The organism is Streptomyces sp. NPDC101181, assembly GCF_044767975.1.
In the GTDB taxonomy this organism is placed as follows: Bacteria; Actinomycetota; Actinomycetes; order Streptomycetales; family Streptomycetaceae; genus Streptomyces.
On sequence record NZ_JBIWOX010000003.1, the window covers coordinates 57,672 to 115,342 of the forward strand.

Genomic DNA, 57,671 nt, shown 5'->3' on the forward strand with positions numbered 1-57,671 from the left:
AGACGTTCTCGAACCAGTCGGTCAGCGTCCAGCCGTCCGCGCCACCGACCGAGACCGGGGTGACCCCGGAGGCCGAGATGGTCTCGGCGGTGGTCAGGAAGTCCTTCCAGGTCTTCGGCTCACTGGCCCCCGCGTTGTCGAACGCGGCGGCGTTGTACCAGATCAGCGACTTGTTGGCGGCCTTGAAGTACACGCCGTACTGGGTGCCGTCCACGGCCCCGAGGTCCTGCCAGACCTGCGCGTAGTTCTTGCCGAGCTGGGCCTTGGCCTCCTCGCCCACCGGCTTGGCCCACTTCCGCGCCACCGCCTGCTGTACGGCCCCGACCTGCGGGATCATCGCCACGTCCGGCGGCTGCTTGCCCTTGATCTTGGTACCGAGGAAGTTGATGATCGGGTCCTGCGCCGGGACGAAGGTGACGTCCGCGCCCGTCCGCTTCTCGAACTCGTCCAGCACCTTGGTGAAGTTCTCCTGCTCCGGTCCCGTCCAGACCGCCGCGACGGAGACGCTCTCGCCGTCCAGCTTCGGCAGCGTCACCGTGGACGCGCTGTCCGTGCCCTCGCCGGAGCCGTCGCCCGACTTCTTCTCCCCGTCGCCGTCGCCTCCGCAGCCGGTGAGCGCCAGCGCGCCGACCGTCGCGAACACCAGCGCGGCCCTGCGTATCCGAAGGGTTGTCCGCATGCCTGCCCCGTCTCTCCCGTACGCGCCCGGCCACGTCCGCGGGCCCGGACGCCGTCGTCCGTGCGCACAGTCCTACGCCGGGCGCACGGGGCCCGCAATACCGCCACCGGCCCCAACGCGGTGATCGTGACCGCCTCGTGACGTCACGTCAGCGCATGGGAATACGCCTCCGGGGCACGGGTGAGCCGGAGAGGTGGGACCTCGGCGCGAACAGCGCCCGCGAGCCGGTGGCGGCGAGATCCCCGGCGGACGGGCGGACGGCCGTGAACGCGGGGAACGGGGCCGGGACGCCCACCGACGACATGACGGCCGGCGAACGGCCGCGAACACGGTGAGCGGGCCCCGGGCCGCGGTGGCTCAGGTCGGGAAGGGGACGAGCCCCGGCAGCGGCTCGGCGTTCACCGAACGGGCCGCGCGCTCCAGGGCGCTGGCGAGCAGCGCCAGGTCGGTCGGCCCGTTGCCCAGCTCCCGCACCGGGCGGCGGGCGGGCGGATCGCCCATCCGCTCCCACTCCAGCGGGACGACGGTGGGCCGCAGCGTCGCCGTCCGCGGAATGCGGCCGGTGACCCGGCCCCCCTGGAACGGAGTGACCCGCCCGTCCGGGTGCCCCAACCTGCCGCGTCCGGGGGCCGGTTCGTCCGGGGAGGGCGGCAGGACGGGGGCGTCCAGCACGATGCGCAGCCGGGCGCCCCGGGCCAGCTCGGTGTCCTCGGTGCGGTCGGGACGCGCGGAGGCGGCGACCAGGTGCACCCCGAGCCGCCCGCCGTCCCGGGCCACGGCCTCCAGAGCCCGCACCACCGAACCGGCGGCGGGGCGTCCCGGGCTGCCGAGCGCCGGGGCGACCAGCGCGTCGAAGTCGTCGGCGAGGACGACCAGCCGGGGCAGCGGCGAGGGCCCGGGATCCGCGCCCCGCGCCGAGATGTGGCGCAGCCGCAGGGTGCCACCGGCCGAGGAGTCCAGGTCGCCCCGCCGCTCGGCGCTGCTCGGCGGCCGCTGGCCCACGACGCGGGGAGCGGGCTCCTGCGCGCGTCGCGCGTACCGCGCGTGCCACTCGGCGAAGTCCAGATCGCCCAGCAGCTCGGCACGCCGTTTCAGCTCACCGCCCAGCGCCTGCGCGAACTCCCGCATCCGGACCGGGTCGGACGCCACCAGGTACGTGAAGGCGTGCGGCAGCTCCGTGCAGGGGAGCAGGCCCTCGCCGCGCTCGCCCTGCTCACCGCCGGAGCCGTCGACGAGCAGGATGCCGAGCCGGTCGGGCCGGGCCGCGGCGGCGAGGGACGCGGCGACCGCCCGCAGCAGCTCCGTACGGCCGCTGCCCGGGGGGCCCTCGATCAGCAGATGCGGCCCCTCGTCGGCGAGATCGACGCTGAGGGGTCCCCGGGGGCCCGCCCCGAGCACGAGCACCGGCCGCCCGGCGTGCACGGCCCCGCCGCCGGGGGTGCCTCCGGTGCCTCCGCCGCCCGTGCCTCCGTCGGCGCCGTCGGCGGATTCCGGGGCGCTCAGGGGCGGGTAGGGGGTGCGGTCGTCGGCGTGCGGGTCACCGGCCGCCGGGTAGGGGGTGCCGCGCTCCGCGTCGGGGTGGCCCGGGCTCGGGTACGGGGTGCGGTCGGCGTCCCGGTTGTCCGGGCGCGGGTAGGGGGTGCGGTCCGCGTCGCTCCGGCTCCCGCCCAGGTACGGGGTGTGCTCCGCCTCGGTCCGGCTCGCCCCTGGGTACGGGGTGCGGTCCTGCCGGTCCCTGCCCAGGTACGGGGTGCGCTCGGAGTCGGGGTGGTGGGGGGAGTCCGTGGTGCGCTGGGGGCCCACCCGGGGGCCCGTGCTGAGCGTGCGTCCGGAGCCGGGGCTGTCCACCTCGGCCCGGGGGGCCGGGGGAGCGGCCGCGGGCCGGGGGGCGGAGGCGCCCGGCTGGGCCTCCGCCGTGGACGCCCAGCGGGCCATCAGCGAGGCCGGAGTGGCGCGGGCCAGGCCCAGCTCGTCCAGCAGCCGGGCGGACCGCGGCAGCGCGGCCGACAGGGGGCGGCCCGCCAGCGCGGCCGACCCCTCCTCCCGCAGTGGCGCCAGGGCGCGCCCGAACCGCTCGGCCCAGGCCGCCGACACCGCGTCCACCGTGGCTGTCGTGCCGTGCCCGGCGGCCTGCCCGCCCGCCGTGCGCAGCAGGCGCAACGCGGTGGCGACGTCCCCGCTGAGCATCGCGACCGCCCCGCACTCCCGGAAGGCGATGGAGGCCCGGCAGGCGGCGTCGTACGTCGCGGCGACCGGCGAGGTGGGGGAGGCCGCCGGGGTCTCGGCCAGGCAGATCAGGTGGATCCCGGCCGCCGCCCCCGCTCCGGCCAGCCGGGCCGTGGTCTCGCGCAGCGCGGCCGTACCGGGGTCGCCGTCCAGCACGACGACCGTGTGCTGACCCTTGTGGGCGCGGGCCGCCTCCGCCACGGCGGCCCGGTCCAGATGCGGCCAGCCCGGACCGAGCGGGCCCTCGTCGAGACGGCGGACCAGCTCGGCCGCGCGGGCGGCCGCCTGGTCCCGGTCGTACGCGAGCAGGAGCCGGCAGTCCTGGCCGTGGGTCGGCCGCAGCTGCGGCAGCCATCCCAGCCAGGCCCACTCGCGCCGCCGCTCCTCCAGCGTGCGGGCGCGGTCCGCGGCGATGAGCACGATCTCCAGGTCGAACGGGGAGTGCAGGGCGGCGAGCTGCGCCACGGCGGAGCGGGCCAGCCCCGCCAGCCGGGCGCGCGGACCGGCCAGCCCCAGCGAACCGGCCTCCCGCAGCCCCACGGTCACCGGCACGGCGGGCACCTCGGCCCGGTCCGTCGTGCCGAGGCGCACCACCAGGGCCTCCGGGTGCCCCGCGTGGCGCTCCCAGAGCCGGGGCCCGGGACCGAGCGCGGTGAGCAGCACCGCCGCCGGGTCGGGCCAGGTGCCCGCGGGCGCGGACGGCCGGGCGGAGAAGGGCGAGAGCGGGGAGGCGGGGGAGGCGAGGTGACCGCCCCCGGACCGGCCGCCGCCTCTCCCTCCCCGGCCGCCGTCCGCCAGGTCCCGGGAGGCGTCACCGGACGCGTCCCCCGCGTCCCAGGACGCGCCGCCCAAGGAGGCGCCCGCCCGGCCGTCCGGGGTGTCGTACCGCGCGTCGTGCCAGTCCGCCCGGGACCCCTGGGCCGGTGTCGAGCCGCGCACTCCGCCGTACCCCTCGCCTTCGGAGGCATCCGAGGCATCCGAGCCGTCCCATGCGGCCGAGGCGGATGAGGATGAGATGGAGGGGGCGCGCGAGGACGCGGACGCGCCGCCGGTCCCGTCCGGACCGGCACCCGGGGCCTGGTCGGTCCTCCCGCCGCCGGTGAGCCGTCGTGCCCAGGCTCCTATACCGCCGCGCCGGGGCGCCTGGGCGGAGCCGGACCGATCGCCCCGGGCGGAGGCGGCCGGGGGGCGGGCGGCCTGGGCCGGGAGCGCGCCCGGTCCGGCCCCGGCGTGGTCCACGCGGTCGTCGTCCGGCCGGGCGGTCTCCTCGGAGGTGCGGGAGGAGGGGACGGCGGCACCGGCCGCCGGGCCGTACGGGGCGGCCGGGCCGGTGTCGTGAGGCTCCGCGGGCTCCTCGTGGCCGGAGGGGTACGCGCCGTGAGGCGCTTGTGCGGCGGGGCCGTACGCGCCGCACTCCGCCGCCTCCGCGCGGGCCACCCGCAGATGACCCTCGCCGTCCGGGGCGGTCGGCAGCGTCGCCGCGCGGGGGCCCGCCGTGAGCTGGAGCACCGATTCGCCCAGCCGCAGCAGCGCTCCGGGGGTGAGGCGGACCGGCCGGTCGCGCACCTCGACGCCGTCCAGCGAGGTGCCGTTCGTCGAGCCGAGGTCGGCGACGGAGACCCGGCCGTCCTCCGCGACCGTCACCGCGCAGTGCAGCCGGGACACGTCCGGGTCATCGAGCGGGACGTCCGCCTCGGCGGACCGGCCGATCCGGATCTGCCCGCCGTGCAGCAGGTGGACCCCGCCCGCGTCCGGCCCGGCGACCACGTGCAGCTGGGCCGGAACGGCGTCGTCCGCCGCCTCGTCCTCGCCGGGGACCTGGAGCGAGAGCACCGCGCCGTCCACCAGGGGCGGTTCGCCGAGGGCGACGCGGTGCGCGTCCAGCCGCTCCCGTCCGGCGTGGAGCACGACCGCCCCGCCGCCCTGGGAACTCTCCGGACCCGCCACCGCGGAGGCCAGTCCCGAGGCGACCGCCGCCAGCGCCGTGCCGGCGGGGGCGGTGACGAGCACGTCGCAGGTGCGTGCCGGGGTCTGGCCGCTGCGCGGCGCGAGGACGGTCAGCCGGATCTGCATCGCCCGGTCCCTTCTGCGCGGGGTGCCCGGCAGAGGAAACGCCCTGTGATTCCCCCCACCCGGCACGGACACGTCGTCCGTACAGGTCGTCACGCACCCAGGGAGTCCGACCCCGCAGATCCGTGCTGAAGGCATCCTTGCACCTGCCGCTGACAACACGCCCGGCGGTCGCCATTAAATGATCTTGAATGGTCGGCTGTGGACGTAAAAGTGCCTGCTTGCGTCCGGATCCCGCCCCTCGGCGGGCCGCGGAGGAGGGCGGGGGCCGCGGCCGCCACCGTGCGAACGCCCGGCCGGTCGGCGAGCGGCTGTACGGCAACCATCTGTCCGCTCCCGGCGTCTTTCCCCGGTACGTGGGCCCCCCGCCGCCCCTTGGGGCGGCACTAGAGTGGGCCGGAACATTCGGGCGGCCCCGGGGGGACCGCAAGCACCACGATCAGCAGGGAGCGCATGACGTGCGGCCGGTAGGCAGCAAGTACCTGCTCGAGGAGCCGCTCGGGCGCGGCGCAACGGGCACCGTATGGCGAGCCCGCCAGCGGGAGACCGCGGGCGCCGAGGCGGCCGTCGCGGGACAGCCCGGCGAGACCGTGGCCATCAAGGTCCTCAAGGAGGAGCTGGCCAACGACGCCGATGTGGTGATGCGGTTCCTGCGGGAGCGCTCGGTCCTGCTGCGGCTCACGCACCCGAACATCGTGCGCACCCGCGACCTGGTCGTCGAGGGCGACCTCCTCGCCCTGGTGATGGACCTGATCGACGGGCCCGACCTGCACCGCTACCTCCGCGCGAACGGCCCGCTCACCCCGGTCGCCGCCGCGCTGCTCACCGCGCAGATCGCGGACGCGCTCGCCGCCAGCCACGCCGACGGCGTCGTCCACCGCGACCTCAAGCCCGCCAACGTGCTGCTCGACGAGCGCGACGGCGGCATGACCCCGATGCTCACCGACTTCGGCATCGCTCGCCTGGCCGACTCCCCGGGCCTGACCCGGACCCACGAGTTCGTCGGCACCCCCGCCTACGTCGCCCCGGAGTCCGCCGAGGGCCGCCCGCAGACCTCCGCCGTCGACATCTACGGCGCGGGCATCCTGCTGTACGAGCTGGTCACCGGCCGCCCGCCGTTCGCCGGGGGCACCGCCCTGGAAGTCCTGCACCGCCACCTCAGCGAGGAGCCCCGTCGGCCCTCCACCGTCCCCGAGCCGCTGTGGACGGTCATAGAGCGCTGCCTGAGCAAGGACCCGGACCGGCGGCCCAGCGCCGAGAACCTGGCCCGCGCCCTGCGTACGGTCGCCTCGGGCATCGGCGTCCACGCCAACTCCGCCCAGATCGCCGCCGCCGAAGGGGTCGGCGCCCTGCTCGCCCCCGACCCGGCGCCCACCGCCGTCCCGGACACCCCCGGCGCGGCCGACCCCACGCAGGTGCTGCCGAACAACGCGGGCTCCTACGACCCGGCCGCCGCCACCAGCGTGTTCCCGCAGACCGGCCACGGCGGCAACCAGGGCCACGGAGGCAACCAAGGGCACGGCGGCAACCAGGGCCACGGCGACCCGACATCCGTCATGCCGCCCGTGCCCCAGCGCCCCGACGGGCCGCCGCAGCCGGACGGCCCGCACCCCTGGCAGTCGCAGCTCCAGGCGGCCCGCGACCGCAACGAGCAGACCCAGGTGCAGTACCTGGACCCGAGCCAGGACCCGCTGCGCCGCCGCCCCCAGCGCCAGCAGCAGCCGCAGCCGCAGCGGCCCCCTCAGCGCCAGCAGCAGCAGCCCGCGCAGCGCAGGCAGCAGCCCCTCCAGCAGCAGTACCCGCATCAGCAGCAGCAACAGCAGCCGCAGCGCTACCAGCCGCAGCAGCCCCAGCGGCAGCAGTACGCGCCCCCGCAGCAGCCGCCCCAGCGTCCCGCCCCGCGAGAACCGCGCCCGCCGAGGCAGCGCGGCGCCAACCCGATGCGCATCCCCGGTCTCGGCTGCCTCAAGGGCTGCCTGTTCACCGTGGTGCTCCTGATCGTCGCGGGCTGGCTCATCTGGGAGCTGACCCCCCTCCAGGACTGGGTCGCCCAGGGCAAGGGCTACTGGCAGGCGATCGGTGACGCCATCGGCACGGTCACCGACTGGATCTCCCAGATCGGTGAGAGCACCGGTTCGGGAAACATCGGCGGCCCGTAACACACCCCGTATCTCCCGTAACTCTGTCCCTTTGTCGACTTCTCCGGGGTGAAATGCCCCGGAGAAGCCGAGGTCGGCGCCCTGCACGGCACGCTCCACCCCGAACGGCGCGTAACTTTGTCGACCGGGGATCCGCGACGTCGTCGCCCGTGGGTCCCGCCAGCCGCTGAGGGAGCAGTCTTGGCACGGAATATCGGCAGCCGGTACACCGCCCACCAGATCCTGGGGCGCGGCAGCGCCGGCACGGTGTGGCTCGGCGAGGGGCCGGACGGCCCGGTCGCCATCAAGCTGCTCCGCGAGGACCTCGCGTCCGACCAGGAGCTGGTGGGCCGCTTCGTGCAGGAGCGCACCGCCCTGCTCGGGCTCGACCACCCGCACGTGGTCGCCGTCCGGGACCTCGTGGTCGACGGCAACGACCTCGCCCTGGTCATGACCCTCGTCCGCGGCACCGACCTGCGCACCCGGCTGGACCGCGAGCGCCGCCTCGCCCCCGAGGCCGCCGTCGCGATCGTCGCGGACGTCGCCGACGGGCTGGCCGCCGCGCACCGGGCCGGAGTGGTCCACCGGGACGTCAAGCCGGAGAACATCCTGCTCGACATGGAGGGCCCGCTCGGCCCCGGCGGCGCCCACCCCGCCCTGCTCACCGACTTCGGCGTCGCCAAGCTCATCGACACCCCGCGCCGCACCAAGGCCACGAAGATCATCGGTACGCCGGACTACCTGGCCCCCGAGATCGTCGAGGGCCTGCCGCCGCGGGCCGCCGTCGACATCTACGCGCTGGCGACCGTGCTCTACGAGCTGCTGGCCGGGTTCACCCCCTTCGGCGGCGGCCACCCCGGCGCGGTCCTGCGCCGCCACGTCACCGAGACCGTCGTCCCGCTCCCGGGCATCCCCGATGAGCTCTGGCAGCTCCTGGTGCAGTGCCTGGCCAAGGCCCCCGCCTCCCGGCTGCGCGCCTCGGAGCTGGCCGCACGGCTGCGGGACCTGCTCCCGCTGCTCGCGGGCATCCCGCCGCTGGAGGTGGACGAGCCCGGAGCGGACGAGCCCGGCCCGCGGGCCCCGGGCTACGAGGAGCCGTACCGCCCGTCCACCGAGGAGCCGCGCCGCCGCGGGGCCGTACCCCTGGTGCCCGGCTCCGCCCCCGACTCCAACCGGGACACCCACACGAGCATGCGCGTCCCGGCCCCCGACGAGCTCGCGGGCGGCCCCCTCGGCACGGCCCGCGCCCCCCGCGCCCCGGGGAAGCCCCGCCCCGGCTCCGCCCGCAACAAGGCCGCAGCCGTCCGCAAGCGCCGGATCACCTTGGGGGCCGCCGCCCTGCTGCTCTGCGGGGCCGTCGCGGTCGGCGGCTGGCTGGCGACCGGTGGCGGTGACGGGGACCAGGCGCCCCAGGACAGTGAGAACTCCGCCCCGGCCACACCGTGACGTGCCCCGCGCCGCGGCCCTGGTCCCGGCCGGGTTCCCGGGGGAGGGCGAGCTTCATCCGCCGTGCCGTTACGCTGGACCCGTGGCAGTCGTCGATATTTCCGAAGAGCTGAAGTCCCTCTCCTCGACCATGGGGTCGATCGAGGCCGTCCTGGACCTGGATGCGCTGAGGGCGGAGATCGCCGCGCTCGAGGAGCAGGCAGCGGCGCCGTCCCTCTGGGACGACCCGGAGGCGGCCCAGAAGATCACCAGCAAGCTTTCGCACCTCCAGGCCGAGGTCCGCAAGGCCGAGGCGCTGCGCGGCCGCATCGACGACCTCGGAGTCCTCTTCGAGCTCGCCGAGGACGAGGGCGACGCCGAGACGCTCGCCGAGGCCGAGGCCGAGCTGGAGTCGGTGAAGAAGGCGCTGGACGAGATGGAGGTCCGCACGCTCCTCTCCGGTGAGTACGACGCGCGCGAGGCCCTGGTGACCATCCGCGCCGAGGCCGGGGGCGTCGACGCCGCCGACTTCGCGGAGAAGCTCCAGCGCATGTACCTCCGCTGGGCCGAGCAGCACAACTACAAGACCGAGGTCTACGAGACCGCCTACGCCGAAGAGGCCGGCATCAAGTCGACCACCTTCGTCGTCCAGGTCCCGTACGCCTACGGCACCCTCTCCGTCGAGCAGGGCACCCACCGCCTCGTCCGTATCTCCCCGTTCGACAACCAGGGCCGCCGCCAGACGTCCTTCGCGGGGGTCGAGGTGCTCCCGGTCGTCGAGCAGACCGACCACGTCGAGATCGACGAGTCCGAGCTGCGCGTCGACGTGTACCGCTCCTCGGGTCCCGGCGGACAGGGCGTCAACACCACGGACTCCGCGGTCCGTCTGACCCACCTGCCGACCGGCATCGTCGTCTCCTGCCAGAACGAGCGCTCGCAGATCCAGAACAAGGCGTCCGCGATGAACGTCCTCCAGGCCAAGCTCCTCGAGCGCCGCCGCCAGGAGGAGCAGGCGAAGATGAACGCGCTCAAGGGCGACGGCGGCAACTCCTGGGGCAACCAGATGCGTTCGTACGTCCTCCACCCTTACCAGATGGTCAAGGACCTGCGGACGGAGTTCGAGATGGGCAACCCCGAAGCGGTCTTCAACGGCGAGATCGACGGCTTCGTCGAGGCGGGCATCCGCTGGCGCAAGCAGAGCGAGAAGTAGCCTCGGCGGCCGGCGTTCCGGGCCCGGACGGGAGACCGTCCGGGCCTCACGCTTTGCGGAGGACCTGTGCCCGATGCGTCACAGTCGGGCTTCCGAATACCCGTCAAAAACCCCTATGTCGGCGGGTACCGCGCGGAACGGCCTTGACGTCGTCCTCAACTCTGGTCAGGGTGCTGGAGCAGCGTGCGTATGTCTGGGACGGGTGCGAACCGGGGGCCGGGCGAGTCGACCACACCACGACGTGGTCCCGTCCGAGAGCGATCCTTCCCCGGGGCCCCTGGACCGCACAGGGCTGCTCCACTGACGAGATCGGCTACTGGGGGTAGCGACAGATGACGAAGAAGACGCGTGTCCGCGTCGCGCGGATAACCGCGGGTGCGGTGATCGCCGCGGGCGCCTCGCTGACCGCGGCCGGTGCGGCGCAGGCGCTGGAGATCGGCGTGGACACGGGCGTCGCCGACGTCCAGGTCCAGACGGAGCCGGAGGACGGCGACGACCCGATCGGCGGCGTCGACTCGGGCGGCGCGGCGGGTGAGACCACGGGCGAGACGACCACCTCGGGCGAGACGACCGGGGAGACGTCCACCACGGGCGAGACCTCGACCACGGGTGAGACCACCACGGGTGAGACGACCGGCGAGACGTCGACCACCGGCGAGACCACGGGTGAGACGTCCACGACGGGCGAGACCTCCACGACGGGTGAGACCACCACAGGCGAGACGACCGGCGAGACGTCCACCACCGGCGAGACCTCCTCGACCGGCGAGACGTCGACCACAGGCGAGACCAGCACCTCTGGCACCAACGGCACGAACGGGTCGAACGGCTCGACCGGCAGCAACGGCTCGACCGGCAGCAACGGGTCCACCGGCTCCAACGGCAGCAACGGGACCAACGGCTCCACCGGGACCAACGGCTCCACCGGCGGCGACCAGGGCGGCACCGGTACCTCCGGTTCGGCCACGTCCGGCACCACCGGCTCCGCCACCGGTGGCGACGACGGCGCCGGCACCTGCACCGTCGACCTCGACGGCGCCGAGTGCACCGACGACAACACCGACACCGACAGCCTCGGCAACAAGCCGGTCGAGCAGAGCAAGGGCAAGGAAGAGCTCGCCGAGACCGGTGCGGCCGAGACCGGCTTCCTGGTCATCGGCGCCGCGACGATGATCGCGGGCGGCATCGGCTTCCGGATCCTGCCGCGTCTGGTCGGCGGCCGCACGACCGCCTAGGCCCGCCGTCGGACCGACCCGTACCGGCGCGCGGCGCACTGACGCGTGGCGGGAACCGGTGAGGTCCGCGGACGGCACGGCAGAGCACGATGAAGGGCCCGGGAGGCGCACGACGCTCTCCCGGGCCCTTCATGGCATACGGACCGCTCAGACGGCCGCACGCAGGACCAGCCGCACGGAGGGCCGAGAGGGGCCGCACACAAGACCGAGAGGGGGCAGGGCGGGGAGGTCAGGCGGCCTGGTGCGCCAGCAGCGCGAGGGCGCCGAGCAGCACCACCATCAGGGCGATCAGCGCGGCGGGACTCATCCCGGCCAGCGGGCCCTGGCCCTGCTCCTCCAGCATCTGCTGCCGCACGGCACGGCAGACGCGGCAGCGGCCCTCGCTCACGGGCGCCGCGCAGTTCGCGCACACCAGTCGGTCATAGGTCATGCGCCTTCCTCCTCCCGCGCGGCGGAGCCGCTTCTGCGTTCTCTCCGCACAACGCTCGCGGGGACGCAACCGTTCCCCCCACCACTGTGCCAGCTCGCGGCGGTTTCGGCGCGCCCCGTCGGACAAGGGCCGGTCCGCCCCGATGCGTTCCGGGTGGCTATTCGCCATAAAGCGCCCATTGCCGGACGCCGCCTGCACGCGTGAGCCCGGTTCGCGTATGGTCACGCTCACCTACTCCCGGCCGACCGTGGTGCATCCGTGATCCGATTCGACAACGTCTCCAAGACCTACCCGAAGCAGACCCGACCGGCTCTGCGCGATGTCTCGCTGGACATCGACAAGGGTGAGTTCGTCTTCCTGGTGGGCTCCTCCGGCTCCGGCAAGTCGACCTTCATGCGGCTGATCCTGCGCGAGGAGCGCGCCAGCACCGGCATGGTCCACGTGCTCGGCAAGGATCTCGCGCGGCTGTCCAACTGGAAGGTGCCGCAGATGCGCCGCCAGCTCGGGACGGTCTTCCAGGACTTCCGCCTGCTGCCCAACAAGACGGTCGCGGAGAACGTGGCCTTCGCGCAGGAGGTCATCGGCAAGCCGCGCGGCGAGATCCGCAAGGCCGTGCCCCAGGTGCTCGACCTCGTGGGCCTCGGTGGCAAGGAGGAGCGGATGCCCGGTGAGCTGTCCGGCGGTGAGCAGCAGCGCGTGGCCATCGCCCGCGCCTTCGTCAACCGCCCCATGCTGCTGATCGCGGACGAGCCGACCGGCAACCTCGACCCGCAGACCTCCGTGGGCATCATGAAGCTGCTGGACCGGATCAACCGGACCGGCACCACCGTGATCATGGCGACCCACGACCAGAACATCGTCGACCAGATGCGCAAGCGCGTCATCGAGCTCGAACAGGGCCGTCTCGTACGCGACCAGGCGCGCGGCGTCTACGGCTACCAGCACTGACCGGGCGGCCCCCGGGCCGTTCGCGTACTTCGAGCATCGAGCACTGCACTGAAAGGACGCCATGCGCGCCCAGTTCGTCCTGTCGGAGATCGGCGTCGGTCTCCGCCGCAACCTCACGATGACCTTCGCGGTCGTGGTCTCCGTCGCCCTCTCGCTCGCCCTGTTCGGCGGCGCGCTGCTCATGCGCGAGCAGGTCAGCACGATGAAGGACTACTGGTACGACAAGGTCAACGTCTCCATCTTCCTCTGCAACAAGAACGACGCCAAGGACATGCCCAAGTGCGCCAAGGGGGCTGTCACCACAGAGCAGAAGGACCAGATCAAGGCTGATCTGGAGAAGATGGACGCCGTCGAGAAGCCGGTCCACTTCGAGACGGTCGACGAGGCGTACAAGCACTACCAGGAGCAGTTCGGCGATTCCCCGATGGCGGGCAACATCACGCCCGACCAGATGCAGGAGTCGTTCCGGGTCAAGCTCAAGGACCCTGAGAAGTACAAGGTCGTCGCGACGGCCTTCGAGGGGCGGGACGGGGTGCAGTCCGTCCAGGACCAGCGGTCCATCCTGGACCAGCTCTTCGAGCTGATGAACGGCATGAACGCCGTAGCGGTCTATGTGATGATCCTCATGCTCGTCATCGCGCTGATCCTGATCGTCAACACCGTGCGCGTCTCCGCGTTCAGCCGGAGACGGGAGACGGGCATCATGCGCCTGGTGGGAGCCTCCGGCTTCTACATCCAGGCCCCCTTCATCATGGAGGCGGCCGTCGCCGGTCTGATCGGCGGCGTACTGGCCTGCGCGATGCTGCTGGGCGGCCGGTACTTCCTGATCGACGGCGGGCTCGCGCTCCAGGAGAAGCTGAACCTGATCAACTTCATCGGCTGGGACGCGGTCCTCACCAAGCTCCCGCTGGTCCTCGCGATCGGTCTGCTGATGCCCGCCATTGCCGCCCTCTTCGCGCTTCGCAAGTACCTGAAGGTGTGACATGTGCCCCCTGGGGTGCACGGGGAAGTACCCGTGCGGCCCGGGGGGCTTGTCCTAGACTCGGCGGCATGTCGGATGGTGGGTACCGCTTCGGGCCCCGCGGTCTTCGCCGCGGGGCGGCTCTGACGTTGGTCTTCGGGTGCGCTCTGGCCACGGCCGCGGCGACCGGAACACTCCCGCAGGACGACCCCGCCGCCGGTTCCGGCGCGAGAACCCGCTCCGTCGCCTCCACCGCCGCCCCGGTCGACCGCGAGGAGATCGAGGACGCCGCCGCCGACGCGCAGGCCGACGGGAAGTCCGTCAAGGACGCCGCCGAGGAGGTCGTCAGCCGCAGCGGGGACCGCTGGGGCGCGGTCTACGACGAGCGGGAGTACGAGGAGTTCGAGCAGGCCCTGGACGGCGCCTACACCGGCGTCGGGCTCTCCGCCCGGCGGACCGACGGCGGCGCGGTCAGCGTCTCGCGCGTCCAGCCCGGCGGCCCCGCCGACCGGGCCGGAATCCGCGCCGGCGACCTGCTGGACACCCTGGACGGCCGCCGGGTCGGCAAACGGCCCGTCGCCGAGGTCGTCGCCTCCCTGCGCGGTGACGGTACGCAGGCGGCCGAGGGCAGCCGCGTAGAGCTGGGGCTCGTACGGGACGGGCGGAGCTGGACCAGGACCCTGGAACGGGTCCGGCTGACGACCGACGCGGTCACCGTGCGGCGGATCGGCGCCGGGCCCTCGTCGGCCGTGCTCATCAAGGTGGCCGCCTTCACCAAGGGCGCCGGGGCCGAGGTCCGGGACGCGGTCCGGGACGCTCCCGAGGGCGCCGGGATCCTGCTGGACCTGCGCGCCAACTCCGGCGGACTCGTCGCCGAGGCCGTCGTCGCCGCCTCCGCCTTCCTGGACGGCGGCCTGGTCGCCACGTACGACGTCCGGGGCGAGGAGCAGGCGCTGTACGCGGACGCGGGCGGTGACACGGACCGGCCGGTCGTCGTCCTGGTCGACGGCGGCACGATGAGCGCCGCCGAGCTGCTGACCGGGGCCCTCCAGGACCGGGGCCGCGCGGTCACCGTCGGCTCGCCCACCTTCGGCAAGGGCTCCGTGCAGATGCCCAGCGAGCTCCCCGGCGGCTCGGTGGCCGAGCTGACCGTCGGCCACTACCGCACCCCGGGCGGCCGCAGCGTCGACGGCCGGGGGATCACACCCGACCTGGTGGTGCGCGAGCGGGCCCAGCAGCGGGCCGAGACGGTATTGAGTGGCCTCGGGGGCGGGTCGTAGTGCGAAAATGACCGCACTATGGCGAAGGACAAAGACACCGGGCGCAAGATGATCGCGCAGAACAAGAAGGCGCGGCACGACTACAGCATCCTCGACACCTACGAGTGCGGCCTCGTCCTCATGGGGACGGAGGTGAAGTCCCTGCGCATGGGGCGGGCCTCCCTGGTCGACGGGTTCGTCCAGATCGACGGCCACGAGGCATGGCTGCACAACATCCATGTGCCCGAGTACGTCCAGGGCACCTGGACCAACCACGCGGCCAAGCGGAAGCGCAAGCTGCTGCTGCACCGGGCCGAGATCGACAAGCTGGAGTCGAAGTCGCAGGAGACGGGGCACACGATCGTGCCGCTCGCGCTGTACTTCAAGGACGGCCGGGTCAAGGTCGAGATCGCGCTCGCGAAGGGCAAGAAGGAGTACGACAAGCGGCAGACGCTCCGCGAGAAGCAGGACACGCGGGAGACGAACCGTGCCATCGCGGCCGTCCGCAGGCGGCAGCGCAGCGCCTGACCGGCCCCGGCCGGGCCCCGGCCCGCGCGGGCAGCAGGTGGCCGCGGGAATACGGTGGCACCGTCCGGCGTTGGTCACGTACGATGGACCTCGCACCTCAGCGAAGGTGCGCGGATTGAAAAATCAACATGGGGATGATCGGTTTCGACAGCGGATGTCGAAGCAGGGGAAGCGAGTCGAGGAAGCGGCAATGATCTCGTAAACCATATGTCGCAAACAATAATCGCCAATTCCAAGCGCGATTCCTCCGCCTTCGCTCTCGCTGCCTAATTAGCAGCTAGCGAAGACTCTGCGGAGTGTCAGCCCGGGGGTGATCCCGACCCGGATCCTGGCATCAGCTAGGGATCTAAACTTCTCGGCCCGGCCACGGGACCGAGGAGGAAATCAAACAGTGGCTGGGCCTGTCGGAGGCTTGTTCGCGTGACCTCCGGGGCCGAGAAAAGCGCAGCGAACTGCACTCGGAGAAGCCCTGGTTCCGCACCGTTGGACGCGGGTTCGATTCCCGCCATCTCCACCGTTCCCATGAAGCCTCTGCCCCGCGAGTCCGCTCGCGGGGCAGAGGCTTTTCCGTGCCTCCATGTCTCCGTACCCTCTGCCCTCTGCTTGCAGGCTGGCGTGCCCCCATGCCCCCATGCCCCCGTGCTCCTCGCCTCGTGCCTCCGTGGCTCGTGCTTCCGCGCCGTCCGGGAGGCCTCGGTGAGCGGGTGGACGGGCCCGGCCCAGGCGAGGAATGAGTGTGGCCGGATTCAGTGCTTGCCGGATTCTGGTCGCCCGCGAGCGATCCGGCACCGATGCGCGGCCATTCCTGACCGACTCCGTTCACGGGCACGTAAGCGTCAATACCGCGCGCTACATTCATCGTCCGGGTGCACGGCCATCAGGGTTCGAGGACGGGTGGGGACCAGTCCGACAGTGAAGAACCGGCCACATTCTGAGCGCCTGATTCATGGAGTGGGGGATGGCTACCGCTATGGACCAATGGCGCGAAGGTATGAGAACGGGCCACACGCACGAGCCCAATCAGGCGACGGTCGACCTGGACGGTATGGGGCGCCAACGCACCGAGCTGCCCGGTGAGCCCGCCCCGGGGGGCGGCCCCGCCGGACCTGTCTTCGTGGACGCGAGCGGCCGCCGCGGCAAGACCCTCCGCCGGATCGGCTGGGCCCTGGCCGGGGTCTGCGCCGCCTTCGCCGTGACGCTGCTGCTCGCCGTCCTCGGCGGCAACTCCAGCGTCCCCTGGCTGCCCCTGACCGAGCCCGGCAAGGAGGCGAAGGCCGAGAAGGCCGAGACGGAGCCCGCGCCCCGCGGCGACCCGGCCCCCTCCGGCGTACCGGCCGCCGCCCCCGTCGCCACCACCGGCGCAGCGGTCCCGGTGTCCGACGCCTCCGGGGCCGCCGTCCCGTCCGCGAGCACCGCGCTCGTCCCGGCCGGAGCGACCGGCCGCCCCTCCGCGACCCCGTCCGCCCCCGCGCCCGGCGCATCCGGGGACGGGGCCGCCGGTGGTGGTGGAGCCACCAGGCCCGCTCCCGCCCCCTCCACCGCCGCGCCGTCGGCCACCTCTCCGCCGCCGACGCCCGACCCGGTGCCCACCACCGCGGCCCCGAGCCAGAGCGCCGAGCCCACTGGGCCCCCGGCCGTGGACGAGGGCACCAGTTAGATGACGCCCCCCGCCCGGCGGGGCAGGCGGGGTGCGACGGTGAAAGGCGCAAGGAACCGGGGCCGCTACCGGCTCCCCCTGCGCTACCTCCTGCCGTCGACCCTGCTCGTCGCCCTGCTCGCGATGCTGATGCTCCGCGGTTACGTCCACAACGAGATCGAGGCAGACCACCGCGTGCGGCCCCCCGCCCCCAACACCCGGGTGCCTGCGGCGATCCTGAGCGGCGGGCCCGTCATCGACGCCCGTTCCGCCGCCCCCACGACACGGCGCGTACCGGCCAACCGGGTCGTCCTGACCTTCGACGACGGGCCCGACCCGGTCTGGACGCCGAAGGTCCTGGACAAGCTCAAGGAGCACGGTGCGCACGGCGTCTTCTTCGTCACCGGGGCCATGGCCGCGCGCCACCCGGACCTGGTCCGCCGGATGGTCGAGGAGGGCCACGAGATCGGCCTGCACACCTTCGGCCACCCCGACCTCTCCTACCAGTCCACCGACCGCGTCGACCGGGAACTCTCCCGCAACCAACTGGCGCTGGCGGGCGCCGCGGGGATCCGTACCTCGCTGTTCCGGCCGCCCTACTCCTCGTCCGCGCACGCCCTGGACAACAGGTCGTGGCCGGTCGTCCGGCACATCGGCGGCCGGGGCTATCTGACCGTCGTCACCGACACCGACAGCGAGGACTGGAAACGCCCCGGGGTCCGCGCCATCGTCGAACGGGCCACACCCGAGGGCGGCGAGGGCGCCGTCGTCCTGATGCACGACTCCGGCGGCGACCGCTCCCAGACCGTGGCCGCGCTCGGCACCCTCCTGCCGGACCTGCGGGCGAAGGGCTACACCTTCACCCGGCTCACCACCGCCCTCGACGCCCCCAGTGCGCACACCCCGGTCACCGGCTTCGCCCTGTGGCGGGGCAAGGCGTTCGTCGCCGCCGTCGCCGTCTCCGAGCGGATCACCGGCGTCCTGGTCGTCGGCCTCGCCGTCGTCGGCGTCCTGGTGCTGGCCCGCTTCGGCCTGATGCTGCTGCTGTCGTCCGTGCACGCCCGCCGGGTCCGGCGCGCCGGTTTCCGCTGGGGCGAACCCCTCACCCGTCCGGTCTCCGTCCTGGTCCCCGCGTACAACGAACGCGAGTGCGTCGAGGCGACCGTCCGCTCCCTGGCCGCCAGCGACCACCCCGTCGAGATCATCGTCATCGACGACGGCTCCACCGACCGCACCGCCGACCTCGTCGAGGCGATGCGGCTGCCCGGCGTCCGGGTGGTGCGCCAGCGCAACGCGGGCAAACCGGCGGCCCTCAACAACGGTATCCGGCACGCCCGTCACGACATCGTCGTGATGATGGACGGCGACACCGTCTTCGAACCCTCCACCGTCCGCGAGCTGGTCCAGCCCTTCGGCGACCCCCGGGTCGGAGCCGTCGCGGGCAACGCCAAGGTCGGCAACCGGGACTCGCTGATCGGCGCCTGGCAGCACATCGAGTACGTGATGGGGTTCAACCTGGACCGCCGGATGTACGACGTGCTGGGCTGCATGCCCACCATCCCGGGCGCCGTCGGGGCGTTCCGGCGCGTGGCCCTGGAGCGGGTCGGCGGGATGAGCGAGGACACCCTCGCCGAGGACACCGACGTCACGATGGCCCTGCACCGCGACGGCTGGCGCGTGGTCTACGCGGAGAACGCCCGCGCCTGGACCGAGGCCCCGGAGTCCGTGAGCCAGTTGTGGTCGCAGCGCTACCGGTGGAGCTACGGCACCATGCAGGCCATCTGGAAGCACCGGCGCGCGGTGATCGAGGGCGGGCCCTCGGGCCGCTTCGGGCGGGTCGGGCTGCCGTTCGTCTCGCTGTTCATGGTCCTCGCCCCGCTGCTGGCTCCCCTGATCGACGTGTTCCTGCTGTACGGGCTCGTCTTCGGCCCGACCGCGAAGACGGTCGCCGCCTGGTTCGGGGTGCTCCTGGTGCAGGGCGTCTGCGCCGCGTACGCGTTCCGGCTGGACAAGGAGCGGATGGTCCACCTGATCTCGCTGCCGCTCCAGCAGATCCTCTACCGGCAGCTCATGTACGTGGTGCTGCTCCAGTCCTGGATCACCGCACTCACCGGCGGCCGGCTGCGCTGGCAGAAGCTGCGCCGCACGGGGGCGGTGGAGGCACCGCCCGGGAGGGCGCCCGCGCCCCGTCCGCGGGCCGCGGACGACGGGTCCGGGGCCGTGGGCCGGAGGCCGTACGTATGACCGCGCTGCCCCCGCCCCCGGTCGCCGCCGAGCCGGACCTCCGCCGACCGCGCCCCGGCGAGCGCTCCGTCGGCCCACCGCCGTCCGACGACCGGCCACTCGCCCAACCGGCCGCCCGGGACCAGTCGCTTGGCCAACCACCCGCCCGTGACCGGTACTTCGACCTTCTCCGGGCCCTCGCCCTCAGCCGGGTGGTCCTCTACCACCTCACCGGCTGGGCCTGGCTGCCGGTGCTTTTCCCGTCCATGGGTGTGATGTTCGCGCTCGCCGGGACCCTGATGGCCCGTTCGCTGAAGCGGCCCGCCGTACCGGTGATCCGCGGCCGGATCCGCCGCCTGCTGCCACCGCTGTGGCTGCTCGGCGCGATCGGCGTCACCGGCATGGCCGCCCAGGGCTGGGGCCCGGACACCGAGGGGCACCCCGGCTGGTGGTGGCAGCATCTGACGTACTGGGCCCTGCCGTTGAGCGATCCGCCGTACGCGAAGGAGGTGGCGGGCGTCCCCGGCCTCCTGGGGGAGAGCTGGCCCGAGGAACTGGCCGGACCGCTCTGGTACCTCCGGGCCTACCTCTGGTTCGTGCTGCTCTCCCCGCTGATGCTGCGCGGGCTGCGCCGACTGCCGTGGGCGACCCTGCTCGCCCCCCTCGTGCTCGCCGTCGTCCTCCGGCTCGACCTGGTCACCACCACCGACCGGCTCGACTCCGCGATCACCGACTTCTCCACCTTCGGCGCCTGCTGGGCCCTCGGCATGGCCCACCAGGAGGGGCTGCTGAAGCGGCTCCCGGCCTACGCCGTCCCCTCTCTCGCCCCGCTGGTGGCGGGCGCGGGGCTGGGATGGGCGGTCCACGAGGGCTTCCGCGACGGCTTCGACCTGGACACCATCCCGCTCGCCCAGGCCCTGTGGTCCTTCGGCTGTGTGCTGCTCCTGCTGCACCACAGTCCCTCCTGGACCGCGTGGCCGAGACGGCTGCGCCCCTTCGACCGGCCGGTCACCCTGCTCAACTCCCGGGCGGTGACCGTCTATCTCTGGCACAACGTCTGCATCCTGGCCGCCGCCACGCTCTACGACCGGCTCTGGTCCGTCGACGCTCTCGGCGAGCACGTGCCGTGGCTCCTGGAGAGCTGGATCCCCGTGCTGGCGCTGACCTGGGTCCTCATCGCGCTCTGCGTCCTCGCCTTCGGCTGGGCCGAGGATCTGGCCGCCCGCCGCCGCCCGCGGCTCTGGCCCGACGGACGGCGGCGGTGACCGGCGCCCCCGGACGCCGCTCACCGGGCACCACACGGCACCGCCCGGCGGCCGACGTCTTCCGCCTCTTCGCCGCCTCCCGCGGCGGGTGCTCCGGTCACCCGGGCGGTATACCCGCCGCCGGTCACCGCCCGCGCCCCGTACCCGCGAAGCCGCAGACCGGTGACGCGAAGGTGACGGTAAGGGCCCGGCCGGGCGACGCGGGACGTAACGGCCGGGAAATACGGCGGATGCGGGGCTGTCACGCGGGGTTGGCAGTCTCGGTTCTCCGCACCGACGGGCGAGCGGGATGAGCACTCAGGGCGGGCACCGGGCGACACGCGAGCGGGAGACCTGACACGGGACGACGCGTACCGGCGGACCAGGGGAACAGACCAGCGCCAGCGGGACCACACGAGCCGGGGAACACGCCATGCGGGACGACGACGGGACGCACGAACCCCTCGCGGGCTTCACGGTCGGTGTGACCGCCGCCCGCCGTGCCGAGGAACTCGGCGCCCTGCTGAGCCGACGTGGGGCCGCCGTCCTGCACGCCCCCGCCCTGCGGATCGTCCACCTCCCCGACGACGGTGAACTACTCGCCGCCACAAAAGAGTTGATCGACCACGCGCCGGACGTGGCGGTCGCGACCACCGCGGTCGGCTTCCGCGGCTGGATCGAGGCCGCCGACGGCTGGGGCATCGGCGACGCCCTGCTGGAGACCCTGCGCGGGGCCGAACTCCTCGCCCGGGGACCCAAGGTCAGGGGCGCCGTCCGGGCCGCCGGGCTGACCGAGACCTGGTCGCCCGGGTCCGAATCGATGGCCGAGGTCCTCGACCGGCTCCTCACCGAGGGCGTCGCGGGCCGCCGGGTCGCCCTCCAACTGCACGGCGAACCGCTGCCCGGGTTCGTGGAGTCCCTGACCGCCGCGGGCGCGGACGTCGTCGTCCTGCCGGTCTACCGCTGGATGCCCCCACGGGACCTCGCCCCGCTCGACCGGATGCTCGACGTCACCGCCGCCCGGGGCCTCGACGCGATCACCTTCACCAGCGCCCCCGCCGCCGCCTCGTTCCTGAGCCGCGCCGAGACCCGCGGGCTGCTCCCGGAGATCCTCGGGGCCCTGCGCGAGGACGTCCTGGTCGCCTGCGTCGGACCGGTCACCGCCCAGCCGCTCCAGGCCCGGGGCGTCGCCACCGTCCAGCCGGAACGCTTCCGGCTCGGCCCCCTCGTCCAGTTGGTCTGCGCCCAGCTGCCCGCCTCCGCCCGCATCCTGCCGGTCGCCGGACACCGGGTCGAGATCCGGGGCCACGCCGTCCTGGTCGACGACGAACCGCGCGCGGTGCCGCCCGCCGCCCTGGCCCTCCTGCACACCCTGGCCCGCCGCCCCGGCTGGGTGGTGGCCCGCGCGGACCTGCTGCGCGCCCTGCCCGGCGGCGGCACCGACGAACACGCGGTGGAGACGGCGATGGCCCGGCTGCGCTCGGCCCTCGGCGCGCCCCGGCTCATCCAGACCGTCGTCAAACGCGGCTACCGGCTGGCCCTGGACCCGTCGGGGGACGCCGACTCCGGGCGCTGAGCCGGGCCGCCGCCGGGCGGAGGCCGCTGGGGTGCGCGTGCGCCGTGCTGTGCTGTGCCGGGTGCGAGCCGCTGGGGCGCGTCGGCGGGCCGCCCGGCGGACGACGCCCGGCACGCGCGCCCGGTGCCCGGCTAGCGTGGCCGGATGACCGATCACCCCCGCTTTCCCGCCTTTCCCGTCCCGGACGTGACCCTCCGGCCCGCCACGCTCACCGACGCGTCCTCCTTCGCCACGGCCCTCACCCGCAGCCGGGCGTACATGCGCCCCTGGGAGCCCGTACGGCCCGAGAGCTTCTACACGCCCGAGGGCCAACGGGTGCGGCTCGCCGGGTTGTTCGCGGAGCGGGACGGCGGCCGTGCCATGCCCTGGGTGCTCGCGGACGGCGACGACCGGGTGATCGGCGCCTTCACCCTCTCCGCTGTCGAGCGCGGCTCCTTCCGCAACGCCCGCCTCGGCTACTGGGTCGACGTGGACCACGCCGGACGCGGACTGGCCACCGCGGCGGTCGGCGCCGTCTGCGCGGCGGCCCGCGACCGCCTCGGCCTGCACCGGGTCGAGGCGGCGACCGTCACCGGCAACACCGCGTCCCAGCGGGTACTGGCCAAGGCCGGGTTCGAACGGATCGGCACCGCCCCGGGCTATCTGCACATCGACGGCGCCTGGCGCGACCACCACCTGTTCCAGCGGCTGCTGCACGACGAACCGCCGGCGCCGTGACCGGCGGGGTTCCGGCCGGGCCCCGGTGCGGGCACTCTGGGGGTGGCAGTCCACCGGTGACACCGAGGCGGTGACCCGCGCATGGGAACGGGCAGGGGCGCGCACGTGTGGCGGTTCGACGCGGGGCGGATCTGCCTCGACCTGGTGGCCACCGAGAGCGCGGGCGGCGCGCCCGGCGCGGGCGAACAGCTCCCCGGACCACAGCAGTTGGCGCGGTGGCTGACCGCCGCCCGGCTCGTCCCGCCCGGCACGGCGCTCACCGCCGTGGACGGCGGGTGGGTGGACCGCTTCCACGAACTGCGCTCGGACATCAGCCGCCTGATGGCAGCTCAGCTCGGCGGCCCCCGCTCGGACGCCGCGTTGGCCCGGGTCAACGTCCTGGCGGCCGGGGCGCCGCCGGGGCCCCGGGCGGTGCGCACGGCCGACGGCCGCCTGGTGCGGGCCCTGAGCGCCGCCCCCGACTGCGCGGGGCTCCTCGCGGTCGTGGCTCGGGACGCGGTGGACCTGCTCACCGACCCGGTCGCCCGCACCGCCCTGCGCCGGTGCCAGGGCGAGGCCTGCCACCGGCTCTATCTGGACACCTCGCGCGGCGGACGGCGGCGCTGGTGCTCCGGGGAGGTCTGCGGCAACCGCGAACGGGTCGCCCGCCACCGCCGCCGGGCGCTCGGGAAGGAAATCCCGCCCGGCGTCGAGTGAACCGTGCCCCGCCGGCGGCCGTCCGGCGCGACGCGCGGCCGGGATGCGGGGGCGGCAGGTGCGCGCGGGCCCCCCTTCGCATAAGGTTGTCGGCTGCCCAGTGCCGTTACGAAGGGGGCCTCGGTGGCCGCGCAGGATGCCGCTGTCGAATCGCTGCGGGACCGGGAGATCGGTGTCGAGCAGGAGCATCTCGACCGGGTTTACCACCGCCTTGAGGAGAAGATCCACGAGGCGGAGTTCCTCATGGACGACGCCGTCAAGCGCGGCCAGGTCGGCACGCCCGGGGCGCTCGCGGAGCGCGACGCCCAGGTCTTCCGGGCCGGTATCCATCTCAACCGGCTGAACAGCGAGTTCGAGGACTTCCTCTTCGGGAGGATCGACCTGCTGCTCGGCAAGGACGGGGAGCGCGGCCCGGACGGCGCGTACACCTCCGTCGAACCGGCGGAGAACTCCGTACGGGAGGACGCCACCGCCGACATCGCGGAGACGCTCCACATCGGCCGGATCGGGGTCCTGGACACCGACTACGCGCCGCTGGTGATCGACTGGCGGGCCCCGGCCGCCGCCCCGTTCTACCGCTCCACCCCGAAGGAACCGGGCCGGGTGGTACGCCGCCGGGTCATCCGCTCCAAGGGCCGCAAGGTGCTCGGGGTGGAGGACGACCTGATGCGCCCGGAGCTGACGGCGTCCCTGGACGGCGAGCGGCTGCCGGTGATCGGGGACGGCGCGCTGATGGCGGCGCTCGGCCAGGCCCGCAGCCACACCATGCGGGACATCGTCTCCTCCATCCAGGCCGAACAGGACCTGGTCATCCGGGCCCCCGCCGCCTCCGTCACCGAGGTGACCGGCGGTCCCGGCACCGGCAAGACCGCGGTCGCCCTGCACCGGGCGGCGTACCTGCTCTACCAGGACCGGCGGCGGTACGCGGGCGGCATCCTGATCGTCTCGCCGACTCCGCTGCTCGTCGCGTACACCGAAGGGGTGCTGCCCTCCCTCGGCGAGGAGGGGCAGGTCGCGATCCGGGCGATCGGCTCGCTGTCCGACGAGGCGGCCGGACCCGAGGGCGCGTACGGCAAGGGCGGCCCGGAGGGGCCCGGCGAGGGGCGGCGGCCCGGTGACGGCGGGGCCTACGACGAACCGGCGGTGTCCCGGGTCAAGGGGTCCTCCCGGATGCTCCCCGTGCTGCGCAAGGCGGCCCGGGGCGCGCTCGACGAGCCGCGGGCCGACGGCGGGCCGGGCGCGGACGACGGACAGCGGGCGGACGGGCAGCTGGCCTTCGGCGACGAGCCCGAGCGAGCGCGCCCCGCGGCCGTCCCCGACCGGCTGCGCGTGGTCGCCTTCGGGGCCCGGATCGAGCTGGAGTCCGAGGAGCTGAGGCGCATCCGGCACAACGCGCTCGGCGGCACCGCCCCGGTCAACCTGCTGCGCCCGCGCGCCCGCAAGCTGCTGCTGGACGCCCTGTGGAACAAGTCCTCCGGACGCGGCCGTTACACCGACCCCGAACTGGTCGCGGAGCTGCGCTCCTCGTTCGACGAGGACGTCTCCACCGAGACCCCGTTCCTGGAGTTCCTCGACGCCTGGTGGCCCGAGCTGACCCCGCGCCGGGTGCTGGCCGCGATGGCCGACGAGAAGCGGCTGTCCCGCTGGTCGCGGCGGATCCTCAACCAGGGCGAGGTACGCCGTCTGGCGCGCTCCCTGCGGCGGCTGGACGCGGACGGGAACGGGGCGCTCTCCGTCCACGACGTGGCCCTCCTGGACGAGCTCCAGGCGCTGCTGGGGACCCCGCACCGGCCCAGGCGCAAGCGCGAGCTGGACCCGCTGGACCAGCTCTCCGGCCTGGAGGAGCTGATGCCGCGGCGCGAGGAGACCCAGTGGGAGCGGGCGGAGCGGCTGGCGGCCGAGCGCACCGAGTACGCGCACGTCATCGTCGACGAGGCGCAGGACCTCACCCCGATGCAGTGGCGCATGGTGGGCCGCCGGGGCCGCCACGCCACCTGGACGGTCGTGGGCGACCCGGCCCAGTCCTCCTGGTCCGATCCGGACGAGGCGGCCGCCGCCCGGGACGAGGCGCTCGGCTCCCGGCCCCGCCGCCGCTTCACGCTCACCGTCAACTACCGCAACCCGGCGGAGATCGCGGAGCTGGCCGCGAAGGTGCTGGCGCTGGCCATGCCCGGGACCCCGTCCCCGACGGCGGTCCGCTCGACCGGGGTGGTGCCCCGCTTCGTGCCGGTGGGCGACGGGGGCCCGGCCGCCGCCGTCCGCGAGGAGGCGCGGCGGCTGCTGGCGGAGGTGGACGGCACGGTCGGCGTCGTCGTGGCGATGAACCGGCGCGCCCAGGCCCGGGAGTGGGTGGCGGAGCTGGGGGAGCGGGTCGTGGCGCTGGGCAGCCTGGAGGCGAAGGGCCTGGAGTACGACGCCACGGTGGTGCTCTCGCCCGCGGAGATCGCGGACGAGTCCCCGGCCGGGCTGCGGGTGCTGTACGTGGCGCTGACCCGGGCGACGCAGCAGCTCACGGTGGTCTCGGGGGCGCGGGACCTGCCGGACGAGGACGGGGTCCCCGACCTGCTGCGGGACTGACGACGGGCGGGGGCCCCGGCCTCCGTTCCGTCGCCGCGAGGTGTCCGATCGGGTGGCCGGAAAAGGTTTAGTGCGTCAACTTGTCGCACGGGAATGACTTCTCGTGGGTCTTTGTTACCGTGGTACTGGCACCGGCTCGATCCAAGCCCCCGGGCCCAACCTTCGTCGCTACGAGCGACCACTTGCCGCGAGGCGAGCATGGCGGGCCGGTGCCACCTCAGCACCGAGAAGACAGACTCGCGTCACCTGATGGTGGCGCGGGTCTGTTCTGGTTTACGCGACTCTCGTCTCTCGTCCACGCGACTCCCGCTCTCGCGGCCGACGGGGGTTTCCGCTCGCGTCCATCCGGCCGTCGGGGGTTCCGTCGAACGGGTGGACTCTCGTATGGTGGAAACTACTTTCCGAAAGACGGCAGTCATTACCGGCTACCGGCCGGTAGGTGCGACGATCGGGAAGCGTGTCCGGAACGAGGGTTCCGGTTGCGCGGCAATGAAGCTGAGGAAAGCGAAGGACACGGCCATGGCAACGGCGCCCAGCGTCTCGTACTCGATGACGGTCAGGCTGGAGGTGCCCGCGAGCGGCACCGCGGTCTCCCAGCTCACCACGGCCGTGGAGTCGTCGGGGGGGTCGGTCACCGGCCTCGACGTGACCGCCTCCGGCCACGAGAAGCTGCGGATCGACGTGACGATCGCCGCCAGCTCCACCTCGCACGCGGACGAGATCGTCGAAGGCCTGCGCGACATCGACGGGGTCGTGCTCGGCAAGGTCTCCGACCGTACGTTCCTGATGCACCTCGGCGGCAAGATCGAGATGGCGTCCAAGCACCCCATCCGCAACCGTGACGACCTCTCGATGATCTACACCCCCGGCGTCGCCCGGGTCTGCATGGCCATCGCGGAGAACCCCGAGGACGCCCGCCGGCTCACCATCAAGCGCAACTCCGTCGCCGTCGTGACGGACGGCTCCGCGGTGCTCGGCCTCGGCAACATCGGCCCCAAGGCCGCGCTGCCCGTCATGGAGGGCAAGGCGGCCCTCTTCAAGCGCTTCGCGGGCATCGACGCCTGGCCGATCTGCCTGGACACCCAGGACACCGATGCCATCGTCGAGATCGTCAAGGCCATCGCCCCCGGCTTCGCGGGCATCAACCTGGAGGACATCTCCGCGCCCCGCTGCTTCGAGATCGAGGCCCGGCTGCGCGAGGCCCTGGACATCCCGGTCTTCCACGACGACCAGCACGGCACCGCGATCGTCGTCCTCGCCGCCCTCACCAACGCGCTGCGCGTGGTGGGCAAGAGCATCGGTGACGTACGCGTCGTCATGTCCGGCGCGGGCGCGGCCGGTACGGCCATCCTGAAGCTGCTCATCGCCGCGGGCGTCAAGCACGCGGTCGTCGCCGACATCCACGGCGTGGTGCACGCCGGACGCGACGACCTGGTCTCCGCCTCCACCGGCTCGCCGCTGCGCTGGATCGCCGACAACACCAACCCCGAGGGCGTCACCGGCACCCTCAAGGAGGCCGTCGTCGGCGCCGACGTCTTCATCGGCGTCTCCGCCCCGAACGTGCTGAACGGCGACGACGTCGCGGCGATGGCGGACGGCGCGATCGTCTTCGCCCTCGCTAACCCCGACCCGGAGGTCGACCCGGCGATCGCCCGCCAGACGGCGGCGGTCGTCGCCACCGGCCGCTCCGACTTCCCCAACCAGATCAACAACGTGCTGGTCTTCCCGGGCGTCTTCCGCGGTCTGCTGGACGCCCAGTCCCGCACCGTCAACACGGACATGATGCTCGCCGCCGCCGGAGCCCTCGCCGACGTGGTCGCCGAGGACGAGGTCAACGCGAACTACATCATCCCCTCGGTCTTCAACGACAAGGTCGCGGGCGCGGTCGCCGGAGCCGTCAGCGCGGCCGCCAAGGCCGCCACGGCCACCGGAACGCCGTCCGCCACGACCGTCTGACCCGCCGCCCGGCTGGCTCGGCCCGCGCCCGGCCCGTACGGCCCCTCCGGCCCGCCCGGCCTGGCGGTCCGGGCGCGTCCATCCGGAGCGGAGTGTTCCGGAGGTCCCGAGGGGCCATGCGCGGGGCGCTCCGGTCCGTACCGCGCACGGCCCTACGGCGCGTCGCGGGTCGCCACGCCCCAAACGCCCCTTTAGGGTGGGCGGGCAGTGGGCCCTGCGGGGCCCGGCATCCGCTGCGGACCGCTCGGGCAAGTCGACGGAGCGTCACCACGAGGACACCGTGGCGCTTTTCATTGACCCCGAAGTGTGCCGGATTGGCTTTCCCGCCGCTGGTGGGGGCAGGATGCGTAATCGGGCGAGAGGGTCTGACATCAGACCCGGGTCCGGGGACTGTCAGAGGGCCCTGGCAGCATCGGCTTCGATCTCACGCCTCACAGGCAAGAAGAACACGGGAGTAACAACATGAACCGCAGTGAGCTGGTGGCCGCCCTGGCCGACCGCGCCGAGGTGACTCGCAAGGACGCCGACGCCGTGCTGGCCGCGCTCGCCGAGACCGTCGGTGAGATCGTCGCCAAGGGCGACGAGAAGGTCACCATCCCCGGCTTCCTGACCTTCGAGCGCACCCACCGTGCCGCTCGCACCGCTCGGAACCCGCAGACCGGCGACCCGATCAACATCCCCGCCGGCTACAGCGTGAAGGTCTCCGCGGGCTCGAAGCTCAAGGAAGCCGCCAAGGGCAAGTAACCCTCAAGGCGCAGACAGGGCGGTCGCTCCCACCGGGAGCGGCCGCCCTCGCGCATGCCAGGAGCACATGCGTCCCGCACAGGCCCGTCGGCAGGCCTCCGGGCCTCCGGGGCGCCGACGCCCCCGCGCGCGGCCCTCAGGGCCTCGTCCACAGCGTTACGGGGCCCGCCCGGCCGCGTGGTCGGCGCCCCGCGGGCCCGCGGAGGGCGGAAAGCCGGAGCCCCGGCCCCCTCGGTGGGGGCCGGGGCTCCGGTGCGCGTCGCGGTGTGCGGCAGCGCGGTGCCTCAGACGAGTGAACCGCCCGGCAGCTCGACCTTCGCGCCGAGCTTCTCCAGCTTCTCCATGAAGTTCTCGTAGCCGCGGTTGATCAGGTCGATGCCGTGCACCCGGGACGTGCCCTGGGCCGCCAGTGCCGCGATCAGGTACGAGAAGCCGCCGCGCAGGTCGGGGATGACCAGATCGGCGCCCTGGAGCTTCGTCGGCCCGGAGACGACCGCCGAGTGCAGGAAGTTGCGCTGGCCGAAGCGGCAGTCCGAGCCGCCCAGGCACTCGCGGTACAGCTGGATGTGCGCACCCATCTGGTTGAGCGCGGAGGTGAAGCCGAGACGCGACTCGTACACCGTCTCGTGGACGATGGAGAGGCCCGCGGCCTGCGTCAGCGCCACCACGAGGGGCTGCTGCCAGTCGGTCTGGAAGCCCGGGTGCACGTCCGTCTCCAGCGCGATGGCGTTGAGCGCGCCGCCCGGGTGCCAGAAGCGGATGCCCTCGTCGTCGATCTCGAAGGCCCCGCCGACCTTGCGGTAGGTGTTGAGGAAGGTCATCATCGAGCGCTGCTGGGCGCCGCGCACATAGATGTTGCCCTCGGTCGCCAGCGCCGCCGACGCCCAGGAGGCCGCCTCCAGACGGTCCGGGATCGCCCGGTGGGTGTACCCGTCGAGCTTGTCGACACCGGTGATCCGGATGGTCCGGTCGGTGTCCATGGAGATGATCGCGCCCATCTTCTGCAGGACGCAGATGAGGTCTTCGATCTCCGGCTCGACGGCCGCGTTGGACAGCTCGGTGACGCCCTCGGCGAGGACGGCGGTGAGCAGCACCTGCTCGGTGGAGCCCACCGAGGGGTAGGGCAGCCGGATCTTGGTGCCGCGCAGCCGCTGCGGGGCCTCCAGGTATTGGCCGTCCGCCCGCTTCTCGATGGTCGCCCCGAACTGGCGCAGCACCTCGAAGTGGAAGTCGATCGGCCGGCCGCCGATGTCGCAGCCGCCCAGGCCCGGGATGAAGGCGTGGCCGAGGCGGTGCAGCAGCGGGCCGCAGAACAGGATCGGGATGCGCGAGGAACCCGCGTGGGCATCGATGTCGGCGACGTTCGCCGACTCGACGTGCGAGGGGTCGAGGATCAGTTCGCCCGGCTCGTCGCCCGGACGGACCGTGACGCCGTGCAGCTGGAGGAGCCCCCGGACCACCCGTACGTCGCGGATGTCGGGAACGTTGCGGAGGCGGCTGGGCCCGCTGCCGAGCAGCGCGGCGACCATGGCCTTCGGCACCAGGTTCTTGGCGCCTCGGACGCGGATCTCGCCCTCCAGCGGGGTGCCGCCGTGGACAAGCAGGACATCGTCTGTGCCGGTCATGTATCTCGCGTTCCGGAGTGGTCGGGCAGGGGGGCCAACGAAAAGAGTAATGGCCTCCTGCCCCCCTTCCGTCAGACGAAGGGGCTGTACGGACGTCATGAATCCGCCGGAGCACCCTCCGCTCACCCGATCTCGCGGAGGGTCACCGCCCGCACGGTCCGCCGCGCCCCCGCCGCCCGGTGCGCTCCCCGTGCCTCCGTGCGCCCTGAGCTGCGCTCGGTCTCCTGATACGGCCATCCCGTCCACTCGCCTCCCGCGAAGGGCCGAGATGCGGGATCATTTCTGCCATGACGGAGGTGTCCTCGCTCACAGGGCGACTGCTCGTGGCCACACCCTCCCTCGCGGACCCGAATTTCGACCGCGCGGTGGTGCTGCTCCTCGACCACGACGAGGAGGGCTCCCTCGGCGTGGTCCTCAACCGCCCTACCCCGGTCGGCGTCGTCGACATCCTCACCTCCTGGGCCGCGCTGACCGGTGAGCCGGACGTCGTCTTCCAGGGCGGCCCGGTCTCCCTGGACTCGGCGCTCGGCGTGGCGGTGATCCCGGGCGGCGAGGGCCCGCTCGGCTGGCGCCGGGTGCACGGGGCGATCGGGCTGGTCGACCTGGAGGCCCCGCCGGAGCTGCTCGGCCCCGCCCTGGGCTCACTGCGGATCTTCGCCGGGTACGCGGGCTGGGGGCCGGGCCAGCTGGAGGGCGAGCTGAACGAGGGCGCGTGGTACGTGGTCGAGTCGGAGCCGGGCGACGTGTCCTCGCCGCACCCCGAGCGGCTGTGGCGTGCGGTGCTCCGCCGCCAGCGCAGCGAGCTGGCCATGATCGCCACGTATCCGGACGATCCCTCGCTCAACTGAGGCGACCGGCCGGGACGGTCTCCCGCTCGATGGCCGCGACCGGCATGACCGGCCGAGTTGATCTCCCGCCCAACCGGCGGGTGGTCGTCCGTTTCGTCCGGGGTGACCCTTCCCTCAACCGAAGGCCGTCTCTTTCAGTACCCTTGGCGGTTATGAGCACTCTTGAGCCCGATCGCGGGGCAGGTACGGGGACCCTCGTCGAGCCGACGCCGCAGGTGTCGAGGGGCGACGGCGACCACGAGCGCTACGCCCACTACGTCCAGAAGGACAAGATCATGGCGAGCGCCCTGGAGGGCACTCCCGTGGTGGCGCTGTGCGGGAAGGTCTGGGTGCCGGGGCGCGACCCGAAGAAGTACCCGGTCTGTCCCATGTGCAAGGAGATCTACGAGTCCATGGGCGCCGGTGGCGACAAGGACAAGGGCAAGGGCGGCGGCCAGGACAAGAAGTAGGCCCCTCCCGTCCCTGTGAGGCCCCCGGGGCGCGCGACACCGCGCGCCCCGGGGGCCTTATCGCTGCCCGCCGGCCCCGGGTCCGCCCGGCCGGGCACCCCCGGCCCCGCCGCCCGGTCACTCCCCGTGGCCGGGCCGTCGCGTTGCACGGGCTGCGTCCGCTGGTCACAGAGTGGTGGAGACCACTTGTCCACGTACGGGCTCGGATCTACTCTCCTGCCAGTTGTGCAGAACGAAACGCACGTTGCACATGGTGCAACGCATGACCGGTAGGGGTTCCGGATGAAGCTTTCTGCCCGAATGGCCGCCCCAGTAGCGGCACTTGTGCTGGCCGGCCTCACCGCCACCGCCTGCGCGCCGCAGACCTCCGACACCAGTGCCAAGGGTGACGACAAGACGGGCACCCTCCGTGTCTGGCTCTTCCAGGAGGTCGGCAACAAGCCCAAGGAGAAGGTCGTCGACGCGGCCGTCGCCGCCTTCGAGAAGGCCCACGAGGGCGCGAAGGTCGAGATCGAGTACATACCCGTCGACACCCGCGCCCAGCGCATCAAGGCGGCGTTCAACGACCCCGAGAGCGCCCCGGACCTCATCGAGTACGGCAACACCGACACCGCCGGGTACGTCAAGGACGGCGGACTCGCGGACGTCAGCGAGGAGTTCGGTGCCTGGGACGAGGCCCGGGACACCGACCCGATCGCCAAACAGTCCGTCACCGTCGACGGCAAGGTCTACGGCGCTCCCTTCTTCGTCGGCGTCCGGGCCCTCTACTACCGCACCGACGTCTTCAAGGACCTCGGCGTCCAGGCCCCCAAGTCCCAGGCCGAACTGATCTCCACCGCCAAGAAGATCCGCAAGGAGAAGCCCGAGCTCTACGGCCTCGCGGTCGGCGGCGCCTACACCTACGGAGCGATGCCCTTCATCTGGGCCAACGGCGGCGAACTCGCGGGGGAGACCGACGGGAAGTTCACCTCCGGCATCAACAGCGACAAGGCCCGCAAGGGCATCGAGGCCTACACCTCCCTCTTCGGCGACGACAACTGCCCGGCCGCCAAGTGCGCCTCCATGGGCGGCAACGCCACCGTGACCGCCTTCGCCTCCGGCAAGGCCGCCATGGCCATCGGCGGCGACTTCAGCCACGCGGCCGTCGAGGCGGGCTCGGTCACGGGCAAGTACGCCGTGGTGCCCCTGCCCGGCGTCGCCGAGAACTCCATCGCCCCGGCCTTCGCGGGCGGGAACAACATCGGCGTACTCAAGAGCAGCTCGCACCGCAGCCTCGCCGTCGACCTGATGAAGTCCCTGGCCGGGAAGAAGACCCAGGCCGAGATGTTCGACGCGATGGGCTTCCTGCCCACCTACACCGACGTCCTGGACAACGCCGCGAAGAAGCAGCCCTTCGTCGCCCCGTTCGTCCAGTCCCTGGGCGCGGGCGCCAAGTTCGTCCCCGCCTCGCCCGCGTGGGCCCAGATCGACGCCTCGCTGATCCTGCCGACGATGTTCCAGGAGATCGTCTCCGGCCGTAAGGACGTGGCGAAGGCCTCGGACGAGGCGGCGAAGAAGATGGACACGGCCTTCGCCGACGCGGGCTGACGATGACCACCCCCACCACCCCGATCGAGGTTGCGCCCGCGAAGGCGTCCCCGGCGGGCGGCGGCCCCACGGCCGCCCGCCCGCCCCGCCGCGGCCGGTCCGCCGCGCCCCGGGGCCGGGCCGGCTGGACCCCCTGGCTCTATCTGCTGCCCGCGCTCGTCCTGCTCGCCGGACTGCTGGTCTACCCGATCTACCAGCTCGGCCTGATCTCGTTCCTGGAGTACACCCAGGCCCAGGTCAGCGGCGGCGAACCCACCACCTTCCAGGGCTTCGGCAACTACGCGACCCTCTTCAACGACAGCCAGTTCTGGCAGGTCCTGCTGGCCACCGTGGTCTTCGCCGCGGCCTGCGTCGTCTCCACCCTGGTCGTCGGCTGCGCGCTGGCCGTGCTGCTCACCCGCATCCGCGCGCTGCCCCGGCTCGCGCTGATGATGGCCGCGCTCGGCGCCTGGGCCACCCCCGCCATCACCGGCTCCACGGTCTGGGTCTTCCTCTTCGACCCCGACTTCGGACCGGTCAACAAGGTGCTGGGGCTCGGCGACTTCTCCTGGACGTACGGCCGCTACAGCGCCTTCGCGCTCGTCCTGCTCGAAGTCCTCTGGTGCTCGTTCCCGTTCGTGATGGTCACCGTGTACGCGGGCATCCGGGCCATTCCCACCGAGGTGCTGGAGGCCGCCGCGCTGGACGGCGCGTCGCAGTGGCGGATCTGGCGCACCGTCATGGCGCCGATGCTCAAGCCCATCCTGATCGTCGTCACCATCCAGTCCATCATCTGGGACTTCAAGGTGTTCACCCAGATCTACGTCATGACCAACGGCGGCGGCATCGCCGGACAGAACCTGGTGCTCAACGTGTACGCGTACCAGAAGGCGTTCGCCTCCTCGCAGTACAGCCTGGGATCGGCGATCGGCGTCGTGATGCTGGTGATCCTGCTGGCCGTCACGCTGGTCTATCTGCGCCTGGTGCGGCGCCAGGGGGAGGAACTGTGAGCGCGACGACGACCGGCGGGCCCGTGCGCGAAGCCGCCACGCACGACCGTCCCGTACGCGGCGGCGGCCGGCGCGGGCTGCCGCGGATCAAACGGCCCGGCAGGCTGGCCGCCGAGGCGGCGGCCCTGCTGATCGCGGTGGCGGTCGCCTTCCCCCTCTACTGGATGGTCCTCTCGGCCTTCAAACCGGCCGGGGAGGTCCAGTCGACCAGCCCCCGCCCCTGGACGCTCGCCCCCTCGCTCGACTCCTTCCGGCGGGTCTTCGAGCAGCAGGACTTCGGCCGCTACTTCCTCAACAGCCTGCTGGTGGCGGGCACGGTCGTGATCCTCTCGGCGCTGGTCGCCTTCCTCGCCGCCACCGCCGTGACCCGCTTCCGCTTCAGGTTCCGCACCACGCTGCTGATCATGTTCCTGGTCGCGCAGATGGTGCCGGTGGAGGCGCTCACCATCCCGCTGTTCTTCCTGATGCGGGACTTCGGGCAGCTGAACACGCTCGGATCGCTGATCCTGCCGCACCTCGCCTTCTCCCTGCCGTTCGCCATCTGGATGCTGCGCGGCTTCGTCAAGGCGGTGCCCGAGGCCCTGGAGGAGGCCGCCTACATCGACGGGGCCAGCCGGACCCGTTTCCTGTGGCAGATCCTCTTCCCGCTGGTCTTCCCGGGGCTCGTGGCGACCAGCGTCTTCTCCTTCATCACCACCTGGAACGACTTCCTGTTCGCGAAGTCGTTCATCATCAGCGACACCTCCCAGTCGACGCTGCCCATGGCGCTGCTGGTCTTCTTCAAGCCGGACGAGAACGACTGGGGCGGGATCATGGCCGGTTCCACGGTGATGACCATCCCCGTGCTCGTCTTCTTCGTACTCGTACAGCGACGCCTCGTCTCGGGACTGGGCGGAGCGGTAAAGGACTGACGCCATGACATCCGAGGACACGACAGCGGGGGCAGCCGGGACCGGCGGAACGGCTGGGACGACCGGGGCGGCCGAGGTGACCGGTACGGCCGGTACGGGCGGAGCCCTGGCCTCCGGTGGCCCGGCTTCCGGTGATCCGGCCTCCGGTGGCCCGGCTTCCGGTGCCGGGGGCGCCGTGGACAGTGCGGCGCTCGGCCTGATCCCGGCCCCGCGCAGCCTGACCCGGGCGCCCCACGGCCCGTACGCGCTCGACGGGACGACCGTCATCACCGCCGCACCGGGCACCGAGGGCGTCGCCCGCTGGCTGCGCACCACGGTCGGCGCGGCCACCGGGCTGCCCCTCGCCCCGGGACCCGGCTCCGGCGACGCGGGCATCGTGCTCGCGCTCGACGAGGCGCTCGCGCCCGAGGCGTACCGCGTCGCCGTGACCCCCGGGGCCGTACGCCTCACGGGGGGCGGCGCGGCGGGGCTCCTGCACGGCGCGCAGACTTTCCGTCAGCTCCTCGGCCCGGACGCCTTCCGGCGCGCGCCCCTCGCCCCGGGGCGCACCTGGGACGTCCCGGCGGTCGTCGTCGAGGACGAGCCGCGGTTCGGCTGGCGGGGCCTGATGCTCGACGTGGCACGGCACTTCATGACCAAGGAAGACGTCCTGCGCTACCTCGACCTGATGGTCGCCCACAAGCTGAACGTCTTCCACTTCCACCTCACCGACGACCAGGGCTGGCGCATCGAGATCAAGCGCTACCCGCGGCTCACCGGGACCGGAGCCTGGCGCGCGCGCTCCAAGCACGGCCACCGCTTCTCCGACCTCTGGGACAAGACCCCGCACGGCGGTTACTACACGCAGGACGACATCCGCGAGATCGTCGCCTACGCCGCGGAGCGGCACATCCGGGTCGTCCCCGAGATCGACGTCCCCGGGCACTCGCAGGCCGCCATCAGCGCCTACCCGGAACTGGGCAACACCGACGTCATCGACACCACCACCCTCTCCGTCTGGGACACCTGGGGCATCAACCCGAACGTACTCGCCCCCACTGACAACACCCTGCGCTTCTTCGAAGGCGTCCTCGAAGAGGTCCTGGAGCTGTTCCCCGCCGAGACCTCGCCGTTCGTCCACATCGGCGGCGACGAGTGCCCCAAGGACCAGTGGCAGCAGTCCCTCACCGCCAAGAACCAGATCGTCGACCTCGGCCTGCGGGACGAGGACGAACTCCAGTCCTGGTTCATCCGGCACTTCGACACCTGGCTCACCGAACGCGGCCGCCGTCTCATCGGCTGGGACGAGATCCTCGAAGGCGGCCTGCCGCCCAACGCGGCCGTCTCCTCCTGGCGGGGCTACGGCGGCGGCATCGCGGCCGCGGAGGCCGGGCACGACGTGGTCATGTGCCCCGAGCAGCAGGTGTACCTGGACCACCGTCAGGACGGCGGCCCGGACGAGCCGATGCCCATCGGCTTCATCCGCACCCTGGAGGACGTCTACCGCTTCGAGCCGGTCCCGCCCGGTCTCTCCGAGGCGGCGACCCGTCACATCCTGGGCACCCAGGCCAACGTCTGGACGGAGGTCATGCAGAGCAGGGCCCGCGTCGACTACCAGGTCTTCCCCCGCCTCGCGGCCTTCGCCGAGGTCGCCTGGTCCGCCCTGCCCGCCCCGGCCGACCGGGACTTCGCCGCCTTCGACGCCCGGATGAGCGCCCACTACTCCCGCCTCGACGCCCTCGGCGTCGACTACCGCCCGCCCGGCGGCCCGCTGCCCTGGCAGCAGCGCCCCGGCGTCCTCGGCCGCCCGCTGGAAGGGCCGCCGCCGGTGGTCTGAACCGGGCACCCGCCCCCGTCGGCCGCCGCCTCCCCCCGACGGGAGGCGGCGGCCGACGTCGTGTGCCGGGCCGGGAAGCAACCCGGACGCCGAACCGTATAAGTCGTACAAGACTGTCCGAGAACGGCAATTCACCCTCGGCGTCGAAGAGGTGCGAAACCGGATCATCCCCCAGGTCAGGGACGGAACCGCCCTTCGTGGACCCTCGCGGCGGTCCGGTCGGAAGATGTGCCAGAGTTGCCACGTCCGGGCTGTGAACACGTACCGTACGGCGCAACAGGCGGGACAGCAGGGAGACCGGGAAGGGGCAGCTGGGTTGACCACGCACGCACCGCAGGCGACGCAGTCGGTGACGCTGCCGGCCTCGCTCGACGAGGCCGTGGCGGCACTGGGCGCCATGCCCGCGGCCGTACCGGTCGCGGGGGGCACCGACCTGATGGCGGCCGTCAACAAAGGCCTCCTGCGCCCCTCTGCCCTGGTCGGCCTCGGCCGGATCAGCGAGCTGCGCGGCTGGCACTACCAGGACGGCCACGCGCTGCTCGGCGCCGGTCTCACCCACGCCCGTATGGGCCGCCCCGACTTCGCCGCCCTCATCCCCGCCCTCGCCGCCTCCGCCCGCGCGGCGGGCCCGCCCCAGATCCGTAACGCCGGGACGCTCGGCGGCAACATCGCCACCTCCGCGCCGACCGGCGACGCCCTGCCGGTGCTGGCCGCGCTGGAGGCCGAGCTGGTCATCGCGGGTCCCGGCGGCGCTCGCCGTGAGCTCCCGGTGTCCCATCTGCTCGCGGGCCGCGAGATGCTCGGCCCCGCCGAGCTGATCGGCTTCGTCCGGGTCCCCCTGCTGCACGCCCCGCAGGTCTTCCTCAAGGCCACCGGCCGGACCGGCCCCGGCCGCGCCACCGCCTCGGTCGCCATCGTGCTGGACCCGGCCCGCCGCGGCGTGCGCTGCGCGGTCGGCGCGATCGCCCCGATGCCGCTGCGCCCGCTGGAGGCCGAGCGCTGGATCGCCTCGCTGATCGACTGGGGCGGCGAACGGGGCCTGACCCCCGACGCGCTGGCCGCCTTCGGGGAGTACGTCGCGGCCGCCTGCATCCCCGACCACGCACCACCGGCCGACGGGTCGGACGCCCCGCCGCTGTCCCCGGCCGTCCTGCACCTGCGGCGCACCGTCGCCGCGCTCGCCCGACGCGCACTGGGGAGGGCACTGTCGTGAGCAATGAGGAACACCCCGGCCGGCACGGGGAGCAGGGGTACGCCGAGGGCCCGGACCCCCGCTACGAAGGCTGGGAGCCCACCCCGCGCGGCGACGGCTTCGACGCCGACGCCACCGCGGCCGACGCCACGGCGTTCGTCCAGCTCCCGCCGGAGGACCTGGCGGACATCCCCCTGGCCGCCCCCGGTCACGGCTACGTCCCACCGATGATCGTGCCGCTGACCCCGATGGCCGGTCTCGATCCGGCGGTGACGGGCAGCTGGGTGCTCCAGACGCAGACCCAGCAGGCGCAGCAGGCGCAGGCCGAGCAGCACGTCCGGGAGGCCGCCGCCCAGGACCCCGGTGCCGCCCAGGAGTCCGGCGCGGTGCGCTGGCCCGACCCGAACCTCCCGGACGGCTACGCGGGCCCCTACGCCGACACGTCGCACGCCACGGCCCAGTGGAACTTCGCCGAGGTCGTCGCGGAGGACCGGCCGACAGCGCCTGAGGCGGACGACCCGGGCGCGCCGGACCACTCCACCTCCGCCAGCCCTGCGGGCCACACCGGTCATACCGGACAGTGGACGATCCCGGTCGCGACCGGCGAGCTTCCGGACGAGTCGGGTGAGTTCCCGGCCTCCGCGCCCACCCCCCGGTGGTACACGGACACCCCGCCGCCGGCGACGCTGCCGGGCGGCGCCCGCGCCCCCTGGGCCACACCGCAGCCGGACCCCGATCCCGTGCGGCCCGAAGCGGCGGTGGACACGGGCGAGGCCCCGCACGCGGAGGCAGACCCGGAGCCGCCCCGGGACGCACGGCCCGAGGCAGCCGAGGAGGCCACCACGGCGGACACGGCGGAGCCCGCCGACGAGGCCGCACAACAGTCGTCGGCGGAGGCCACGGAGGCCGCAGAGGCCATGGAGGCTCCGCAGGAGACCGCCCCCGAGGCGGCGGACGCGCCCCCGGAGCCGATGGCTCCGCGAGCGGCCACGGCAGAAGCGACGACCCCGGACGTGCCCTCCGGCACGGACCCCGAAACGCCCCAGGACGCGGCGGCCGAGGAAGCGGCGGCCGAGGAGGCCGCGGGCCCGGACGCGACAGCCCCCGCAGCCGCCCCGGAATCGGCAGCCCCTGAAACCGACGAGGAACCAGCTCCGGATGTCTCCCCGGAAGTTGCGCAGCCCCCCGCTCCCGCCCCCGCCGACGCGCCCAGCGAACACCCCGCCGCCTCGTACGTCCTCCATGTGAACGGAGTGGACCGCCCGGTCAGCGACGCCTGGATCGGGGAGTCGCTGCTCTACGTGCTCCGCGAGCGCCTCGGCCTCGCCGGGGCCAAGGACGGCTGCTCGCAGGGCGAGTGCGGGGCCTGCAACGTCCAGGTCGACGGCCGCCTGGTCGCCTCCTGCCTGGTCCCCGCCGCCACCACGGCGGGCAGCGAGGTGCGGACGGTCGAGGGGCTCGCCGTCGACGGCGAGCCGTCCGACGTCCAGCGCGCCCTGTCCGCCTGCGGAGCCGTCCAGTGCGGGTTCTGCATCCCCGGCATGGCCATGACCGTCCACGACCTGCTGGAGGGCAACCACGCCCCCACCGAGCTGGAGACCCGCGCGGCCCTCTGCGGCAACCTGTGCCGCTGCTCCGGCTACCGGGGCGTGCTCGACGCCGTCGCGGACGTCGTGGCGGGCCGCGAGGCGAGCGCGGCAGCGGCGGCCCCGGCCCCGGAGGAGGCGCGCATCCCGCACCAGGCCGAGCCCGGTGAGGGCGGCGTACAGCAGCCGTACCCCCACGAGGGGGACACGCCGTGAGACACGCGCCCCGACCCGGCACGCACCGGCCGAACCCCGCGAACCCAGGCACCGCTCCCCGCCGCCGGACCGGCGGGACGAACGACAAGGAGGCGGCGTGAGCGGCGACGCGGCCAACGCGACCAGCACCAGCCTGCCCAGGACCGACGCGAGCGGCGGCGGACCCGGCGGCGAACCGGACCAGGAGCAGCCGCAGATGGGCCTCGGGGCCTCGCTCCCCGCCGCCGACACCCGGGCCAAGAGCGAAGGCACCTTCCCGTACGCCGCCGACCTCTGGGCCGAGGGCCTGCTGTGGGCCTCCGTCCTGCGCTCCCCGCACCCGCACGCCCGCATCACGTCCATCGACACCTCGGCCGCCCTCGCCATGCCGGGGGTGCGCGCCGTCGTCACCCACGAGGACGTCCCCGGCGACAGCAACTACGGCCGCCACGTCGTGGACCGCCCGGTGTTCGCCTCCGGCCTGGTGCGCCACCACGGCGAGCCGATCGCCGCCGTCGCCGCCGACCACCCGGACACCGCACGGCTGGCCGCCGCCGCGATCGCCGTCCGGTACGAGGTGCTGGAGCCGGTCACCGACCCGGAGAAGGCGTTCACCGCCGAGCCCCTGCACCCCGACGGCAACCTGATCCGCCACATCCCCCTGCGCTACGGCGACGCCGAGGCGACGGGCGAGGTCGTGGTCGAGGGCCTGTACCGCATCGGCCGCCAGGACCCGGCCCCCATCGGCGCGGAGGCCTCCCTCGCCGTGCCCCGCCCCGACGGCGGCGTCGAGATCTACACCGCCTCCACGGACCCGCACGCCGACCGCGACCTGGCCGCCGCCTGCTTCGGCCTGGAGCCGGACCGGGTCAAGATCGTCGTCACCGGCGTCCCCGGCGCGACCGGCGACCGGGAGGACCCCGGGTTCCAGATCCCGCTGGGCCTGCTCGCCCTGCGCACCGGCTGCCCGGTGAAGCTGGCCGCCACCCGCGAGGAGTCCTTCCTCGGCCACACCCACCGCCACCCCACGCTCCTGCGCTACCGCCACCACGCGGACGCGGAGGGCCGCCTGGTCAAGGTGGAGGCCCAGATCCTGCTGGACGCCGGCGCGTACGCCGACTCCTCCTCGGAGTCCCTGGCCGCCGCCGTCGCCTTCGCCTGCGGCCCCTACGTCGTCCCGCACGCCTTCATCGAGGGCTGGGCCGTCCGTACGAACAACCCGCCCTCCGGCCACGTACGCGGCGAGGGCGCCATGCAGGTCTGCGCGGCGTACGAGGGCCAGATGGACAAGCTGGCCGCGAAGCTGGGCGTCGATCCGGCCGAACTCCGCCTCCGCAACGCCCTGTCCACCGGCGACATCCTGCCCACGGGCCAGACGGTGACCTGCCCGGCCCCGGTGGCCGAACTGATCCGCGCGGTCCGCGACCAGCCTCTCCCGGCCCTCCCCAAGGACACCCCCGAGGAGGACTGGCTGCTGCCGGGCGGCCCCGAGGGCGCGGGCGAACCGGGGGCGGTACGCCGGGGCGTGGGGTACGGGGTGGGCATGGTCCACATGCTCGGCGCGGAGGGCACCGACGAGGTCTCCACGGCCACGGTCCGGGTGCACGACGGCGTGGCCACGGTGATCTGCGCCGCGGTCGAGACCGGCCAGGGCTTCACCACCCTCGCCCGCCAGATCGTCCAGGAGACTCTGGGCGTCGAAGAGGTCCACGTGGCGGCGGTCGACACGGACCAGCCCCCCGCGGGCCCGGCGACCCACGGGCGCCACACCTGGGTCTCCGGCGGAGCGGTGGAGCGCGCGGCGAAGATGGTCCGCACCCAGCTCCTCCAGCCGCTGGCCCACAAGTTCGGCATGTCCACCGAACTGCTCCAGATCGCCGACGGCAAGATCACCTCGTACGACGGCGTCCTCTCCACCACCGTCACCGAAGCGATGGACGGCAAGGAGCTCTGGGCCACCGCCCAGTGCCGCCCCCACCCAACCGAGCCCCTGGACGAGTCCGGCCAGGGCGACGCCTTCGTCGGCCTCGCGTTCTGCGCGGTACGGGCGGTCGTCGACGTCGACATCGAGCTGGGCTCCGTCCGCGTGGTGGAGATGGCGGTGGCCCAGGACGTGGGCCGCGTCCTGAACCCGGCCCAGCTGGCGATCCGCATCGAGGCGGGCATCACCCAGGGCATCGGCGCCGCCCTCACCGAGAACCTCCGCACCGCGAAGGGCCTCATCCGCCACCCCGACCTGACCGGCTACGCGCTCCCGACCGCCCTGGACGCCCCCCGCATCCGTATCGTCAAACTGGTCGAGGAACGCGACGTGGTGGCCCCCTTCGGCGCCAAACCGGCCTCCGCCGTCCCGGTCGTCACGTCCCCGGCGGCCGTGGCCTCCGCCGTCCGCTCCGCGACGGGCCGCCCCGTGAACCGGCTCCCCATCAGACCCCAGGCGGCGGTGGCGACCCCCAAGTCCTGACTGGCTGATAACCGCCCCTGGCGCGGTGTGACGCGCCTTGCACCTGCAATCGGAGGGTGCGAGCTGTCACTGACGCTGACTACAGTGATCCTCGAAGCTGTACCAGCAGGGCAACGGGGGAGGACGCAGTGGCCACGGGAGAGGACTCCGACGAGTCCGGCCTCATCGGGGGATTCATCGGAGGCGCCGTCGCCGCGGCGCAGAGCGCGGTCAGCGAGCTGTACACCGAGCTGGAGTCCTTCACCACGTTCCGCGACCGCATCGACGAGATCCTGGTCGATCTGAAGGCATCGCCGGCGGACGCGAAGAAACTCGGCGAACTCTCCATCGGTACCACCCAGTTCGGCGACGCCGCCTGGGCGGAGGCAGCGGGCCTTTTCACCTCTTACGAAAAGGTCGTCGGCGAACTGGAAACCCTGTCGAAGCTGCTCTCGGACTCCATCGAGGGCATGAGCATCGCGGTCCTGGCATCGCACAAGGGCTACGAGAACATCGACGAGGACATCCGCGCCCGTATGCGCTCCATCAGGACCGGGGCGGAGAAGCACTACCCCGGCGAGTACGACCCGTCCCGGGGCGGAGCCGACCGGCCCGGCGACGGCGACCCGGTACCGCCCACGCCGAAGCCCTCGCCGACCGACGACACCGGGGGCGCCTGATGCCGACCGGGACGACGCGGCGATCACCGGTACGAACGGGGGAGTGAAATGGGTTCGACATCCTTTGACGGCATGTCGCACAAGCAGATGATGGCCTGGCTGGATCAGGCCGACAGCACGGCCGTCCAGGGCGTGGCCGACCGCCTGTCGAGCGCGGCCAAGGAGATCTCCAAGATCGGCGAGGAACTGAAGGTCCGCCCGCAGATCGTGAAGTGGAAGGGCGAGGGAGCCGACTCCTTCCGCACCTGGAGCGCGGACCTGGCCAACGCCACGTTGCGCCTCGGGTTGTTCAGCCAGGGAGCGTCGAAGCGCCTCGGCGACGCCGCGGTGGCGATCGCCCAGGCCAAGTCCGCGACCCCCCGCCCCGAGGGCGACCCCGAAGCCAGCCTCAAGGCCGCCCGGGAGGCCCGCAATGACCCGGACTCCGCAGACCTGATCCGGAAGCTGAACGGAGAGCGGGAGGCCGCGGCGGCGGAGATGCGGAAGCTGTCGCAGACGTACGACCAGTCGGTGGCGGAGCTGAACAAGCTGGAACGGCCGGAGTTTCCGCCGTTGCCCGGAGGCATCGCGCCGCCTCCCGAGATGAGCAGGAACGACAGCGGTTACCGCGACGCCGGGGGAGTGACCGAAGGCGTCCCCTCCGGCCGCACCGCGTTCGCGTCGAGCGATACGGACCACGTGGAACGGCCATCCGCGCACGCGGTCTCGGCTGCTGTGAACACGCCGCCGTCGGCCGCCCCCGTCGCGCGTCCTGTCGACATGGAGATCGACAGCGTCGCCGTTCTCCCGGACACCTCCGTGACGCCGCCTGCGCATCCCGCCCCCAGCCCTTCCCCGTCCGGAAGGTCGGAGGGGCTCCAGTCCGCTGTGGGGGGCGGGCTCCCGCCGGTCGGAGCAGGCAGGCCCGGGGCACAGGCGCCCACCATGGGGGCAGGCAGAAACACCGGTGCACCGCGTCCAGGTCTGCCGGTGGCGGGAGCGGCCGGGCACCCGGGCGGATCCCCGGCAGCCGGTCGGCCAACAGGCCCTGGCGGTGTGTTCGGCGGCAAGCCCGTTCCGCCGACCGCCGGTCGTCAGACAGTCGGCCTGCCGCGGGGAACGGTGATCGGAGGCGAGGGCGCTTACTCCGGTCGCGCACCCCTGACGCACGGCCCAGGTGTGGGAGCCGGCGGAGCCCAGAGCGGCGCTGTTGCCGGTCGGCGACTGGCGGGCGAGAGCGGAGGCGTGGTGGGCGGGCGCCCCCAGCAGGCTGGTCGAGCTGTGGGCGCACACCCGTTTACGCCCGGTGGTGCCGGACTCGTCCGGAGTGGGCCCGAGGGCGGCCGAAGCGCCGCGCCGGTGGGGCATGGGCCGGGCGCCACTCCCAAGGACCGTCAATCGCGTCGCAGTGATGGCACGAGGCCGGACTACCTCACGGAGGACGAGGAGACCTGGCAGCAGGGAAGCCGACGGATCGTTCCCCCGGTCATCGACTGATCAGTTCGCAACAGCAGAGGAAGCAGATGGGTGTGAGCAGCGGAAGCAGAGCGAGCATAGCTAGTCGGACGGTTGTGCAAGTCTTTGCGCTCGCTCTCCTCCTACTCGGCATTTCGACCGCGCCTGCCTTTGCGGACTCCGCTCGTTCAGAGCAGTGGCACCTCGACGTGATGAAAGCGGAGTCGATGTGGCAGACGAGCACTGGTGCGGGCGTAACGGTCGCGGTAATCGACTCAGGGGTGGACCCTTCTCATCCGGACCTGGCAGGCAGGGTGCTTCGAGGGCTGAACCTGGAGGCTGACGCCGAGGGAAATGAGCATACTGATTACAACGGCCATGGCACCGGGATGGCCGGGATCATCGCGGGCACCGGAAAAGCCAGAGGCGGTAATGGTGCTTACGGCCTCGCTCCCGGCGCGAAGATTCTGCCGATTCGTGTGTCGGACTCAGGGAGTGCCGCGAATCAAGCAGCAGCAGAAAGTAAATTCCACAGAGAGGCCCCTGCCGCCATTCGGTATGCGGTCGAACACGGTGCCAAGATCATCAATATTTCCCTCGGGGTTTCTACGGGATCGCAGGGGCTGAATGACGCAGTAAAGTACGCGCTCGGCAAAGGTGCGCTGATCTTTGCTTCCGCGGGGAACGGTGCGGAAGGAGCCAATCGCATCGAATATCCGGGCGGAGCCCCTGGTGTCGTCGGCGTGGGGGCTGTCGACGAAAACCTCAGGCGGACAGCGGAGTCGCAGTACGGACCGCAGGTGGATCTGGCGGCTCCAGGGGACAAGATCCTTCATGCGTGTGGAGGAGGCACCGGACTGTGCGAATCACACGGCACCAGCGACGCGACAGCCCTCGCCTCCGCCTCGGCGGCCCTCATCTGGTCCAAGTATCCGGACTGGACGAACAACCAGGTTCTGCGGGTCATGCTGAACACCGCAGGTGGTCCCGTCAGTGGCAAGAAGCGGTCCGACGGGATCGGTTACGGCATCGTCCGTCCTCGGATCGCGCTCAAGACCCCGGGCGACCCCGGACCCGCCGACGTGTATCCGCTTCCCGACCTGGCCGCGGCCGCGCCCGCACCCGCATCCGAGTCGCCCTCGCCGGAGCCGTCCCCGGCCGGGGGCGGTCGGAGTGAGGAGTCGGCCGGTTCGGCCGCGGACGGGGCGAGTGGCACGGCTCTCTGGGCCGGTCTCGGGATCGGCGGCGCCGTCATCGTCGGCGGGGCGGTTGCCGTGGTGGCGGTGCGTTCCCGTCGGCGTGAGGCTGCCGCCTCCGCATCGGGTGCGCCGACGCACCATCAGTCCGGCGTGTGAGCCCACGGGGCCGACGCAGACTCCGTCCGCGCTCACGATCGTGCCTGTACGCGCAAGTGGCCGCCCCGAACACGGGGCGGCCACTCACGTATCGCTTCGGAGACCGTGACCGGATTCGAACCGGTGTAACTCGAGTTGCAGTCGAGCCCCTGAGCCTCTCGGGCACACGGTCGGGGGTGGGGCGAGGATGGTGATCCGTCCCCGTCTGTTCCTGGCGTCCTGCTTGTCCTCGACCTTACGGGCGGCTTTCCGGCCCGCTCAAGGGATCCGGGCCCACCGCAACGCGACTGCCATACGCCGTTCACAACGGCACAGACCCCGGCCGCCCAGCCCCCGTCCTCGCTCCCGCCGAGGCCCGGACCTACGACCAAAGGCTCAGGCCAGGTCCGTACATCGACAGGGATCACACATGCTCTTGCCCCTTACCCTGGGGTGATGACCGCCCCCGTACCGCGTGACGGCAACGATGCCGTGCGCCTCGCGCCGACCGACGATCCGCCATCCGAGCCGCCCGCGGTCCACCCCACCCCGGCGGGCGACGGGGGCGGAGACGGGGGCAGCGAGGGGGTCCTCGGGCGGACCTACCGGGCGCTCAGCATCGGCATCGTGTCCGTGGTGTTCCTCATCGCGTTCGAGGCCACGGCGGTCGGCACGGCCATGCCGGTCGCCGCGCGGGAGCTGAACGGCATCCCGCTCTACGCCTTCGCCTTCTCCGCGTACTTCACCACCAGTCTCTTCGCCATGGTCCTGTCCGGGCAGTGGGCCGACCGGCGCGGGCCGTTGCAGCCGCTGGCAGCCGGGATCAGCGCGTTCGGCGCGGGGCTGCTGCTCTCCGGGGCGGCGAGCACCATGTGGGTCTTCATCGTCGGCCGGGCGGTCCAGGGGCTCGGCGGCGGGCTGGTGATCGTGGCGCTGTACGTGGTCATCGGGCGGGCCTATCCCGAGCGCGTCCGGCCCGCCATCCTCGCCGCCTTCGCCGCGAGCTGGGTGATCCCCTCCGTCGTCGGACCGCTCGCCTCGGGGACGGTGACCGAGCGGCTCGGCTGGCGGTGGGTGTTCGTGGGCATCCCCGTGCTCGTGGTGGTGCCGCTGGCCCTGGCCCTCCCGGCGATCCGGCGGATGGCCTCCGGGCCCGCGGACCCGGCCGCGGCCACCGCCCCGTACGACCGCCGCCGCATCCGGCTGGCCCTCGGGATCTCGGCGGGGGCCGGGCTGCTCCAGTACGCGGGCCAGGAGCTGAACTGGCTCGCCCTGCTGCCCGCCGCGCTCGGTGTCGCCCTGCTGGTGCCGGCCGTCCGCGGACTGCTGCCCGCCGGGACCGTACGGGCCGGGCACGGGCTGCCCGCCGTGGTGCTGCTGCGCGGGATCGCCGCCGGGTCGTTCATCGCGGCCGAGTCCTTCGTACCGCTGATGCTGGTCACCCAGCGCGGCCTGTCCCCGACGATGGCCGGGCTGTCGCTGGCCGTCGGCGGGGCGACCTGGGCGCTCGGTTCGTACCTGCAGTCCCGGCCGCGCATGGAACCGTACCGGGAGCGGCTCATGGTCGGCGGCATGGTGCTGGTCGCCGCCGCCATCGCCACCGCCCCCTCCGTGCTGATCGAGGCCGTGCCGGTGTGGATCGTGGCCGTCGCCTGGGCGTTCGGCTGCTTCGGCATGGGCATGGTGATCGCCTCCACCAGCGTGCTCCTGCTGAAGCTGTCCGCCCCCGAGGACGCGGGCTCCAACTCGGCCGCCCTCCAGATCTCCGACGGGCTCTCCAACGTGCTGCTCCTGGCCTCCGGCGGTGCCGCCTTCGCCGCACTGGGCGGGGGAGCGGTCGGCGCGGCCGCGCACGGGGCGGTGCACTCCGGTTCCGCCGGCTCGCACCCGGGCGCCTTCGCCGCCGTGTTCCTGCCGATGGCCGGGGTGGCGCTCGTCGGGGCGTGGGTGGCGACCCGGGTCCTCGTACGGGAGAAATAGTCGACGCCCCCACGGCGGGAAATAGTCGACGCCCCCACGGCGGGGCCGGGGACGCGATGTGAACACCGTCTCGTCGGGCCCCGGCGCGGCTTGTTCGTACGGGATATCAACCGGGCCCCCGGTAGGGTGGCCCGGTTGTCGTATCGCGGCCGGGGTCCGACGGGCCCGCGTCCGGCCGGCAGCGCCCTACGTACCCGAGAGCCCCGAACCGGAGACCGTGACTACTACCACCGCCTCCCACCACCTCTCACCCGCCTTCCCCGGCCGCGCCCCCTGGGGCACCGCCAACAAGCTGCGAGCCTGGCAGCAAGGCGCCATGGAGAGGTACGTCCAGGAGCAGCCGCGCGACTTCCTCGCCGTCGCCACCCCCGGTGCGGGCAAGACCACGTTCGCGCTGACCCTCGCCTCGTGGCTGCTGCACCACCACGTCGTGCAGCAGGTCACCGTCGTGGCCCCGACCGAGCACCTCAAGAAGCAGTGGGCGGAGGCCGCCGCCCGGATAGGGATCAAGCTCGACCCCGACTACAGCGCCGGTCCGCTGAGCAAGGAGTACCACGGGGTCGCCGTGACGTACGCCGGTGTCGGGGTCCGTCCGATGCTGCACCGCAACCGCTGTGAGCAGCGCAAGACCCTGGTGATCCTGGACGAGATCCACCACGCCGGAGACTCCAAGTCCTGGGGCGAGGCGTGCCAGGAGGCGTTCGACCCGGCGACCCGGCGGCTCGCGCTGACCGGTACGCCGTTCCGGTCGGACACCAACCCCATCCCGTTCGTCCAGTACGAGGAGGGCAACGACGGCATCCGCCGGTCCTCCGCCGACTACACCTACGGCTACGGCAACGCGCTCGCCGACGGCGTCGTGCGGCCCGTGATCTTCCTCAGCTACAGCGGGAACATGCGCTGGCGCACCAAGGCCGGGGACGAGATCGCCGCCCGGCTGGGCGAGCCGATGACCAAGGACGCCATCGGCCAGGCCTGGCGAACCGCGCTCGCGCCCACCGGCGATTGGATCCCCAACGTGCTCGCCGCCGCCGACAAGCGGCTCACCGAGGTCCGCAAGGGCATCCCCGACGCGGGCGGGCTCGTCATCGCGACCGACCAGGAGTCGGCGCGCGCCTACGCCAAGATCCTCAAGAAGGTCACCGGGCAGTCCGCGACCGTGGTCCTCTCCGACGAGAAGGCCGCCTCGAAGAAGATCGACCAGTTCAGCGCCGACGAGTCGCGCTGGATGGTGGCGGTCCGGATGGTGTCCGAGGGCGTCGACGTGCCACGGCTCGCCGTGGGCGTGTACGCGACCACCATCTCCACGCCCCTCTTCTTCGCCCAGGCCGTCGGGCGCTTCGTGCGCTCCCGCCGCCGTGGCGAGACCGCGTCCGTCTTCGTGCCGACCATCCCCATGCTGCTGGACTTCGCCAACGAGATGGAGGTCGAGCGCGACCACGTCCTCGACAAGCCGAAGAAAGGCAGCGACGAGGAGAACCCCTTCTCGGAGGAGGACAAGCTCCTCGCCGACGCCGAGCGGCTGGAGGACGAGGAGACCGAGGACCAACTCCCCTTCGAGGCCCTGGAGTCCGACGCGGTCTTCGACCGGGTGCTGTACGACGGCGCCGAGTTCGGCATGCAGGCCCACCCCGGCAGCGAGGAGGAGCAGGACTACCTGGGTATCCCCGGACTCCTGGAACCCGACCAGGTCCAGCTCCTCCTCCAGAAGCGGCAGAGCCGGCAGATCGCGCACAGCCGCCAGAAGCCGGCGGAGGACGCCGACCTCCTGGAGAAGCCCGCGGACGCGCGGCCCGTCGTCACCCACAAGCAGCTGCTGAGCCTGCGCAAGCAGCTCAACACGATGGTCTCCGCCTACACCCACCAGAGCGGCAAGCCGCACGGCGTCATCCACAACGAGCTGCGCCGGGTCTGCGGCGGCCCGCCCAGCGCCGAGGCGACCGCCAACCAGATCCAGCAGCGCATCGCCAAGGTCCAGGAGTGGGCGACCCGGATGACGTGACCCGGGCCCTCCGTCCCCTCCGTCTCCACCGTCCCTGTCCCGGTGGCACGTGCTCTCTGCTCCCGGGCTTGCGCGTGCTCCCTGTTTCCCGGCGGCCGTACGGAGGGTTGTACGCGGCCCGTGCGGTGGGTCGTCCGCGGCTCGTACGGTGGGTTCTTCCGCCGTGCGGGCCGCGCCGCCGTCACGCCGAACTCCCGGGTGGCTCGCCGGAAATTTCCGAGGCTCCGTTCACCCGCCGTTAACGCTGGTTCACCTGCGGAAACGTGGGCGGCGCCACGGTGTCGTGACACGTGAACGCGCGTAGATGTTCGCTTTCCGGACGGCGCGCCGCTGACCGGCGCTTATGTCCGGGCGGTACCGGTCCCCCGTATCCGGAGACCGGATTCTGGACGAGGACTTCCGCTGAGCGGACCGGCTCGCTACTGTCCCGGCCATATGAACGCCCCGTGGCAACGCCGCCGCGGAGCGCAGCCGGTGCCTGCCAGACCGGCGGCCTCTTCGTGCGTCGCCGCTGGGACCGGCGTCGCAACCGCCGGAGCCGGCCGTCGTCGCTCACCCCGAAGAGGAGAGGGCGTCGTGACCGCGGAGACCTCCCAGACGCTCGACCGAGGACTGCGCGTCCTCAAACTGCTCGCCGACACCGATCACGGCCTGACCGTCACCGAGTTGTCCAACAAACTCGGCGTCAACCGGACCGTCGTCTACCGGCTGCTCGCCACCCTGGAGCAACACGCCCTGGTCCGCCGTGACCTCGGCGGCCGCGCCCGGGTCGGCCTCGGTGTGCTGCGGCTGGGACGGCAGGTGCACCCGCTCGTCCGGGAGGCCGCGCTGCCCGCGCTGCGGGCTCTGGCCGAGGACATCGGGGCCACCGCCCACCTCACCCTCGTCGACGGCAGCGACGCCCTCGCGGTCGCCGTCGTCGAGCCCACCTGGACCGACTACCACGTGGCCTACCGCGCCGGGTTCCGTCACCCGCTGGACCGGGGCGCGGCGGGCCGGGCCATCCTGTCCGCCCGGCAGACACCGGACGCCGGCCACCCCGGCTACACCCTCACCCACGGCGAGCTCGAAGCGGGAGCCAGCGGTGCGGCCGCGCCGCTGGTCGGGGTCTCGGGCGTGGAGGGCAGCGTCGGCGTGGTCATGCTCGCCGATGCCGTACCGGAACGTGTCGGCCCCCGCGTGCTGGACGCCGCCCGGGAAGTGGCGGACGCGCTGCGGTAGCCGGCAGGCACCTGGCGGACGGTGATCCGCCGCCCGCCGCCCGCCGCCCGCCGCCCGCTGTCTGTTGCCCGTTGCCCGTCGTGCGCCGCCTGTCGCCCGTCGCCTCTTGCCCGTTGAGCGTCGCCGTGGGGCCGCCCGCCCCTGGGGCCGGTGCCTGGCGGGTTTTCGGCGGAGCGCGCCGGTTAGATTGGGTGGGTGCTCACTCGTCTCTCGCGCCCCCGCGCGCTCGCCCTCTGCGCGCTGCCCGTCCTCGCCCTGCTCGGTACGGCGGCCCTCGCGCCGCTCCCGTTCACCCTGGCGCGGCCCGGGATGACCGCCGACGTGCTGGGCAAGGAGGACGGCCGTCCGGTGATCACCGTCACCGGTGCGGAGACCCGGCCCACCGAGGGGCAGCTGCGGATGACGACGATCCTCGCCACCGGGCCGAAGGCGGACGTCCGTATCGGTGCGCTGATCGACGGCTGGTTCCGTACGGACCGGGCGGTCATGCCCCGGGACTCCGTCTACCCCTCACGGGGCTCGGAGAAGGAGATCGAGCAGCACAATCTGGACGACATGAAGCAGTCGCAGAACGTCGCCGTCGACGCCGCCCTGAACTACCTGGACCGCGAGCCCGGATCGGTCGAGGTCGCGGTCGACCTGGGGGACGTCGGAGGCCCGAGCGCCGGGCTCTTCCTCTCCCTCGGCATCATCGACAAGCTGGACGGCGACGGTTCCGGCGGTGATCTGACCGGCGGCCGTACCGTCGCCGGTACGGGGACGATCACCGCGGACGGCAAGGTCGGGCCGGTCGGCGGGGTGTCCATGAAGACCCAGGCCGCCCATCGCGACGGGGCCTCCGTCTTCCTCGTGCCGAAGGCCGAGTGCGGGCAGGCGGAGGCCGAGCGGCCGACCGGGCTGCGGCTGATCCCGGTCACCACGCTGGGCGGTGCGGTGGACTCGCTGAAGGCGCTGGAGAAGGGCGGCAAGGTCCCCAGCTGCTGAGCCCGCTCAGCTGTCGAGCCCGCCCAGCTGTGGATCCCGCCTGCGTCCTGATCCTGCCTGCCCGGCCGCCCAACCACCTGGGTGCTCGACGCCCGGCCGGTCCCGCGTTCCCGGTCCGCGTCCCCGGTCCCGCGTCCCCCCCCGCCCCCCCCGTCAGGCCGTGCGGACGGCGGTGGCCGCGGGGGTGCCCCGGGCCGTCAGCCGGAGGCCCACCTCGATCAGCGTCCAGCCGATCCGGGTGCGCAGCGGGGTGCGGGGGAGGCGCGACTCCGCTGCCCGTGCGTGCAGTGCTGCCCGTGCGTGCAGTGCTGCCCGTGCGTGCAGTTCGGCCGCTCGGGCGGTGTGCAGGACATGGTGGATGTCGGCGTGCATGAGTCGTTCCCTTCGGTCCGTGGGCCTGGTCGGTGCGGGGCGCTCACTCTGCGGGGCGCGGGAAGGCGTGCAGGTGGGTGCGGACGACCGCCGACCCCTCGGTGTCCTCCGGAACGCGGTCCCGGTAGCTCTCCACCAGCTCGTGCATCTTCCGGGTCATCTCCAGGGCCAGCTCGGGAGTGAGGCGGATCTTGAAGTCGCTCAGGTCCCAGCTGCGCTGCCACTCCTCGGACCAGTCGCTGATCGTGCCCAGCCAGGTGTTCAGCTCCTGGGCGTGGGTGGTGGCGGTCTCGTACAGGACGAAGTCGATGGCTCCCCGCACCTGCGGGTCGGCGTGGGTGCGGAAGTCGGCGCTCTCGAACATCGAGCCGTCGTGGACCGCGCGCCACCAGCGTTCGCGGCCCTTGCCCAGCTCCGGGGCGTCCTCGACCAGTCCGCTCTCGGCCAGTTGGCGCAGGTGGTAGCTGGTCGCCCCGCTCGACTCGCCCAGCCGCTCGCCGAGCCCGGACGCGGTGGCCGGGCCGAACTCGCGCAGCGCGTTCAGCAGGTGGAGCCGCAGGGGGTGGGCGATCGCGCGCAGGGTGCGGGCGTCGACGTTGTGGATCTTCCGGCCCTCGGAGGCGCGGGCGCCGGATGCGGCACCGGCGCCCGCGCGGGGCTCGTCGGCGGGGGCGGTCTCGTTCTCGGGCATGGCCCCACCGTAGAGTTGCAAAGGTTGCTTTGCAAGGGTTTTTTGCAACGCGCTCGTGCGCGGGTTCTGCCGCCGGACCGGCCTCCGCCTCAGCCCTCCTTGATGAACCCCTCCTCCAGCAGCCAGTCCTTCGCCACCTCGTGCGGGTCCTCGCCGTCGACGTCCACCTTCGCGTTCAGCATCTGCGCGACCTCGGTCGTCAGCTTCCGGGCCACCGGGTCCAGCAGCTCCGCGATCACCGGGTACTTCTCGAAGGTGGCCTCGTGGACGACGGGGGAGGCGTTGTAGTTGGGGAAGAAGTTCCTGTCGTCGGTCAGCACGTCCAGGTCCATCGCCTTGATCCGGCCGTCGGTGGTGTACACCTCGCCCAGCAGGCAGGAGTTGGACTCGGAGACCTGGGTGTAGATGATCCCGGCGTCCATCTTCTGGATGTTGCCCGCCGGGATCTTCATCCCGTACTTCTTCTCCATCCCGGGCAGCCCGTCGTCCCGGGAGGCGAACTCGTTCTCCACGCAGATCGTCACCGCGCCCGGGTCCTTCTTCGCCAGGGCGGCCACGTCCGAGAGGGTCTTCAGCCGGTACTTCGCGTTGTTCTTCTTACTGACGGCCAGGGCGTAGGTGTTGTCGAGCGGGGCCGGCGGCAGCCAGATCACCCCGTTGCCCTTGTCCTCGTCTCGGACCGCCTCGAACTGCTTCTTCGGGTCGACGATCGGGTCCGCGTGGCCCAGGAACGTGATCCAGCCGGTGCCGGTGTAGTCCCACTGCGCGTCGGCATCGCCGTTGATGATGGCCTCACGGGCGCTGATCGACCCCGGCAGGTTCGTCCGGTCCAGGACCTCTGCCCCGGCCGCCTTGAAGACCAGGCCGGTCATCTGGCCGAGGATGATGTTCTCGCTGAAGTTCTTCGACGTCACCGTCAGCGTCGCGCCCTTGAGCGGTTCGCCCTGCCCGAGGGAGCCGGGCGACACGTCGTCCACCATCGGCGAACCGCTCTTCAGCCCGCAGCCGCCCACCAGCAGCAGGAACGACGCGGCCACCAGGACCCGGCGCCGGAAACCGTGCGTACTCCTCACCCTTCCTCCAACCCGCGCGGCGTCAGCGCCAGTTCGGCCAGCGAAGCCAGCCAGTCCACCAGCAGCGCCAGCACCACCGTCAGTACCGAGCCGATGATCAGCACCGGCATCCGCTGCGTCTGGATCCCCGAGGTGATCAGGTCGCCGAGCCCGCCGCCCCCGCCGAAGGTGGCCAGAGTCGCCGTGCCCACGTTCAGGACCAGGGCCGTACGGACGCCCGCCAGGATCAGCGGCACCGCCAGCGGCAGCTCCACCTTCAGCAGGACGCCCCGGCCGGACATCCCCATCCCGCGGGCCGCCTCGATCATGTTCGGCTCGATCGCCCGGAGCCCCGTCACCGTGTTGGACAGCACCGGCAGCACCGCGTAGATGACGATCCCGATGATCGCGGTACGCGGACCGATGCCCAGCCAGATCACCAGCAGGGCCAGCAGACCGATCGCCGGGGTCGCCTGCCCGATGTTGGCCAGCGCCGTGAACACCGGGGCGGCCTTCCGCAGCCGCCGCCTGGTCAGGGCGATCCCGAGCGGGATGGCGATGATCAGCACCCAGAAGGTGGAGATCGCCGTCAGCTTGACGTGCTGCCACCAGCGCAGCTGCACATTGCCGCCGGTCAGGGAGTTCTTCGCGATGGAGTCCAGATGGATGTTGGTGATCCAGATGTAGGTGATCACCAGGACCGCCACCAGCACCAGCGGCAGGACCAGCAGCTTGCGCGCACTGATCCGGCGCGCCGGAGCGGGCGGGGCGGGGGTGGGGTCGCTCTCCTCGTCGTGGAAGGCGTGGCCCTTGACGTCGTGTTCGCCCGGTGGCCGGGCCGGGGCGGCCGGGCCCTTGCCGGAACCGGACGGGTGGCTGGGGCTCATACTCCGCCGCCACCCCCCTCCAGCTCCTGCTCCGTCCGGTGGACGCGGGACTCCGCCAGCTCGTGCTGGTGCTCCATGGCGGTCAGCCGGTCGGCCTCCAGCAGCTCCTGCACGTTGTCCATCAGCGTCTTCATGTCGACGACCCCGATGAACTCGCCGCGCCGTCCGGTCACCGCGACCCGGCCCCCGCTGTCGGTCAGCACCGCCTCCAGCGCGTCGTGGAGCGTGGCGTCCCGGGTCACCGTGTCGTGCACCAGCTGCCCGGCCCGCGCCAGCGAACCGCGCGCCCGCATCAGGTCGCCGCGCCGCAGCCACTTGTAGGGACGGTTGCGGCGGTCCAGCATCAGCAGTTCGTTGTGCGGGCCGTTGCGCAGCTTGTTGAAGACCGTCTGGAGCGGGTCCTCGACCGTCACCGTGGGGAAGTCGGCGATGCCCACGTCCCGTACCCGGGTGAGGTTGAGGCGCTTGAGGGCCGCGCCCGCACCGACGAAACCGGAGACGAAGTCGTCCGTGGGGTTGGTCAGGATCGCCTCGGGGGTGTCGAACTGCGCGATGTGCGAGCGCTCCCGCAGCACCGCGATCCGGTCGCCCAGCTTGATCGCCTCGTCGAAGTCGTGGGTGACGAACACGATCGTCTTGTGCAGCTCGTGCTGGAGCCGGATCAGCTCGTCCTGGAGGTGGTCGCGGGTGATCGGGTCGACCGCCCCGAACGGCTCGTCCATCAGCAGGACGGGCGGGTCGGCGGCGAGCGCCCGCGCCACGCCCACCCGCTGCTGCTGCCCGCCGGAGAGCTGGCGCGGATAGCGGCCGTGGAACTCGCGCGGGTCCAGACCCACCAGGTCGAGCATCTCCTCCACCCGGTCCTTCACCCGGGACGAGGACCAGCCGACCATCTTCGGCACCAGCGCGATGTTGTCGGCGACCGTCATGTGCGGGAACAGCCCGGAGGACTGGATGGCGTACCCGATCTTGCGGCGCAGCTTGACCGGGTCGATGTCGGTGACGTCCTCGTCGCCGATCCGGATACGGCCCGAGGTGGGCTCGATCAGCCGGTTGATCATCTTCAGGGTGGTGGACTTCCCGCAGCCGGACGGGCCGACGAAGATCACGGTCTCGCCCGCCTTGATCTCCATGGAGACGTTCTCGACGGCCGGATTCGGGCTGCCCGGATACCTCTTGGTGAGGTTCTCCAGCTGGATGGTGGCCCCGGAGGTGGCGGTGCTCTCCCCCGGGGAGACGGTCTCGGTCTCAGGCACGGATCCCCCTCGGGATGGTCAGCCGCCCCAGCAGGACGTACGCGGCGTCGAAGAGCAGGGCGAGTACGACGATGCCGAGCGTGCCCGCGAGAACCTGGTTGATCGCGTTGGCACTGCCCAGCGAGGCGATGCCCCGGAAGATCTCGTTGCCGAGACCGGGCCCGGAGGCGTACGCGGCGATGGCGGCGATGCCCATCAGCATCTGGGTGGCGACCCGGATGCCGGTGAGGATCGGCGGCCAGGCGAGCGGCAGCTCCACCCGGCACAGCCGCGCCATCCGCGACATCCCGATGCCCGTCGCCGCGTCGACCAGCGAGGGGTCGACGCCCCGCAGCCCCACGATGGAGTTGCGGACGATGGGCAGCAGCCCGTACAGGGTCAGGGTGATCACGGTCGGCGCGACACCGAGCCCCACCAGCGGGATCAGCAGACCGATCGCGGCGAGGGAGGGGATGGTGAGGACGGTGGCCGTGGAGGTGATGGCGAGCGAGCCGCCCCATCCGCTGCGGTAGCTCACCACCCCGATGACCACGCCCAGCACGGTGGCGATGACCATGCACTGGAAGACCGCACTGACGTGCTGGAACGCGTCCGTCAGGAGCTGCTGGTGGCGGGTGGTCAGATACTCCCAGAAGCTCACACGGCGCTCCCTCGGTCGGTGCTCAGGCTGTCAGAGACTTCACTGCCCCCGTTTTCCGAGGTCAGTCGGTGTCCTGGGCCGCCTGTTCCACCAGCGGGATGATCCGCAGCGGAACCGGGTTCTCCATGACGATCGCCGTGGAGGCCCGGACAATGCCATCAAATCCGACAACCCGGTCGATCACCCGTTGAAGATCGGCGTTCGAGCGGGCGACGAGACGGCAGAGCATGTCGCCGTGGCCGGTGGTGGTGTGCAGCTCCAGCACCTCCGGCACCCCGCCCAAATGGGCTCGTACGTCCGCCCCTTGGCCCTGCTTGATCTCCAGCGTGGCGAACGCGGTGACCGGATAGCCGACCGCCGCGGGATCGACGTCCGGGCCGAAACCCCTGATGACGCCATTCGACTGAAGACGGTCCAGCCGCGCCTGCACGGTCCCGCGCGCCACCCCGAGCCGCCGGGAGGCTTCGAGGACGCCGATCCGCGGCTCACGCGCCAGGAGCACGATGAGCCGCCCGTCCAGATGATCGATCGCCATGGGCCCGCCTCCGGTGGTCAGCCTGTACAGATAGTCCGGCCATCATGGCCAAGCGCTGAACAGCTTGCCCAGTGAATGCGCGAACTATTGCGCACCTTGCGATGTGGGGAGAGCCTTCGAACATGACTGAGACTCTGCACACCAGCCCCGAGACCGCCCGGCAGGCCGACCCCTTCCCGGTCAGGGGAATGGACGCGGTGGTCTTCGCCGTCGGCAACGCCAAGCAGGCCGCGCACTACTACTCGACCGCCTTCGGCATGAAGCTGGTGGCCTATTCCGGTCCGGAGAACGGCAGCCGCGAGACCGCGAGTTACGTCCTGACCAATGGCGCCGCCCGCTTCGTCCTCACCTCGGTGATCAAGCCGTCCACCGAGTGGGGCGCGTTCCTCTCCGATCACGTCGCCGCGCACGGCGACGGGGTCGTCGACCTCGCCATCGAGGTCCCGGACGCCCGCGCGGCCTACGCGTACGCCATCGAGCACGG

General features: G+C 72.6%; 45 protein-coding genes, 1 tRNA gene and 1 other RNA gene (2 of these 47 cut by a window edge). 35 read left to right on the plus strand and 12 right to left on the minus strand.

Features of this window, described 5'->3' with window-relative positions; all coding sequences use genetic code 11:
- Together ACIRRU_RS06945 and ACIRRU_RS06950 are read right to left on the minus strand one after the other, a co-directional pair.
- Positions 1-679 carry the 5' portion of an ABC transporter substrate-binding protein gene (locus ACIRRU_RS06945; protein WP_403677167.1) on the minus strand. 686 nt of this gene lie to the left of the window's left edge, so only the first 679 of its 1,365 coding nucleotides appear in the window; the start codon lies at positions 677-679; its stop codon lies beyond the left edge, outside the window.
- Between the two features lie 357 nt (positions 680-1,036).
- Positions 1,037-4,978, minus strand: a complete 3,942-nt coding sequence (locus tag ACIRRU_RS06950; protein ID WP_403677170.1) for an FHA domain-containing protein — start codon at positions 4,976-4,978, stop codon at positions 1,037-1,039.
- 455 nt (positions 4,979-5,433) lie between these two features.
- On the opposite strand from ACIRRU_RS06950, the gene ACIRRU_RS06955 reads away from it, so the two are divergent.
- From ACIRRU_RS06955 to ACIRRU_RS06970, 4 genes are all read left to right on the plus strand, one after another.
- The gene (locus ACIRRU_RS06955) at positions 5,434-7,134 is read left to right on the plus strand and encodes a serine/threonine-protein kinase (RefSeq protein WP_403677174.1); all 1,701 of its coding nucleotides are present in this window, start codon (positions 5,434-5,436) and stop codon (positions 7,132-7,134) included.
- A gap of 180 nt (positions 7,135-7,314) precedes the next feature.
- Complete coding sequence (locus tag ACIRRU_RS06960) at positions 7,315-8,559, plus strand: serine/threonine-protein kinase (RefSeq protein WP_403677177.1); 1,245 nt, start codon at positions 7,315-7,317, stop codon at positions 8,557-8,559.
- An 82-nt stretch (positions 8,560-8,641) separates the two neighbouring features.
- On the plus strand, positions 8,642-9,748 hold the full coding sequence (prfB, locus tag ACIRRU_RS06965) for a peptide chain release factor 2 (RefSeq protein ID WP_363199792.1): 1,107 nt from the start codon (positions 8,642-8,644) through the stop codon (positions 9,746-9,748).
- Positions 9,749-10,080: 332 nt separating this feature from the next.
- Positions 10,081-10,983, plus strand: coding sequence for a hypothetical protein (locus ACIRRU_RS06970; protein ID WP_403677180.1), 903 nt, complete (start codon positions 10,081-10,083; stop codon positions 10,981-10,983).
- Between the two features lie 229 nt (positions 10,984-11,212).
- Here ACIRRU_RS06970 and ACIRRU_RS06975 read toward each other — a convergent pair whose 3' ends face one another.
- Complete coding sequence (locus tag ACIRRU_RS06975) at positions 11,213-11,413, minus strand: hypothetical protein (RefSeq protein ID WP_403677183.1); 201 nt, start codon at positions 11,411-11,413, stop codon at positions 11,213-11,215.
- Positions 11,414-11,671: 258 nt separating this feature from the next.
- Here ACIRRU_RS06975 and ftsE point away from each other — a divergent pair, with 258 nt between their 5' ends.
- The 14 genes from ftsE to ACIRRU_RS07045 all read left to right on the plus strand — a co-directional run bounded on the left by ftsE (position 11,672) and on the right by ACIRRU_RS07045 (position 28,478).
- Positions 11,672-12,361: a cell division ATP-binding protein FtsE gene (gene ftsE / locus ACIRRU_RS06980; RefSeq protein WP_363199789.1), complete on the plus strand. Its 690-nt coding sequence runs from the start codon at positions 11,672-11,674 to the stop codon at positions 12,359-12,361.
- A 61-nt stretch (positions 12,362-12,422) separates the two neighbouring features.
- Positions 12,423-13,343: a permease-like cell division protein FtsX gene (gene ftsX / locus ACIRRU_RS06985; protein WP_363199788.1), complete on the plus strand. Its 921-nt coding sequence runs from the start codon at positions 12,423-12,425 to the stop codon at positions 13,341-13,343.
- 68 nt (positions 13,344-13,411) lie between these two features.
- Entirely contained in the window at positions 13,412-14,602 is a 1,191-nt protein-coding gene (locus ACIRRU_RS06990; RefSeq protein WP_403677187.1) for a S41 family peptidase, read from the plus strand.
- An 18-nt stretch (positions 14,603-14,620) separates the two neighbouring features.
- Positions 14,621-15,109 carry an SsrA-binding protein SmpB gene (smpB, locus tag ACIRRU_RS06995; protein WP_363199786.1) on the plus strand — a complete coding sequence of 163 codons (489 nt, stop codon included), beginning with the start codon at positions 14,621-14,623 and terminating at the stop codon, positions 15,107-15,109.
- A gap of 130 nt (positions 15,110-15,239) precedes the next feature.
- Positions 15,240-15,626, plus strand: a transfer-messenger RNA (tmRNA) gene (gene ssrA / locus ACIRRU_RS07000).
- 441 nt (positions 15,627-16,067) lie between these two features.
- Positions 16,068-16,766, plus strand: a complete 699-nt coding sequence (locus ACIRRU_RS07005; RefSeq protein ID WP_403677192.1) for a hypothetical protein — start codon at positions 16,068-16,070, stop codon at positions 16,764-16,766.
- Positions 16,767-18,989 carry a bifunctional polysaccharide deacetylase/glycosyltransferase family 2 protein gene (locus ACIRRU_RS07010; protein WP_403677195.1) on the plus strand — a complete coding sequence of 741 codons (2,223 nt, stop codon included), beginning with the start codon at positions 16,767-16,769 and terminating at the stop codon, positions 18,987-18,989.
- Positions 18,986-20,233 carry an acyltransferase gene (locus ACIRRU_RS07015; RefSeq protein ID WP_403677197.1) on the plus strand — a complete coding sequence of 416 codons (1,248 nt, stop codon included), beginning with the start codon at positions 18,986-18,988 and terminating at the stop codon, positions 20,231-20,233. Before ACIRRU_RS07010 ends, ACIRRU_RS07015 begins: the two co-directional genes overlap by 4 nt.
- Positions 20,234-20,645: 412 nt before the next feature.
- Positions 20,646-21,788, plus strand: a complete 1,143-nt coding sequence (locus tag ACIRRU_RS07020) for a uroporphyrinogen-III synthase (RefSeq protein WP_403677200.1) — start codon at positions 20,646-20,648, stop codon at positions 21,786-21,788.
- A gap of 144 nt (positions 21,789-21,932) precedes the next feature.
- Positions 21,933-22,505 carry a GNAT family N-acetyltransferase gene (locus ACIRRU_RS07025; RefSeq protein WP_403677203.1) on the plus strand — a complete coding sequence of 191 codons (573 nt, stop codon included), beginning with the start codon at positions 21,933-21,935 and terminating at the stop codon, positions 22,503-22,505.
- An 81-nt stretch (positions 22,506-22,586) separates the two neighbouring features.
- The gene (locus ACIRRU_RS07030) at positions 22,587-23,201 is read left to right on the plus strand and encodes a CGNR zinc finger domain-containing protein (RefSeq protein WP_403677206.1); all 615 of its coding nucleotides are present in this window, start codon (positions 22,587-22,589) and stop codon (positions 23,199-23,201) included.
- A 123-nt stretch (positions 23,202-23,324) separates the two neighbouring features.
- Positions 23,325-25,778, plus strand: coding sequence for a HelD family protein (locus ACIRRU_RS07035; RefSeq protein ID WP_403677208.1), 2,454 nt, complete (start codon positions 23,325-23,327; stop codon positions 25,776-25,778).
- 519 nt (positions 25,779-26,297) lie between these two features.
- Positions 26,298-27,734 carry an NAD-dependent malic enzyme gene (locus ACIRRU_RS07040; protein WP_403677211.1) on the plus strand — a complete coding sequence of 479 codons (1,437 nt, stop codon included), beginning with the start codon at positions 26,298-26,300 and terminating at the stop codon, positions 27,732-27,734.
- Positions 27,735-28,196: 462 nt separating this feature from the next.
- A complete protein-coding gene (locus tag ACIRRU_RS07045; RefSeq protein WP_003968811.1) occupies positions 28,197-28,478 on the plus strand; it encodes an HU family DNA-binding protein in 282 nt (93 codons plus the stop codon).
- A 284-nt stretch (positions 28,479-28,762) separates the two neighbouring features.
- On the opposite strand, the gene murA is transcribed toward ACIRRU_RS07045, so the two are convergent.
- Positions 28,763-30,103, minus strand: coding sequence for a UDP-N-acetylglucosamine 1-carboxyvinyltransferase (gene murA, locus ACIRRU_RS07050; protein WP_006124927.1), 1,341 nt, complete (start codon positions 30,101-30,103; stop codon positions 28,763-28,765).
- 287 nt (positions 30,104-30,390) lie between these two features.
- Between murA and ACIRRU_RS07055 the strand changes: the two genes are divergently transcribed.
- The 12 genes from ACIRRU_RS07055 to mycP all read left to right on the plus strand — a co-directional run bounded on the left by ACIRRU_RS07055 (position 30,391) and on the right by mycP (position 45,588).
- Positions 30,391-30,951, plus strand: a complete 561-nt coding sequence (locus tag ACIRRU_RS07055; protein ID WP_363199777.1) for a YqgE/AlgH family protein — start codon at positions 30,391-30,393, stop codon at positions 30,949-30,951.
- 152 nt (positions 30,952-31,103) lie between these two features.
- The gene (locus tag ACIRRU_RS07060) at positions 31,104-31,400 is read left to right on the plus strand and encodes a DUF3039 domain-containing protein (protein WP_363199776.1); all 297 of its coding nucleotides are present in this window, start codon (positions 31,104-31,106) and stop codon (positions 31,398-31,400) included.
- Between the two features lie 282 nt (positions 31,401-31,682).
- Positions 31,683-32,987, plus strand: a complete 1,305-nt coding sequence (locus ACIRRU_RS07065) for an extracellular solute-binding protein (RefSeq protein WP_403677215.1) — start codon at positions 31,683-31,685, stop codon at positions 32,985-32,987.
- Between the two features lie 2 nt (positions 32,988-32,989).
- The gene (locus ACIRRU_RS07070) at positions 32,990-33,976 is read left to right on the plus strand and encodes a carbohydrate ABC transporter permease (RefSeq protein ID WP_403677218.1); all 987 of its coding nucleotides are present in this window, start codon (positions 32,990-32,992) and stop codon (positions 33,974-33,976) included.
- Positions 33,977-33,999: 23 nt separating this feature from the next.
- Complete coding sequence (locus ACIRRU_RS07075; RefSeq protein WP_403677847.1) at positions 34,000-34,887, plus strand: carbohydrate ABC transporter permease; 888 nt, start codon at positions 34,000-34,002, stop codon at positions 34,885-34,887.
- 4 nt (positions 34,888-34,891) lie between these two features.
- Complete coding sequence (locus ACIRRU_RS07080; RefSeq protein ID WP_403677221.1) at positions 34,892-36,703, plus strand: beta-N-acetylhexosaminidase; 1,812 nt, start codon at positions 34,892-34,894, stop codon at positions 36,701-36,703.
- A gap of 316 nt (positions 36,704-37,019) precedes the next feature.
- Complete coding sequence (locus tag ACIRRU_RS07085) at positions 37,020-37,916, plus strand: FAD binding domain-containing protein (RefSeq protein WP_363199772.1); 897 nt, start codon at positions 37,020-37,022, stop codon at positions 37,914-37,916.
- Entirely contained in the window at positions 37,913-39,697 is a 1,785-nt protein-coding gene (locus ACIRRU_RS07090; RefSeq protein ID WP_403677224.1) for a 2Fe-2S iron-sulfur cluster-binding protein, read from the plus strand. The genes ACIRRU_RS07085 and ACIRRU_RS07090 overlap by 4 nt, the downstream gene beginning before the upstream one ends.
- A gap of 97 nt (positions 39,698-39,794) precedes the next feature.
- Entirely contained in the window at positions 39,795-42,140 is a 2,346-nt protein-coding gene (locus tag ACIRRU_RS07095) for a xanthine dehydrogenase family protein molybdopterin-binding subunit (RefSeq protein ID WP_403677226.1), read from the plus strand.
- Positions 42,141-42,268: 128 nt separating this feature from the next.
- Positions 42,269-42,799 carry a hypothetical protein gene (locus tag ACIRRU_RS07100; protein WP_403677228.1) on the plus strand — a complete coding sequence of 177 codons (531 nt, stop codon included), beginning with the start codon at positions 42,269-42,271 and terminating at the stop codon, positions 42,797-42,799.
- A gap of 72 nt (positions 42,800-42,871) precedes the next feature.
- Entirely contained in the window at positions 42,872-44,275 is a 1,404-nt protein-coding gene (locus ACIRRU_RS07105) for a hypothetical protein (protein ID WP_403677231.1), read from the plus strand.
- A gap of 26 nt (positions 44,276-44,301) precedes the next feature.
- The gene (gene mycP / locus ACIRRU_RS07110; protein WP_403677234.1) at positions 44,302-45,588 is read left to right on the plus strand and encodes a type VII secretion-associated serine protease mycosin; all 1,287 of its coding nucleotides are present in this window, start codon (positions 44,302-44,304) and stop codon (positions 45,586-45,588) included.
- 100 nt (positions 45,589-45,688) lie between these two features.
- Here mycP and ACIRRU_RS07115 read toward each other — a convergent pair.
- Positions 45,689-45,760, minus strand: a tRNA-Cys gene (locus ACIRRU_RS07115).
- A 263-nt stretch (positions 45,761-46,023) separates the two neighbouring features.
- Here ACIRRU_RS07115 and ACIRRU_RS07120 point away from each other — a divergent pair.
- From ACIRRU_RS07120 to ACIRRU_RS07135, 4 genes are all read left to right on the plus strand, one after another.
- The gene (locus ACIRRU_RS07120) at positions 46,024-47,547 is read left to right on the plus strand and encodes an MFS transporter (RefSeq protein ID WP_403677237.1); all 1,524 of its coding nucleotides are present in this window, start codon (positions 46,024-46,026) and stop codon (positions 47,545-47,547) included.
- 217 nt (positions 47,548-47,764) lie between these two features.
- Positions 47,765-49,549, plus strand: a complete 1,785-nt coding sequence (locus ACIRRU_RS07125; RefSeq protein ID WP_403677240.1) for a DEAD/DEAH box helicase — start codon at positions 47,765-47,767, stop codon at positions 49,547-49,549.
- A 576-nt stretch (positions 49,550-50,125) separates the two neighbouring features.
- The gene (locus ACIRRU_RS07130) at positions 50,126-50,770 is read left to right on the plus strand and encodes an IclR family transcriptional regulator (RefSeq protein ID WP_403677241.1); all 645 of its coding nucleotides are present in this window, start codon (positions 50,126-50,128) and stop codon (positions 50,768-50,770) included.
- A 195-nt stretch (positions 50,771-50,965) separates the two neighbouring features.
- The gene (locus tag ACIRRU_RS07135; protein ID WP_403677244.1) at positions 50,966-51,754 is read left to right on the plus strand and encodes a S16 family serine protease; all 789 of its coding nucleotides are present in this window, start codon (positions 50,966-50,968) and stop codon (positions 51,752-51,754) included.
- Positions 51,755-51,907: 153 nt separating this feature from the next.
- Here ACIRRU_RS07135 and ACIRRU_RS07140 read toward each other — a convergent pair whose 3' ends face one another.
- From ACIRRU_RS07140 to ACIRRU_RS07170, 7 genes are all read right to left on the minus strand, one after another.
- Complete coding sequence (locus ACIRRU_RS07140) at positions 51,908-52,126, minus strand: hypothetical protein (protein WP_403677246.1); 219 nt, start codon at positions 52,124-52,126, stop codon at positions 51,908-51,910.
- A gap of 43 nt (positions 52,127-52,169) precedes the next feature.
- Positions 52,170-52,817 carry an ArsR/SmtB family transcription factor gene (locus ACIRRU_RS07145; protein WP_403677249.1) on the minus strand — a complete coding sequence of 216 codons (648 nt, stop codon included), beginning with the start codon at positions 52,815-52,817 and terminating at the stop codon, positions 52,170-52,172.
- A gap of 89 nt (positions 52,818-52,906) precedes the next feature.
- Positions 52,907-53,797 (minus strand): glycine betaine ABC transporter substrate-binding protein, encoded by an 891-nt coding sequence (locus ACIRRU_RS07150; protein ID WP_403677850.1) that lies wholly within the window; start codon positions 53,795-53,797, stop codon positions 52,907-52,909.
- A gap of 89 nt (positions 53,798-53,886) precedes the next feature.
- Positions 53,887-54,756, minus strand: a complete 870-nt coding sequence (locus tag ACIRRU_RS07155) for an ABC transporter permease (RefSeq protein ID WP_403677252.1) — start codon at positions 54,754-54,756, stop codon at positions 53,887-53,889.
- Positions 54,753-56,012, minus strand: a complete 1,260-nt coding sequence (locus ACIRRU_RS07160) for a betaine/proline/choline family ABC transporter ATP-binding protein (RefSeq protein ID WP_403677255.1) — start codon at positions 56,010-56,012, stop codon at positions 54,753-54,755. The genes ACIRRU_RS07155 and ACIRRU_RS07160 overlap by 4 nt, the downstream gene beginning before the upstream one ends.
- Positions 56,005-56,652: an ABC transporter permease gene (locus tag ACIRRU_RS07165; RefSeq protein WP_363199758.1), complete on the minus strand. Its 648-nt coding sequence runs from the start codon at positions 56,650-56,652 to the stop codon at positions 56,005-56,007. Before ACIRRU_RS07165 ends, ACIRRU_RS07160 begins: the two co-directional genes overlap by 8 nt.
- Before the next feature lie 61 nt (positions 56,653-56,713).
- The gene (locus tag ACIRRU_RS07170) at positions 56,714-57,187 is read right to left on the minus strand and encodes an Lrp/AsnC family transcriptional regulator (protein ID WP_363199757.1); all 474 of its coding nucleotides are present in this window, start codon (positions 57,185-57,187) and stop codon (positions 56,714-56,716) included.
- Between the two features lie 122 nt (positions 57,188-57,309).
- On the opposite strand from ACIRRU_RS07170, the gene hppD reads away from it, so the two are divergent.
- Positions 57,310-57,671: the start of a 4-hydroxyphenylpyruvate dioxygenase gene (hppD, locus tag ACIRRU_RS07175; RefSeq protein WP_403677258.1), read on the plus strand. The gene runs 784 nt beyond the window's last position; the window shows 362 of its 1,146 coding nt (coding positions 1-362); its start codon is at positions 57,310-57,312; its stop codon lies beyond the right edge, outside the window.

Excerpts from the sequence above, each read along its gene's own strand:
- ACIRRU_RS06950 (WP_403677170.1), bottom strand. The coding sequence starts at position 4,978 with ATGCAGATCCGGCTGACCGTCCTCGCGCCGCGCAGCGGCCAGACCCCG.
- ACIRRU_RS06970 (WP_403677180.1), top strand. The coding sequence starts at position 10,081 with ATGACGAAGAAGACGCGTGTCCGCGTCGCGCGGATAACCGCGGGTGCG.
- ACIRRU_RS06975 (WP_403677183.1), bottom strand. The coding sequence starts at position 11,413 with ATGACCTATGACCGACTGGTGTGCGCGAACTGCGCGGCGCCCGTGAGC.
- ftsX (WP_363199788.1), top strand. The coding sequence starts at position 12,423 with ATGCGCGCCCAGTTCGTCCTGTCGGAGATCGGCGTCGGTCTCCGCCGC.
- ACIRRU_RS06990 (WP_403677187.1), top strand. The coding sequence starts at position 13,412 with ATGTCGGATGGTGGGTACCGCTTCGGGCCCCGCGGTCTTCGCCGCGGG.
- smpB (WP_363199786.1), top strand. The coding sequence starts at position 14,621 with ATGGCGAAGGACAAAGACACCGGGCGCAAGATGATCGCGCAGAACAAG.
- ACIRRU_RS07005 (WP_403677192.1), top strand. The coding sequence starts at position 16,068 with ATGGCTACCGCTATGGACCAATGGCGCGAAGGTATGAGAACGGGCCAC.
- ACIRRU_RS07010 (WP_403677195.1), top strand. The coding sequence starts at position 16,767 with ATGACGCCCCCCGCCCGGCGGGGCAGGCGGGGTGCGACGGTGAAAGGC.
- ACIRRU_RS07015 (WP_403677197.1), top strand. The coding sequence starts at position 18,986 with ATGACCGCGCTGCCCCCGCCCCCGGTCGCCGCCGAGCCGGACCTCCGC.
- ACIRRU_RS07020 (WP_403677200.1), top strand. The coding sequence starts at position 20,646 with ATGCGGGACGACGACGGGACGCACGAACCCCTCGCGGGCTTCACGGTC.
- ACIRRU_RS07025 (WP_403677203.1), top strand. The coding sequence starts at position 21,933 with ATGACCGATCACCCCCGCTTTCCCGCCTTTCCCGTCCCGGACGTGACC.
- ACIRRU_RS07030 (WP_403677206.1), top strand. The coding sequence starts at position 22,587 with ATGGGAACGGGCAGGGGCGCGCACGTGTGGCGGTTCGACGCGGGGCGG.
- ACIRRU_RS07040 (WP_403677211.1), top strand. The coding sequence starts at position 26,298 with ATGGCAACGGCGCCCAGCGTCTCGTACTCGATGACGGTCAGGCTGGAG.
- ACIRRU_RS07045 (WP_003968811.1), top strand. The coding sequence starts at position 28,197 with ATGAACCGCAGTGAGCTGGTGGCCGCCCTGGCCGACCGCGCCGAGGTG.
- murA (WP_006124927.1), bottom strand. The coding sequence starts at position 30,103 with ATGACCGGCACAGACGATGTCCTGCTTGTCCACGGCGGCACCCCGCTG.
- ACIRRU_RS07055 (WP_363199777.1), top strand. The coding sequence starts at position 30,391 with ATGACGGAGGTGTCCTCGCTCACAGGGCGACTGCTCGTGGCCACACCC.
- ACIRRU_RS07060 (WP_363199776.1), top strand. The coding sequence starts at position 31,104 with ATGAGCACTCTTGAGCCCGATCGCGGGGCAGGTACGGGGACCCTCGTC.
- ACIRRU_RS07065 (WP_403677215.1), top strand. The coding sequence starts at position 31,683 with ATGAAGCTTTCTGCCCGAATGGCCGCCCCAGTAGCGGCACTTGTGCTG.
- ACIRRU_RS07070 (WP_403677218.1), top strand. The coding sequence starts at position 32,990 with ATGACCACCCCCACCACCCCGATCGAGGTTGCGCCCGCGAAGGCGTCC.
- ACIRRU_RS07080 (WP_403677221.1), top strand. The coding sequence starts at position 34,892 with ATGACATCCGAGGACACGACAGCGGGGGCAGCCGGGACCGGCGGAACG.
- ACIRRU_RS07105 (WP_403677231.1), top strand. The coding sequence starts at position 42,872 with ATGTCGCACAAGCAGATGATGGCCTGGCTGGATCAGGCCGACAGCACG.
- mycP (WP_403677234.1), top strand. The coding sequence starts at position 44,302 with ATGGGTGTGAGCAGCGGAAGCAGAGCGAGCATAGCTAGTCGGACGGTT.
- ACIRRU_RS07120 (WP_403677237.1), top strand. The coding sequence starts at position 46,024 with ATGACCGCCCCCGTACCGCGTGACGGCAACGATGCCGTGCGCCTCGCG.
- ACIRRU_RS07140 (WP_403677246.1), bottom strand. The coding sequence starts at position 52,126 with ATGCACGCCGACATCCACCATGTCCTGCACACCGCCCGAGCGGCCGAA.
- ACIRRU_RS07145 (WP_403677249.1), bottom strand. The coding sequence starts at position 52,817 with ATGCCCGAGAACGAGACCGCCCCCGCCGACGAGCCCCGCGCGGGCGCC.
- ACIRRU_RS07150 (WP_403677850.1), bottom strand. The coding sequence starts at position 53,797 with ATGGTGGACGACGTGTCGCCCGGCTCCCTCGGGCAGGGCGAACCGCTC.
- ACIRRU_RS07155 (WP_403677252.1), bottom strand. The coding sequence starts at position 54,756 with ATGAGCCCCAGCCACCCGTCCGGTTCCGGCAAGGGCCCGGCCGCCCCG.
- ACIRRU_RS07170 (WP_363199757.1), bottom strand. The coding sequence starts at position 57,187 with ATGGCGATCGATCATCTGGACGGGCGGCTCATCGTGCTCCTGGCGCGT.